Here is a 57,671-nt window from a genome sequence, read left to right on the forward strand (position 1 = left end):
TGCCATCTTCTAAAGTTAAATCTAAATCAGTTTGAGTGTCTTCTTGAATCTGTTCTTTAGTTGCTTCTTGTTCTAAATTTTCATCTTCTAAATTTTGAGTTTCTAAAGTTTCGTTTGCATTATCATCTTGCGCATTATCATCAAAACTCAAATCTTCCATTCCATCTGAATTTATATCTAAAGAATTTTCATCAGGCAAATCATCTAAATCTAAATTATCTAAATCCAAGCTTATATCGGCATAAGGATTTTCATCATTACTTAATATTGGCAAATCAATAGATGTATGTTTGTTTGTATCTTTATTATTAAGTAAATTTAAAAAATCTGTAGGTAAAAAAGGTTTTTGTAAAATTTGTGCATCTATATCTACATTTTGATTTCGCGGGGCTAAAAAAATCAATCTATCGCATTTTTCTTTAAGAATTTTTAAAGGTGCTGGAGTATCACTATCTACAACAATCACATCATAATTACCCAAATTTTCACTATAAGCATTAAGTTCTTCAAAATCATAAGACATTTTTTTAGCACTAAGGCTTACAAGTCTTGAAACTACAGGGTTTTCATTTAAAAGTAAAATTTTCATCACTTTAATCCTTGAAAAATAATCACTATTTTACGATAATTTCATTTATCCTTTCCTTAGGAGAAAAAAAGAGTTTGCATATGAGTAAAAAGTTCTAAAATTAAATTTTTAAAATATTGCATCATAACTAGTAAAATAGCAATCAAAACTACAAAGCCTAAAGCTATCTTTATAGGATATCCAATAACTAAAAGATTAAATTGTGGCATTGTTTTCATCAAAAGTCCAAAAATAACATCGGCTAAAAGTGAAATTCCAAGTATGGGAAAGCTCATAGTAAAACCTATGATGAAAATATTAAACATACCCATATTTAGATAATGCATTAAATTCTCATGCGGATAAAATCCACCTAAACTAATATAACCCAAAGAATGACTTAAAAACAAAAGCATTAAATGATGGCCATCAAAAGCAAGAAAAAACATCAAAGCAAGCAAATTTAAAATTTGAGATGTGATAGGCATACTCGTTCCAGAACTTGGATCTAATATACTTGCCATAGTAAATCCCATAGTAAAAGCAATCTGCTCGCCTGCCATCATAATAATAGCAAAAATAATTTGAAGCATTAATCCTGCTATCATTCCAAAAATCACTTCACTAATAAGCTGTAAAACAAAAAAACTATCTAAATGCAAAGATTCTAATCTAGCCAAAGGATATAAATACATAGTCAAAAATAAAACTATAGTACTTTTTATCACCATAGGAATAGAATTATGTGAAAAAAAAGGAAAAAAAACTATAAGACCACTCATTCTAGCAAGAAGCAACATAAAAGTTACAACATTTTTATCACCTAAATAATTAACAAATTCCATTGGCGTTTATAGTATAAGTTTTATCACAAAAACTTGCAAGCTTGCTATCGTGAGTTACAAAAAATAAAGCTGCATCATTTTCTTTAACATAGGATATTAAAAGCTCGATAACATTTTTAGCATTATCAAAATCCAAATTTCCAGTTGCTTCATCAGCAAAAATAATCTTTGGTTTTTTACAAAGCACACGTGCGATACTCACACGCTGTTGTTGTCCGCCGCTAAGCTTTCCTATTTTTTGATACAAAAGCGTATCAATACCTAACCTTTTTAAAATTTTCTCATCTAAATCTTGACCTGATAAAACACTAGCAAGTTCGATATTTTCTAAAGCTGAAAAACCTTTAAAAAGATAATGTGTCTGAAAAATAATACCAAAATCATAACGGCGAATGTTTAATCTTTCGTTTTCATCTATCTGATAAAGACTAGAACTTTTAAAAAAAACTTCACCTTTTTTTGGAATCAATAAAGAAGAAAGTATATGCAAAAGAGTAGATTTACCACAACCACTGCTCCCTTGAATAGCAATGCAATCTTTAGTATTTAAAGTAAGATTTAAACCCTCAAAAAGCGGATAATCAAAACTATGGCTTAAATTTTCCGCTCTTAAGAGTTCCATTTTTAACCGTTTTTAAAGTTGTGCAGCAACTTCAGCCGCAAAATCTTCAGTTTTCTTTTCTAAACCTTCGCCAACTTCAAAGCAAATAAATTCAACAATTTTAATTTTTCCGCCAAATTCTTTTTCTTTTTCAGCGATCACTTGTTCTACAGTTTTTTTATCATCCATTACATAAAACTGACCCATTAAAGTAAGTTTGCTATCGAGTTGAGAATTATCAGCTATAAAGCTATTCATTTTACCTGGGATAATATTGTCCCAAATTTTTTCAGGTTTACCTTGAGCTTTAAGCTCTTCTTTGATTTTTTCTTCAGCTTCTTTTAAAATTGCATCACTTAATTGTTTGCGACTTGCAAATTGAGGAATTTTATGTTCAGGTTTATTTGGATCTTTAAGTCTGCGTCTTTCTTCATTTTCTTTTTCAAGTTCAGCAACCAAAGCTTTGTATTCATTTTCAACAAAAGTCATATCCAAATCTTCATAACTTAAATAACTTGGTCTCATTGCTGCAATATGCATACAAATTTGTCTTAACAAATCTCTTGATTTTGAAGCCACTTCAGCGCTATTACAAGCTGCAGCGATCACAACACCAACACGGCCATTTGTATGGATATAACCATTTACAACGCCGTTAGCACCTGCTTTTAAAGTTGCAAATCTTCTTACAACTAAGTTTTCTCCTATAGTTGCAATTTGACTTTTTAAATATTCTTCAAATTTTATGCCATTGATTGTGCTTGAATGAAGTTCTTCCACACTTTGTAAGCTATTACTTTGAATATGAGCTGTAGTATCTTTTGTTAAGGCGATAAACTGATCATTTTTTGCCACAAAATCTGTTTCGGAATTAATCTCACTTACAGTTGCGCTTGTAAAATCATCGCTTACTTTTACACTTACTAAACCTTCTGCAGCAAGTCTATCTGCTTTTTTAGCAGCCTTGCCTAAACCTTTTTCTCTTAAAAGTTGCACTGCTTTATCAAAATCTCCATTAGTTTCACTCAAAGCATTTTTACAATCCATCATCCCCGCACCTGTACTTTCGCGGAGTTCTTTTACCATTGCAGCAGTGATTTCAGCCATTATTCTTGCTCCTCACCGAAGTCTTCTTCGCTCATCGCTTCATCTAAAACTTCTTTTTTCTCTTCATCAGTGATTTCTTTTTCTTTATTTGGTAAAGCTTCACCATCTTGTTCTCTTAAAGCTTTTCCCTCATTAATCGCTTCAGCCATTTCTTGACAGAAAAGTTGCACTGAACGAATTGCATCATCATTTCCTGGAATAGGATAAGTTACCAAATCAGGATCGCAGTTTGTATCTAGTGGAGCTACAACAGGAATTCTTAATCTATTTGCTTCTTGAACAGCAATTTTTTCTTTTACTGTGTCAACAACAAAAATCATATCAGGTTGAGTTTTCATATAACGAATTCCACCTAAATAAGCTAATAATTTTTCTTTTTTTCTTGTAAGCATTAAAGCTTCTTTTTTAGTTAAAAGCTTAATACTTCCATCTTCTTCCATTTTTTCAATTACTTCTAATTTTCTAATTGATTGGCGAATAGTACCAAAATTTGTCATCATACCGCCAAGCCATCTATGATTTACATAAGGCATACCGCATTTTTCAGCGTATTCTTTAATCGCTCCACCTGCTTGTTTTTTTGTTCCAACAAAAAGTATAGTTTTTCCTTCAGCGGCAGCATCACGAACGATATTATAGGTATATCTAAAATATCTTAAAGTTTTTTGTAAATCAATTACATAAATACCTTTTCTCTCGCCAAAAATGAATTTTTTCATCTTTGGATTCCAGCGTCTTGTTTGATGTCCAAAATGCACACCACATTCTAATAAATCTCTCATACTAACCATGAGTTTCTCCTTATAAATTTAGCTTTATTCCTCCACATCCCTTAATTTACACAAGCTAAAAAGGATTGATGTGTGTGAAATGAAGCTAGGATTCTATCAAATTTAAGTTTAGTTTTTACTTATATATGTATTCTTTAGTGAGACTTAAATTATTATTAATTTCCTTTGTGATTAAAAATTGGAACAAATCCACGCTTCCAACACGAAAAGCAGAGGCGCAAGAACGAAGGTATAAATCCCACATTCTTATAAATTCTTCATCATATTTTTCCCTTACCTTGTCCAATACTTTATTAAAATTTTCATCCCATAAATCTAAAGTTTTTGCATAGTGCATTCTTAAACTTTCTGCTAGAAGAAGATGAAAATCCCATTCACTCATAGCACTTACAACCTCTCTTAAAGAAGGCAAATATCCTCCTGGAAAAATATATTTATCTATCCAAGCATTTGTTTTTCCTTCAAACATGGCTAAAATAGAATGTAAAAGCATAGAACCTCCAGGTTTTAAAACTTGTTTTACTTTCATAAAATAAAGTCCTAAATTCTCTTTGCCTACATGTTCAAACATACCCACAGAAACAACTTTATCAAAATAATTTTCAAATTCTAAATCTTGATAATTTTGAAGTCTTATTTCTATTTTATCTTCAAGATCAAGTTCTTTTACTCTTTCCTTGGCTTTTTTACACTGCTCCTCTGAAATAGTAATTCCAACAACTCTAACTCCATACTTTTGAGCCGCCATAATAGAAAGCCAACCCCAGCCACAACCTATATCTAAAAGCTTTTCTCCTTCTTTTAAATCAAGTTTTTTAAGAGTATGTTCTATTTTGTTAATTTGAGCTTCATAAAGAGTATTATTAGGCTCTTTAAAATAAGCGCAAGAATAGCTCATAGTATCATCAAGCCAAAGCTTATAAAAATCATTACCTATATCATAATGACTTTTAATATTTTTACTTTCCTGTTTTTGGGCTATTTTACTCAAGATATCCTCTGTATTTTTTAAAAAACGCTTATTTGAAAAATAATACAAAACTTTAGCTATTTCATCATAATCACCTTCTATTTCTAGTTTAGACTCCATATAATGTTTTGCAAAAACTAAACTCGTATCACTAAATAATTTTAAAAAAGGTATTTTTTCTTTGAAAATTAAAGAAAATTTAGCAGACTGATTACCCACATGAAATTCTTCTTGATCCCAAAATACAATTCTAAAATTTCCATAATTCCATTTTGAAAGAATAAATTTAATCATTTGTTTTTCAAGCATGACATACTCCAATTAATAAGAATTATTATTTGATAGTATCTCTTAATTAGGTTTAAAAATTAATAAAAATGAAGAAAAAATAAGATTTTTGCCATTATCATTAAATAATGGCAAAAAATGTAATATTAATGTAATTTAGACCAAACAGAGCGCTTCCAACCTATAGCAAAAATACTTAAAATTACAAAGAATATCATTACATAAATTCCTGTAGTTTTTCTTTCTTCTTTCTTGCTATCACCTACTTGATCAATATAAGATACAACCTTAGCCTGTGCAGCTTCTGTTAAACCTACTCTTGGCATAGCGGTTCCTGGAAGAAGTTTTTGAGTGTTATTAATAAAATCATGTAAATATTGCTCACCACGAGATCTTATCATCATAGAAAGATCAGGCGGAACAGAACCTAAATAAGTTTTTAAATCATTTTGATTTGATGGAGTAAAAAAGCTATCGTATTTCATATCATGACAACGTCCGCAAGCCTCAATAAAAGTTGCTTTATCTTTAGCAAATTTTATATCTTTTTCCATTAAAGCCACTTTTTGAGCACTATTTTCCATTTTAGCATATTTTGCCTCAACATCTTTCTTAATAGTAGCATCTTCATTGGCTTCAAATTTAACACTCACATCTTTAAGATAAGCAATTACATTGGCTATATTTGCATTTGTAGCTTCTTCACTTTCTCCTGAATTATCTTTATTGTAAGCTGTCATAATAAAAGCATCACCAAATTTATGATCTACTTTTAAAGCAAGCGCAGGATGCATAATCAAAGCTGCTAAAAATTTTTCATCAAAAATAGCACCAGCTGCACTAAGATCAGGTGGTATTACTCCCATAGAAGAATCAGTAATATTAGCTGTTATTCCATCTTCTTTTAGACCATGACATGCAAAACAGTTATTTTCAAAAAATTCTTTACCTTTTTTTGCATCACCCTTAGCAAAATCGATCTTTGCAACATCTGCCCAAAGTGTTTCAACTTTACTTAATTCTTCTTTTGCTTTTTCAAGTTCTTTGTTTGCACTCTCTATTCTTTTAGCATCTCCTGAAGCTTGTGCATCTTTTAGAGCTAATTCTTTAGCTTCAACTATACCTTTTGCAAAAGTAGTATCTTCAACAGCAAAATCAAAATTTGCAGGAGCAACATGAGGTTTCATCACTGAATGAGCATAAGGCTCTACCCCCCAATATACAAGCGCAGTAAAAACTACTACAACTAAAAATATTTTTATTTCTCTCATTGTTTAGCTCCTTTTCTCTCCATAATAGTAATAACCGGTAAAACTACAATAAGTAAAAGTAAAAATACTATAGAAGCGTAAAATCCTACCCAAGCATTTACACCTGTTGGAGGTAATTTTCCATAAACTGTTAAAACAATTAAATCAATAAGCAATATCCAAAACCAAATGAAAAATAAAGGTCTTTCATGAGCTGGTTTTACAACATCACTTCTATCAAGCCAAGGAAGCAAGAAGAAAATCACTTGAGCAATACCAAATGCAGCCAAACCTATATCAAAAGCTTTAATACCTGCAATATCAAAGAAAAATCCTCTTAAAACTTCATAACTCCATAAGAAATACCACTCAGGATAAATATGAGCTGGTGTTTTAAGCGCATTAGCCGGATCAAAATTAATTGGATCCATTGCAAATTCAAATTTAAAACAGACTAAATAAAAGAAGAAAATCATAAAAAAGCTTATATACATAAAATCTTTTGATAAAAATCCTGGCCAAAAAGGAATCACTTTAGAACCCTTTGTGTCACCTGCCATGTACTTTTCAGCCTCTAAGTCAAAGTCAAGTTCTTCAGAAATTTCATTATTAACATGAGGAATTCTTAAAGAATAGAAGTGAAATGCTATAATAGCAATGATAACTATAGGAAGCAAGCACACATGAAGCATAAAAAATCTTGTTAAAGTTGGATCAGAAACCGCATAATCTCCACGAATCCAAATCACAAGTTCAGGGCCAATAAATGGTATCCCTCCAAAAAGATTAGTGATTACTTGAGCTGCCCAATAACTCATTTGTCCCCAAGGAAGCATATAGCCACTAAAAGCTTCAGCAGAAAATACAACAAACAAAAGCATACCGCTAACCCAAATCATTTCACGACCTTTCTTATAAGAACCGTAATAAATTCCTGTTAACATATGTATGTATATAATCAAAAATACAACAGAAGCGGCAACACCATGCATGTGACGCCAAAGCCATCCATAATCCACCTCTTGCATAATAGTCTTATTCACACTATCAAAAGCAAGTGCAGTATCTGGTTTATAATACATTACAAGTAAAAGTCCTGTAACAAAAAGCACTGCAAAAAGAGTGGTTAAAATAACCCCCATTGCCCAAAGAAAGTTAATTTGCTTTGGTATCCAATACTTTACCATTAAAACATCAAGTAGTTTATGCACTGCAAGTCTTTGATCAAGCCAATCTACAAGACCATTAGCTTTTCTAATTTGTGCCATCTTAAGCCTCCGCTATCATTTTTTTATATTCAGGACCCTCTTCGCCTAAAACAAGTTTGGTTCCATCGATCTTAAAAGGAGGAATTTCAAGAGGCTTTGGAGGAGGTCCAAAGACATTTTTTCCACTTGTGTCAAATTCTCCACCATGACAGGCACATTTAAACAATTGCTCGCTTGGTTGGTAAGCAGGTATACAACCCAAATGCGTACAAAGTCCTATAACCACAGTATAAGCTGCGTTATCTACCACAACATCACGTTTTTCATCTTTTGGCATACTCGCATCTTTTTTTAATATAAAAATAGGCTTTTTACGCCATTCTATAGTTCTAAGCTCTCCATCTTGCATTCCTGATAAATCTACTGTAGTAAAACCTGCAGCTTTGACACTTGGAAGTGGATCCCAAGTTTTTTTCATCGCAACAAGCGAGAAAACACCGCCTACAGCAGCTACGCTTCCAAATGCAAAGCCCATAAAGCTTCGTCTACTCTCAGATGTAGCCATAACTTGTCCTTTCGATTTTATTTTTTAACCAAGTTAAAAGTTTATCGAAATTAAAATAAATTTTTTCTTTGTTTAACAAATTTTGATATTTAGACAATAAGAGCAAAAAGAGAAAAAACAAGCACAGGTAAAGTTATCAAAAAGCCAAATTTAGAATATTGCCAAAAAGAAATATTAATGCCTTTTCTAGCCAAAACTCCAAGCCAAAGCAAAGTTGCCAAAGAACCTATTGGCGTAAGTTTTGGGCCTATGTTTACCCCCAAAAGATGCGCATAAATCATCAAGGAATCAAAAGAAAAACTTTCAAAATATTCTTTTAATGCCAAATCGCCGATTAAAACCATAGGCAAATTATTAAACACAGAAGATCCAAAAGCCGAAATCAAAGCCACACCAAAAATTCCACTCTTATCTTGCATCAAAAAAGCATAGCTTTTAACCAAAATTTCGCTCACGCCTATTTTATGTAAAGCAAAAACCACCATATAAAGCCCAAAACTAAAAAGCAAAACTCCATAAGGTGCTTCAAAAAGAATTTTAACACTTTTTTTACCTTGAATTTTTAAAACAATAAGCCAAAAAATTCCCGCCCAAAGCAAAGCAAAAAAACTTATTTTAATATCAAAAATTTCACCTATAAAAAAACTGATCACAAAAAGAAGTAAAAATACTATGCAAAGAAAAAACAATTTCAATGAAATTTGCTCTTTTTTGACTAATTTAAATTCAAGCCTTTTAGGCAAAACTCTCCCATAAAGCATAAAAACCATAACTATAGTAGAAAGCAAAACAAAAAAATTTGGCAAAAACATATTTTTAGCAAATTCTAAAAATTCTATCTTAAAATAATTTGCTGTAATAATATTGGTTAAATTTGAAATAACCAAAGCGTTTGAACTTGCATCACATAAAAAAGAAAGACTAAGCAAAAAAGAACTTAAAATAAAAACATGATTTTTACAATCTTTAAGAGTTGAAAATAAAGCTATAATAATAGGTGTAATGATTAAAATCGCTCCATCGTTAGCAAAAAATGCAGAAAGAAAAAAGACAAAAATCAACAAAAATAACATCAATTTTTTTGTGCTAATATAAATTTTTTCTTGATTTTTCTCTCTAGAAAAATGCAAAATTTTACTCGCAATAAAATCAAAAAATCCCAAAGCTTCCAAGCTAAAAGAAAGGATAATCAACCCAACCAAAGTTAAAGAACTATCCCAAACCAAAGAAAAAACAAAATAAGCGTCTGTAAAATCTACCAATTGAAAAATAAAAACAAAAAAAGCTCCCAAGCTAGAAAATACCCAAATAGGTAAATTCCATGGACGCCAAAAAAGTAAAATTAAAGTAGATAAAAAAATAAAAAAAGCAAGCATTTAAGCTTTTTTCTTTTGCATTTTGATATAAATTTGCAAAATATCCAACGCCGCAGGAGTGATTCCACTGATTTGACTTGCAGCAAAAATAGTTGGAGGTTTATGATGATTAAGCTTTTCTACAACTTCATTACTCAAACCGCTTACACTTTTAAAATCAAAATTTTCAGGAATTTTAAGCTCGCTAAGATTTTTCATTTTTTCTACTTGAGCTTTTTGCATACTAATGTAATGATAATACTTTGCCTCATTTAAAATCTCTCTTAAGGAGTAATGATCCATAGTTTCAAACATAGGATCAAGTTTTTTTAATTTTTCTATATCAAAACTTGCTCTTGCGACAATTTTTTGAAGATTGACTATAGAAGAAATTTTATCTTCTCCTAAACTCTCTAAAAAAGCATTATTTTGGTTATTAGGTGTGAATTCTTTAGAAAGTAAAAATTCAAGTCCTTTTTGAAGATTGTTTGCGATATTTTGTATATAAGTAAAATCTTGCTCACTTAAAAGCCCTAAATCATAGCCATATTTTCCGAGTCTAAGTATAGCATTTTCTTCCCTTAAAAGCAGTCTAAATTCCGCTCTTGAAGTAAACATTCTATAAGGTTCTTTTGTACCTTTTACTACCAAATCATCAATTAAAACTCCTATATAAGCTTCATCACGCCTTAAAATCAAAGGCTCTTTCATATCTATGCTTAAACTTGCATTGATTCCTGCCATAAAGCCTTGTGCTGCAGCCTCTTCATAACCTGTAGTTCCATTAATCTGTCCTGCACAATAAAGATTTTTAATCTTTTTAAGTTCTAAAGTATGCTTAAGTTCAGTTGGCTCTATATAGTCATATTCTATAGCATAACCAAAACGGGTTATTTTAGCATTTTCAAAACCCTTTATAGAACGCAGCATTTGAATTTGCACTTCATAGGGCAAAGAAGTAGAAAAACCATTGATATAATACTCCGTTGCATCGATAGTTTGAGGCTCTATAAAAAGATGATGACTTTCTTTGTCGCTAAAACGATTGATCTTATCTTCTATAGAAGGACAATACCTTGGCCCCACGCCTTCAATCTGTCCTGTAAAAAGTGGGGCACGATAAAAATTATTCTTAATAACCTCATGTGTAGTTGTATTAGTGCGTGCGATATAACAAGGAAGTTGAGTAGGATTAAAATTTCTTGAACGAAAACTAAAAGCTTTAGGATTTACATCGCCATCTTGGATTTCAAGTGCGCTAAAATCAATACTTTTTGCATCTACTCTTGGGCAAGTTCCTGTTTTTAAACGCCCCATTTTTAAACCCAAAGTTTGTAGATAATTGCCTAAATTTACCGAAGCAAGCTCCCCTACCCTTCCTGCTTGAAGTTTATTTTCGCCTATATGAATGAGTCCATTTAAAAAAGTCCCTGTTGTAAGTATCACTTTTTTGGCAAAATATGTATTTTCTAAATTTGTTTTTACGCCTTTAACCTCATCATTTTCTACGATTAAAGCATTCGCTTGTTCTTGAGAAATTTCTAAATTTGGAAGTTTTAAAAGTTTATTACGTGCAATGATACGGTATTTATCCATATCAATTTGCGCCCTACTTCCTTGAACGGCTACACCCTTACTTTCATTTAAAATGCGAAATTGTATTCCCGCTTCATCAGTGATTTCACCCATAAGACCACCCATGGCATCAAGTTCTTTTACCAAATGCCCTTTAGCAAGCCCACCTATAGCTGGATTACAGCTTGCTGCTCCTATTTGCTCAATCAATGTAGTTAAAAGTAAGGTTTTTTTACCCATTCTAGCAGCAGCAGCACTTGCTTCAACACCCGCATGTCCACCACCTATAACAATGACATCAAACATATTTTGCCTTGAAAAATGTGAATTTTTAAAAGAAAGATTATATAATATTTAGACTTAAAACAAACTCGTTTTAAGTCTAACAAAAATTTATTTAGCTTCTTGGAGAGAGAAAATTAACTCATTATAAGTTTTATCTGCATCTTTGCAGAAATTTTTAAGCATCTCAACACCTTTATTTAAACCTTGTTGCTGTTCTACTCTTAAAAGATCACTATAAAGGCTTTCTATTGTAGAAATAGCGCTTTTATTTGGCATACGACGAACGGAATAATAGCCTATGATATTATTATTAATGTCTATTGATGGAGTTACATTTGCAAAAACCCAGTAGTAATTGTTATCTTTAGTTTTGTTTTTTACGTAAGCAAAAATTTCCTTACCCTCTCTCATATAATCCCATAAATATTTAAAAACAGTTTTTGGCATCTCTTCATGTCTTACTATATTATGAGGTTTATTTAAAACTTCACCCATGGTATAACCTGCATACTTTAAAAAATCATCATTTGCATAAACTATTTTACCTTTTAAATCTGTTTTAGAAGTAATTAAACTATCTTCTTGTAAAAAAATTTCTCTTGACATTTTCCCACCCTCTTAATTTATATTTTTAATTTTGCTAAGATTTCAGCACTTCTTTGCTCTAGTGATTTAATATCATTTACAATCGCATCATAAGCTTTTTGATCGATATAATCTTGACTTGATTCTTCTATTGCTTTTTTAGCATTATCTTTTATAAATTCTTTAGCTAAATTTAACTCAGTTTCAGAACTAAGTTCATTAATAACACCTTGAGCTCTCTCATCTTGACAAAGATTAGAAATTGGATCTACACTTTCAAGATTGAAATTTTGAGCCCCATTTAAATTTAAATATATATTTGATTTATAAAGAATATGATCGATTTTAACCACAGACAAAATCAATCTCTTTGCAAAGGATCCAAAATTAACACCAAGAGCACTACTATTTTCTTCTAGACGTTTAAAAGCTTGAGAAAATTTATTAATTCTTTCTTCAGATTCGCTAACAATGTTAAAAACTTGATCGCTGCCACTTTGGATATTTACAAAATCCTGTTGCATAGTCTGAATTGCAATGGAAATTTCGCTTGTAGATCTTTGAGTTCTTTCTGCTAACTTTCTAACTTCATCAGCCACAACCGCAAAGCCCCTACCATGTTCTCCTGCACGTGCAGCTTCAATAGCAGCATTTAAAGCTAGAAGATTAGTTTGATCAGCTATATCGCGTATTACTTCAACCACTGAAGTAATATTTTGGGAATTAGCTACAAAAGTTTGTACTGTTTCCTTGCTCGAATTTACAACATCCATTAAAGAACCCATAGCACTTTGCAAAGAATCCACCTCTGAGCCATTTTCTGTAGCTGTATGAGTAATAGCATCAACTGTATCATATACATTTTTCATCATGCTAATATCTTGATTTAATGAGCTAGAAATTTGAGACATATCTTTATTTTGATTTCCAAGGCTTAAATCCATTAAAGTTCTTGATAAAGCATTTTTAAAAGTGGATCTTGCTGTCACTTCTATATTTGCTAAAGCTTTATTTATAAATTCGATATTATGAGCAAAAATTCCTTTTAAACCTTCAGGCAAAGCTTTGCGATAAAATTCACCTTTTTGAGAACAAGAAATAGAAGTATTAATTTCCCTTAAGTAGGCTTCTAGTCCATCAATAGTATTGTTAAGATTATCTGCTATTTCGGCTAATTTTTTGCTTTTTGTTTTTACATATATCATTCTATTGTCAAAATTTCCTTCTTTTAACTCTCTACAAAGAACCAAAAGTTTATCTATCATCATTTGCTCATCTTTGTGTTGTCTAAGCAAATAAATCATTAAAACAGCGATTAAAATAAAAATTATCGCTCCAATATAAATATGAATAAAAATGGCACCCAAAACACCGATAATACTTAGAAAAATAGTTAATAATAATCCATTTTTCACCATAAATTTACCCCTTTTACTAAAAATTTTTTGAAGTCATAAATTAAAATAATACTTTAATAATATATTACTTTAATTTTTAGGGGAAGATTATATAATAAAAAAGATTAAATATATCTTATTTAGTTATCTTCTTGTAAGTTAAAAACAAGTTCATTATAAGTCATTTTATAAGAACTTACAATATCCATTAAAGCTGAAACTCCAGCATTAATGCCTGATTTTTGCTCTTTTTCAAGTAAAATTTTATAAACTTCTTCAATTATAGGAAGAGATTTTCTATTAGGCGCACGACGAACAGAATAGTAGTTGATGATATTTCCATTGGCATCAAATGAAGCACTTACATTTGCAAACACCCAGTAAAAACTACCATCCTTGGCTTTATTTTTTACAAATGCAAAAATTTCTTCTCCTTTTTGAATATAATCCCAAAGACATTTAAATACAGTACGTGGCATATCTTCATGTCTTACTATATTATGAGATTTATACAAAAGCTCATCGACTTTATAACCTGCGTATTTTAAAAAGTCATTATTGGCATAAATGATATTCCCCTTAAGATCTGTTTTAGAAGTAATTAAAGCATTTTCAGACAAAACTATTTCTTTCATAATTAAAACATCCCAATAAAACAAATAAATCAAAAATAGAATTATTACTAACAATAAACAATAAAAAGTATACTAAATTATAAAATTTTCAAAAAATATTTTAAATTTTATAATGCAAATAATGAGAAATTTTGTAACATTTATATAAAAAATTATCATATCATGTAAAAGAAAGTATTTCTAGATTTGTTTTTTTGTTAAAATTTACAATACGCATTGTTAAAATTATATTTCACAAAAGATCAAAAGGAGTGAATAAACTTGGAAACTTTAAGTCAAACTTTAGCTGAAAGAAAACCGCCTTTATATAAACGTATTATAAAAAGTCTTGGATTTTGGGTGATTATAGGCATTATTACAGGTATTATACTTGGTTATACAGATAAAGAATTAGCCATTGCTAGCAAACCAGGAGTTGATTATTTTATAGGTGCTTTAAAGGTTCTTATAGGTCCTATTATTTTTGTTACTTTGGTTTTGGGCATCATTAGTCTTGAAAGTTTAAAAAAAGTAGGTAGTATTGGCGCTAAAGCGGTTATCTACTTTGAAGTTGTAAGTACTTTAGCACTTGCTATAGGTATTTTTATGGCAAATGTTATGCAACCAGGCCATGGAATGAATCTTGATCCAAGTCAACTTGATACAAAAAGCGTTCAAAAATATATTTCTCAAACCACAGAAGTAAGCGCGAGCTCTGAGATCATGCATATTTTAAAAGATGCTATGCCTACTGATATTATCACGCCTTTTACAGAAGGAAAAACCATACAAGTTTTAGTCATTGCTATAATTACTGCTTTGATTATTTCTTTAATGAGAATAGAAGATAAACAGGCAATTCAAAGAGTTTTTGAAGTGGTACAAAATTTTGTTTTTAAAATTCTACAAATCATTATGTATTTTAGTCCTATTGCCGCCTTTTCAGCAATGGCTGTACTCATAGCTCAATACGGAATTGGCTCTTTGATCAACTTAGCATATTTACTTTTAGTAATGCTGATTTCATGTCTTGTTTTTATATTTGGAATCTTAGGCCTGATTTGTTATTTTGCAAAAGTAAATATCTTCAAATTTATGAGATTTATCTCAAGAGAAGTATTGATCGTTTTTGCAACCAGTTCAAGCGAGTCTGCGCTTGCTCCTTTAATGAGAAAACTAGAAAAAGCAGGACTTTCTAAAGCAACAGTCGGACTTGTTTTACCAACGGGATATAGTTTTAATCTTGATTGTACAAATATTTATCTAGCTATGAGCTTAATCTTTCTAGCACAAGCTTTCAATGTAAATTTAAGTTTAGCACACGAAATCAGTATTTTAATAGTATTAATGATAGCCTCAAAAGGTGCAGTAGGTGTAACTGGATCAGGTTTTATAGTGCTTGGAAGTACGCTTGCGGCTCTAGGAAATATGGAAATTTCAGAAGCAAATGCAACCTTAGCGCAAGTTCTACCAGTAGCTGCCATAGGTGTTCTTTTAGGTGTTGATAAATTTATGTCTGAAATGAGGGCTGTTGGAAATCTTTGTGGAAATTCAGTAGCAGCTTTAATCGTTGCTATCTGGGATAAACAAATTGATCGGGAAAAATTCAACTATGCTATGGATAATCCAGAAAAATTCCATAATGCTGGAATGAACTAATGGGTTCTTTGGAGGAAATCATATCGATTAACCTCCTCTAAAGTATTATCTTTTTTCCTAAATTGTTTTAAAAAACTTTCATTGAAATTAAAACTAAATCCAACTTGAACAACGGTATCATCAACAGTCTCTCTTGCGCTATAATCACGACGCAATAAATTTAAACTAAATACACTATAAGGAGAGTAAGATACTTGATAATTAGTTTTATCATTATCCTTGCTTATATCAAAAGCAAAAGCGGTGTAAGTTGGAATTACAAAACTCATTCCAAGCTGTAAATTTTTTTCTGCTTCATTGGGTATGTAATAATTACTATAAGCCTTTATAAATTTACTATAACCAAACTCTGCACCAAAGCTTTTAGTATCTTTTTGTTCCTTTTGTTTGTCAATAAAACCATTAACTCCAAATAAAAAATCATCTTTTTCATAACGATTGATTAAGCCCCCTGAGTAATTATAATTATCTTGAGCCACAAAAAGTTCTTTTTGAAAAAGCAAAGAATTATTCTCTCCCTCATAAAGAGAACTTAAATTTTTAACCTGCGCGTTTTCGTTTTGAAAATCTAAATTCCCATCTGTTTTATCTATACCATTATTATTTTCTAAAGTTTTTGAAAGCAAGCTATCAAAAGTGCTTTTAAAATCCACATTCTCTTCTTGAATTTTTGGAGCTTCTTTGGTATTTTTATAATCAAAGTGCTCCCAAGAATTTTGATTATTATTTTTTGCTAAAGCCTCTGTAAGTTCATCGGCATTGAGTAAAGAAAACAATGCTATTATATAAAAAATACCCCTCATTATTCTTATATTCCTTATTATTTCTTGTTTGAGTATTTATTATAAAAAAATAATATAAATAAAAATTCCACAAAGACTAAAAATTAAAATTAGCAAATTTAAAGTAAATAAGTGTATAATTAAAATAAAAAAGGGTTATTAATGCAAAAAGACAACCTCATAGCTTTTGTTATTTTTATTATCAGTGCTATCGCATTTGTTATTTGGGGATTTGGTTATATTTCGCAACATCAACTCATTCTTTTTATTCTTGCTTCTATATTTGGCATTTTTATGGCATTTAATATAGGTGGAAATGATGTAGCCAATTCTTTTGGAACAAGCGTTGGTGCAAAAACAGTAACCATTAAACAAGCTTTAATTATAGCAGCTGTTTTTGAGCTAAGCGGAGCAATCTTCGCAGGCGCAGAAGTTACTAAGACCATACGCAGCGGTATTGTTATTTTTCCAAATTCTTTAGATCCTATGCTTTTTGTTATCATTATGCTTGCTGCACTTTTAAGCTCTGGGGTTTGGATTTTTATTGCAACCAAGAAAGGCTTACCTGTATCAACCACACACAGTATAGTTGGTGGGATTGTAGGTGCTAGCATTATGATGGGGCTTTTAAAATTTGATGGGATCCAAACACTCTCTATGGTTAAATGGAGTGAAATTTTAAGAATAGCTATTTCTTGGGTAGCTTCTCCTCTTTTAGGGGGTATTGTAGCTTATATTATTTATTCATATATTGATAAGAAAATTTTAAAACCATCAGAAAAACTAAATGACGATTTGAAAAATATCAAAAAAGAAAGAAAAAAATTCAAAGAAAAATATTTTTTAAATTTAAAAACAAAATCCCAAGAAGAACAAATTAAAGAACTTTCCGCTATAGCTTTGGATGAAGAAGAACAAGAAAATAATTTCTATAGAAATAAAATGAAGGAATTTAAGGATCAAGAAAAAGATATAGATATTTACTCTATTTTAAAAACTCATATGCCAATCATTGCTTGTATTGCTGCTGCTATCATTTCGGCAATGTTTTTATTTAAAGGTTTAAATAATGTTAGCACTTTGGATATTTTACAAAACTTTTGGATTATCGGAATTATAGGAACTATAAGTTATGTTGTAACATTTGCTATAGTCAAAATCGTTAAAAAAACAGAACTTAATAAAACTACTGATAGAATTTTCTCATGGTTTCAAATATTTACAGCTTCTAGTTTTGCATTTTCACACGGAGCCAATGATATAGCCAATGCTATAGGTCCTTTTGCAGCGATTTTAGATGTCTTAAAAAACGGCACAATTAACGCGACTTCTCCTGTACCTTTTGCTGCTTTAGCTATGTTTGGAGTTGCTCTAGTTGTAGGACTTTGGTTTTTAGGTAAAGAAGTGATTACCACAGTGGGTTCAAAACTTGCAACCATACGCCCTACTACTGGATTTTCTGCAGAACTTGGTGCAAGCATAGTTATACTCTTAGCTACACAATTTGGAATTCCTGTTAGCTCCACCCATATACTCATAGGTGCTATCTTGGGTATAGGAGTGTATAATAAAAATGCAAATTGGATTATGATGAAGCCTATAGGATTGGCTTGGATTATCACTTTACCAGCCGCTGGTATTATGGCAGCACTTGTATTTTTAGGATTTAAACTATCTTTAGGAATTTAAGTAAAGCTTATTTTTCTAAAATATTTTTTCCTTTAATTATATGCATTTTAATCTTTCCAAAAAGTTTATCCTCAGAATAAAGAGAACTTTTTGGAGCAAAAATTTCTTCATTCTCATCAAAAAGAACTAGATTAGCTTCTTTTCCGACTTCTATAACTCCACTATTCAAACCTAAAAATTTACTAGGATTTTTACTTGTAAATCGACAAAGCTCTTGCCAATTTAAAAATCCTTCTTTGATTAAAAAAGTATAACAAAGACTTATAAATTCGCATACGCTATGAATTCCAAAAGCCGCTTCATCAAAAGCTAAATCTTTTAAAGAAATTGATTTTGCACTATGTAGGGAAGTTAAAAAGCTAATCTTTCCTTCTTTTAAAGCCTCTCTTAAAGCCAAAACATCTTCTTTGCTTCTTAAAGGTGGCATAAGTTTCGCAGCAGTATTAAAATCTTCACAAGCACTATCATCTTTGATAAGATGATGAATGCTTACAAGTTTTAAATCCTTTTCATCTAATAATACTAAAGAATCTTTCAAACTTAAAAGATCAAAAATAACTTTATTTTTATAAAATTTAGCCAATTCTTTCATTTTAGCTATCTGGCTAGTTTCAGCGATTTTACTCATGCCTATAAGCCCTAGCTCAAAACTCATTTCACAATCATTCATCACTCCATTATCATCAAAATCCTTATCATAACAACGCACAAAAATTGGAGAGTCTTTCATAAAAGCATATTGTGAACTTACTTTTAAAGTATTTGCATCTAAAGAGCTGTCAAGTTCTAGAGCACAAGCACCTTTATTTAAAAGAGTGGCTAAATTTTTAAGCTTGCCGTTTGTATCCTTAACCCGCACACTTGAAAAAATTTGCATCTTTCTTTGAGCTAAATTTTGTAAAAATAAAGCAAAACTTTCTTCATCAAAATCCATGCAATCACGCAAAACTATACTAGAAATTCCTCCTTTTAGACACTCATTTTCCAAAAGCTCTAAATTAGCTAAAGAAAATTTATCGTTTTTTAAACTCACACACAAATCCACAAAAGATGGAAGTAAAGTCATACCTTTAGCATCTAAAATTTCTTCGCCTTTTAAATTAGAACCAATATTGGTAATTTTTCCTTCTTTAATCTCTATATCTTGTAAAGAATTTCCATAAATTTTTGCATTTTTAATTATCATGATTTTTCCTTAATCATTTTGCTTTAATAAATTCTGCGTTGCTTCTTGCACGCTTTTACCCTTAAAAATTGCCACTACTTCATTTACAATAGGTGTATAAATTCCTTTCATTTTTGCTAATTTTTCTATGGCATAAGCAGTTTTTACACCTTCTGCTACTTCATTAAGTTCGGCTAAAATACTATCTAACTTTTGATTTTGCGCCAGTTTTAAACCCACTCTATAATTTCTTGATAAAACACTAGTTGCAGTTAAAAACAAATCCCCTGCTCCACTTAACCCTAAAAAAGTTTCTTCTTTAGCGCCAAAAAATTTACCAAAACGGTGCATTTCTATAAGTCCTCTTGAAATCAATGCTGCTCTTGCATTATTGCCAAGTTTTAACCCATCACTAATCCCACTTGCAATCGCCAAAACATTCTTATAAGCACCACAAATTTCAGCACCACGCACATCATTATCAATATAAGTTTTAATAAAATCAGGGAAAAAACTTGCAAATTTTTTACAAAGCCCTTGATTTATCCCACTAATCATCAAAGCAGTAGGAAGTTTTTGCATTACTTCAGCAGCAAAAGAAGGACCACTTAAAACACAAAAATTTTCTTTTGGTACAAAATCTAAAAAAATTTCATCTAAAAATTGACAACTTTGATCTTCTATGCCTTTTGAAGCAATTAAAATTTTTTGTCCCTTGTTGATAAAATTTTCTTTAAGCCAAGCACGCATTCCTTGAGAACTTAAAGCAAAAATAAGATATTCACATTCTAAAGCTTCTTTTATACTAACAAAATCTTCTAAATCACGCTGATGCAAAGAACTGATAAAGCAATTGTGATTTTCTTTTAAGGCTAGATGTAAAGCACTGCCCCATTTTCCCGCACCAATAACCGCTATACGCATCAACCAAGCTTTGCTTTTAAAATTTCATTTACTTTTGCAGGATTAAAAGCTCCTTTGCCTTCTTTCATTACTTGACCCACAAAAAATCCAAAAAGCTTCTCTTTACCACTTTTATACTCTGCAACCTTATCAGCATTTGCATTTAAAATTTGTTCAATCACCGCTTCTATGGCTGAGTCATCACTTACTTGCTTAAGTCCTAGCTTTTCTATAGCTTCATCAATTTCCATGCTAGTATTTTCAAACACAAAAGCTAAGACATCTTTAGCCGCTTTTGCACTGATAGTGCCATCTTCTATGCGTTTAATTAAAACTCCAAGCTTTTGAGCATCTACGGGAGAATTTTCTATAGTCAATTCTCCTTTTAAAAGTCCCATAAGTTCAGTATTTAACCAATTTACACAAAGCTTAGGATTTAAATTTTGAGAAATAAGACTTTCAAAAAAACGACTCATTTCTAAAGAACTGATTAAAACCTCAGCATCACTTTCTTTTATACCAAGCTCGTCTATAAAGCGTGCTTTCTTCTCATCAGGAAGTTCAGGGATTTTAATATCCAAAAACTCATCTTTTAATAAAACAGGCAATAAATCAGGATCTGGAAAATAGCGATATTCTGCCGCTTCTTCTTTACCACGCATACTTCTTGTAACTAAATTTGTTGTATCAAAAAGTCTGGTTTCTTGAACTACTTCTTGTTCGTAAGTTCCATCTTCCCAAGCCTCACTTTGTCTTTTTACCTCATATTCTATAGCTTTTTGGATAAAACGAAAAGAATTAAGATTTTTAATCTCTACCCTAGTATAAAGTTTTGTATCACCCTTAGGTCTTATACTAACATTTGCATCGCATCTAAAACTTCCTTCTTGCATATTTGCATCTGAAATGTCTAAAAAGCGTATGATAGAATGAAGCTTTTTAAGATAAGCTACTGCCTCATCGCTACTTCTAAGCTCAGGTTCGCTGACAATCTCAAGCAAAGGAGTTCCTGCGCGATTTAAGTCCACTTTAGAAAAATTATTTTCGTGGATATTTTTACCTGCATCTTCTTCTAAGTGTGCTCTTGTAATACCTATGCGTTTATTTTCACCCTTTACATTGATAAAAAGCTCACCCTTTTCTACTATAGGGATATCAAATTGTGAAATTTGATAAGCCTTAGGTAAATCTGGATAAAAATAATTCTTACGATTAAAAACACTTTTTTTATTAATTGTTGCATTGACAGCTTTTCCAAAAGCTATAGCTTTTTTTACAACCTCTTCATTTAAAACAGGCAAAGCTCCTGGTAAGGCCAAACAAGTGGGACAAACATTGGTATTTGGAGCTTCTCCAAAAGAAGTTGCACATGAACAAAAGATTTTTGTTTTAGTATTTAATTGAGTATGAACTTCAAGACCTATAACTACTTCAAACATAAAATTTCCTTGAATTTTTAAATGCTTTATTTTATCTTTTTTTCTTTTAGAAAAGGCTTTAAATATTAGACTTTGATTTGTATTTGTTTAATTTTAAAATTATGAAATTATAAAACAACTATTTTTTCTGATTTTTAAGTTCATAGTTTTCTATAAACAACATAAAAACCAAAAATAAAAGCAGGCTAAAAATAAACCCCAAAACAAGATAAAAATAAGATATAAATTTAAAAAGGAGAAAAAAGGTGCACAAAAGCATTAAAGCTAAAGATGCACCTTTAAAAAATTCTAAAATATAGATCAATGACCTTCCTCAACAACAGTTGCACCCGCTAAATATACATAAGTTAAAATCATAAAAATAAAAGCTTGTAAAAATGCCATAAAAGTTAAAAGCACATAAGCAGGAAGCGGAGCTATATAAGGAACTAAAGCTAAAATTACCATCAAAAATAAATCGTCACCTTTAATATTTCCAAACAAACGGAAGGACAAAGAAACCACACGAGAAAGATGAGAGACTATCTCTATAGGAAACATCAAAGGAGCTAAAAGTTTAATAGGTCCCATGAAATGAGCAAAATACTTTACAAAACCTTGTGCCCTAATACCCTCAAAATGATAATATACAAAAACTATAATAGCCAAGGACAAAGTCAAATTTAAACTTGCAGTTGGAGCGTGAAAACCAGGTATTATACCTATAATATTACTAAAAAACACTATAATCCCCAAAGTTGCAACCAAAGGAAGATATTTTCTTGCACCTTTTTCACTTCCCATGGTATCTCTACCCATAGATAAAACTCCCTCTAAAAAAGCCTCACCTAAATTTTGCATACCGCGTGGAACAAGTTGCATAGAACGAGTAGCCATCATAGCCACTATAACAGCAATTAAAGCTACCAAACCTATGTGAAAAAAATAAGAAAAAGTATGACTTGCATCAAGCAAAGAGCTAAATAAAAATAAATCTTTCATGGTTTCCTCAAAAATTTTATTCTAAACTCGAAATTTTAGCAAAATCTTACTTATATTTTAATGAAAATTTACATCCATTCTAAAACTTGCGAAAGTTCTTTAGCAACAAAACACTTAAGCCCTATATCTTCCAAAGGCTTAGAAGGAACAATGGCATTTTTAAATTTTTGCATTTTAGCTTCTTTTAAACGCGTATCAAGGCTAAAAACCTCTCTAATTTCTCCATTTAAACTAAGCTCCCCTATAAAAATACTATCTTTGCTCAAAGGGCGATTTTTAAAACTTGAAATAATAGCTGCAACCACAGCCAAATCCGCCGCAGTTTCGCTTACTTTTACTCCGCCACTAATATTTACAAATACATCATAATGTCCTAAAGGAATTTCAAGCTTTCTTTCAAGCAAAGCCAAAAGCATATCTAAGCGATTTTTTTCATATCCCGTAGCGCTACGCTTTGGATAAGAACTTTCACACACTAAAGCTTGAACTTCTAAAACCAAAGCACGAGATCCTTCCATCACAACACCTAAAGCACTTCCTGAAATAGCCTTTCCACGAGTAAAAAAACGATTTGCCAAATCTTTTGCGCTGATCAAACCTTTAGCAGTCATCTCAAAAATACCTACTTCATTCGTTCCACCAAAACGATTTTTAAAGCCTCTTAAAAGTCTGATTTCTTTAGTGGCATCTCCTTCAAAATAAAGCACCACATCTACCATATGCTCAAGAACCCTAGGCCCTGCTATAGCACCTTCTTTAGTAATATGCCCTATGATAAAAGTACTGATATTATAAGCCTTGCTAACACGCATAAGTTCAAAAGTAATCTCACGCACCTGAGTGATGCTTCCTGCTGCTGAAGTGATTTTATTTGAATATAGAGTTTGTATAGAATCAACGATAAGAATGCTATAATCTTTTTTGTGCAATTCTTCTAAAATATTTTCAAGGCAAAGTTCAGTAAGTAAAAATAAATTCGGAGTATTAGCCTCAAGACGATCAGCTCTTAATTTAATCTGGGTTTTACTTTCTTCGCCACTGACATAAAGCACTTTTTTACCCTGTTTAGCTAAATTTGAAGCAATTTTTAACAAAAGCGTAGATTTTCCCACACCTGGACTTCCGCCTATAAGCACTAAAGAACCTTCAACAAGCCCTCCGCCTAAAACCAAATCAAGCTCATTATCATCTGTGCTGTATCTTGTAAAATGTTCTAACTCCACATCTTCAATACAAACAGCCTCACTTGTTTTCATACTAACTTGTGCAAGCTCTTTTAAAACTTTAATTTGCTCAGCTTTTAATTCTATAAAACTATCCCAAGCTCCACAATCAGGACATTTTCCAAGCCATTTGCTTTGTTGATTTCCACAAGCTTGGCATTCAAAAAGTGCTTTATTTTTTGCCATTATTCAAAAATAGGATCTAATAAAGTATCTAAGTAAGCATTTGCATTAAATTCTTGTAAATCCGTCATTTGCTCACCCACGCCTACATAAAAAATAGGAAGCTCAAGCTCTCTTGCTATACTAAAAAGTGCACCCCCTTTAGCTGTCCCATCAAGCTTTGTGATAATCACACCATCAAGTTTTACAAGCTCATTAAAAGCTTTAGCTTGTAAAATTCCAGCATTTCCCTGTGTTCCATCTAAAACTAAAATTTTTCTATGGGGTGCACCTTCTAAAGCTTTGTTTGAAATTCTCACAATTTTTTCAAGCTCATGGGCTAAATTTTTTTGATTTTGCAAACGCCCTGCTGTATCGATAATAACTCTATCAAAATCCTTTGCTTTTGCTTTAGAAATGGTATCAAAAGCAACCGCTGAAGGATCATGCCCTTGTGCAGTTAAAACTATATCTACATCCACTTTTTGTGCCCAAAGTTTTAATTGTTCAATCGCACCTGCTCTAAAAGTATCACACGCTCCTAAAATCACTTTTTGATTTTGGTTTTTATATAAATAAGCAAGTTTGGCAATACTTGTTGTTTTTCCTGCTCCATTTACTCCTAAAATAAGCTCTACAAAAGGTTTTTCTTGATTGGTTTCTTTTTTTTCATAAAGAAAATAAGAACCCATAACACGCTTTAAATCTTCTTTTTTTACTTCATTTTGAGGTGGTAAATAATAAATTATCTCTTCAACTATTTCATAACTTACATCTGCTTCAAGCAAAATTTCTTCAAGCAAATCTTTGGTTATCTTTTTATTCTCTCCTTTAACTCCAATAATATTTTCAAGAGTTTTTGTAAGTCCTTTTTTAAAAAAATTAAACATTAAAGTATAGCCTTTTGTATATCGATTTCTAGCATTTCTTCAGGAATAAGCCCTAAATACTGATTAATCAATTTAGAATGCTTGTTGTAAAGAAACATAGTAGGAATTCCATTTACCCCACCTAAAACTTTAGCTAAAAGATAGTTATTTTCACCATTGGAGACTTTATAAGATATTTTATGTTGTTCTATAAATTTTTGAATCTCCTCATTAGACTTATCCTCTAATAAAACTCCAACTATATTAAAATCATTGTTATACTTTTCTTGTAATTTATTAAGATGAGGGATTTCAGCAATGCAAGGGGTACACCAAGTGGTAAAAAATACAAACAAAGTTGCCTTATCTTCATCGTTGAAATTTAAAACGGCATTTTCTTTTTTAACTGAAATTGATCCTCCATCAATCAAATTAAGTTTAAAATTCATATCATCACTTTGATTTATACTTGTCTCGGTGCTTAAATTTACATCATTTTGCTGCTTTTCTTTATCATTGCTACAAGCAACAAACAAACAAGATATTGTCACTAGTAAAAGTATTTTTTTAATTTTCATTATTTATCAATCCTTTATTCTTCTTTATAAAAATGCTAAAATTATAACATACATAAGATAATATTTTTTTAAAGGCATATTAATGGAAAAAACAGATTTTAGAGCATTGCAAAAAATACGCCTTTTCAAACATTCAAAACTAAATTTCAAACAAGATTATAAGATATTTAAAGAATGTCTTAAAATAATAAAACTATTTAAAGCTAAAAATATTTTAATTTTTATTCCTTTGCATTATGAACCAAACTTAATAAAATTTCGCCATATTCTTAATAAAAATTACAAACTTTTTGTTCCATTTATGCAAGATAAAAGTTTAAAAATTGTAAAATTAAGATTGCCTTTTATTAAAAAAAGGTTTGGGGTTTTAGAGCCTATAGATTCTTTTTTTAAAGCAAAAATTGATTTAGCTATTGTGCCTGTAATTGGCGTCGATAAAAATTTAAAAAGAATAGGACATGGGCAAGGTTTTTATGATAGATTTTTTGAAAATTTAAATTACAAACCTCATATAATATTTGTCCAAAGTATAGATGCTTTAAGTCAAAATAATCTAACACAAAAGCATGATATTTCAGGAAAATTATACATAAACCCTTATAAAAAATATTACAAGAAAGAAAGAAAAAATGATAGAATCACTTATCGCATTTATAGCCGCTATAGTCGGACTCGGTATAGGATATTTAGTTGCAAAAAAAATCAATGATGCCAAATATGAAATTTTCGTAGAGCAAGCTAAAGCTAAAGCCAAAGCTATAGAATACGAAGCAGAGCTTATTTTAAAAGATGCAAAAAATTCAATTCTTAATGCAGAATTAGAAGTTAAAAAAAAATATGAAGAAAAAACTCACAAAATTCAAAAAGATTTTAATCAAAAATTTGATGATCTTTCTAAAAAAGAACAAAAACTTCAGCAAGAAGAAGAAAAACTAAAAGAAGATAAAGAATACCTTTGCAAGTCACAAAAACACATTCAAGACTTACAATCTGATGTTAATAAATTAAAAAATAAATATCAAGAAAAACTTGACGATGTTTTAAAAATTTTAGAACATTCTACAGGACTTACACAAAATGAAGCTAAAGCAATCATTCTTAAAAAAGTAGAAGAAAATTCTCGCGAGCAAATTGCACATATAGTAAGAAAATATGAAGAAGAAGCAAAAAATGAAGCCAAAAGAAAAGCTAATTTCATCATTGCTCAAGCTACCTCTCGTTTTGCAGGTGAATTTGCGGCTGAAAGACTTATCAATGTTATTAACATTAAAAACGATGAACTTAAAGGACGTATCATTGGTAAAGAAGGACGCAATGTTAAAACCCTAGAAATGGTTTTAGGTGTTGATATTATCATCGATGACACACCAGGTGCTATTATAGTAAGTTGCTTTAATCTTTATCGCCGTGCTATTGCTACAAAAGTTATAGAGCTTTTAGTTGAAGATGGCAGAATTCAACCCGCGCGCATAGAAGAAATTCACGAAAAAGTATGCAAAGAATTTGATAGCGCTATTCTAGAAGAAGGAGAAACCATAGTTATGGATCTAGGCTTAAATAAAATACACCCTGAAATTGTAAAACTCATAGGGAAACTCAAATACCGAGCAAGCTATGGACAAAACGCTTTAGCACATTCTTTGGAAGTGGCTCACCTTGCAGGAATCATTGCTGCTGAATGTGGTGGAGATGAGAATTTAGCGCGTCGCGCGGGAATTTTACATGATATAGGAAAAGCATTAACCCATGATTTTGAAGGATCTCATGTGGATTTAGGTGCAGAACTTTGCAAACGCTATAAAGAGCATCCTGTAGTAATCAATGCTATTTACGCACACCATGGACACGAAGAAGCTACAAGCATAGAATCAGCAGCTGTTTGTGCAGCAGACACTTTAAGTGCTGCACGACCTGGAGCTAGAAGAGAAGTGTTAGAAGCTTTCTTAAGAAGAGTCAGTGAGCTAGAAGATATCGCTAAAAGTAAAGAAGGAATTAAAAATGCCTATGCAATCAATGCCGGAAGAGAAATTCGCGTCATAGCCAATGCTCAGCTTGTTAATGATGATGAAAGTGTACTTTTGGCTAAGGAAATAGCAGCTGAAATTCAAGAAAAAATGCAATATCCTGGTGAAATTAAAGTCAATGTTATACGTGAACTTAGAGCTGTAGAATACGCTAAATAAGGTTTATTATGCAAGATATGATTGATACTTTAATAAAATATGGTTATATTGTTTTATTCTTTTATTCTTTAGGGGGTGGAATGGTTGGAATTTTAGCTGCAGGAGTTTTAAGTTCTCAAGGAAAAATGGATCTTATTTTTTGCATTGCTCTTGCTTTTATTGCTAATACCATAGGTTCAACTTTGCTTTTTATACTTGGAAAATATTATAAAAAAGATATTATGCCTTATTTTAAAAAACACCGACGCAAGCTAGCCCTTGCTATGATGAAAACAAAACAACACGGAATTATTTTACTTGTAACTCAAAAATTTATTTATGGTTTAAAAACTTTCATTCCCATAGCTGCAGGTATGGCAAAATATAATTTTATTAAATTTTTTATTATCAATACTCTAGCTAGTTTGGCATGGGCTATTGTTCTAGGTTTTGCTGCTTATACTTTTGGGTATGTTATTGAAGCAATTTTTGATAAACTGAGTTTATATCCTTATGCTGCTCCTTTATTTTTATTATTTTTAGCTGGAATAATTTGGCTTTATTTAAGTAAATTTTCCAAAAAATAATGTCTCTATGGAATTCTTTTTTTTACTCTTTTAAAGAATTTCATTATTTATTTTTATCTGTTGTTATTATTTTTATTTTTAATATCCTTTTAGAATATAATAATTTTTTAAACTTTAAAAACCAAAAACATTACTTTATAAATAACGCTCTATTAACGCACCAATATACAAAATATAATAAAAAAAATAAAAAATACTGGGTTTTAAAGCTACAAACTGAAAACTTCACTTTTTATACTACAAGTTTTAAGGATTTAAATTTAAGCAAGAATCAACTTTTAAGCCTTAGAATTATCACCCATAATATTAACTTTAAAGACTATCTGAGCAAAAGTTTTTACGCACCTTCTTATGATTTTGAAAAATTAAAAGAAAAAGAATACAATCCCATTATATCTTACTTCTTAAATCAACATACAAATGAAAAAATTAAAGAATTTTATGGTGCTTTATTTTTTGCACTGCCCATATCTTTAGAGCTTAGAAACGATGTAAATTACTACGGCATAGCACACCTTATAGCAATTAGCGGTTATCACATAGGCTTGCTTTTTAGTTTAATTTTCTTTATTTTAGCTCCAATTTATAGTTTTTTCCAAAAAAGATATTTTCCTTATAGAAATTTACGTTTAGATTTAAGTATTTTAATTTTTACACTACTTTTAGCTTATGCTTGTTTAATAGGATTTGTCCCTTCTTTTGTGCGCTCCTTAATTATGGCTTTTTGGGTTTTTTATCTATTGTGTAAAAATATAAAAATTATTAATTTCTTTACGCTTTTTTGTAGTATTTTATTATGCATTTCTCTTTACCCTAGACTTTTATTTAGCATTGGATTTTTATTTTCTATTTTAGGTGTTTTTTATATTTTTTTATATATGCATCATTTTGCAAATAAATTTAATAATCTTATAAATATTATTTTGCTTAATATTTGGACTTTTTTTGCTATGGTTTTACCTGTGCTTTATTTTTTTCCACTTATAAGCTACCAACAAATTTTAGGTATTATTTTGAGTGGAATTTTTGTAATATTTTATCCTTTAGTATTATTTTTGCATCTTATAAACTATGGAGATTTGCTCAATTTTATCTTAGATGAATTTTTTAAATTTAAAATTTATGGAACTAATATCCATATCCCATTTTGGATTTTTATAAGTTATCTTATTGCTTCTTTAATCTCTGTACGATTTAAATATCTAGCTTTTCTTTGTATTTTTGCGAATTTTATTCCCTTCATTATGATTGTAATTTAGAAAATAATAGAGTTTAAGCCCAAAAAGATAAATAATCCAAGAAATATAAATCCAAATAAAAAAGAATAAAATAGTAGAAAAAGATCCATAAACACTAGCGTATGTTTTATTATATACCACATAATATACAAATAAATTTTTTCCTATATACCAAATAGCACCCGCTCCAAAAGATACTAAAGCTAAACTTCTAAGAGTTCCCTTATGAACAGAACTTGAATAAGATATAAAAAATAAACCCCAAATAATTACAAAGGGTAAAATTTCAAAAAAATTAAACCCTATTTTATAATCATCTAAAGTTTGTTGGATAAAACCTGAAATATAAAAACTAAGCCCAAGCCCTAAAGGAACAAGAGTTAAAAGAGTCCAATAAGAACTAATGCTTTGCCAAAGTCCTTTAGGTTCATTTTTAGTAATACGATTGATTACAAAATCATAGCCTGAAAAAAAAGCTAAAGAAGTAAATGCCATAGCAATAAGACCTACAATACCCAAATTTACACTATTTTTTAAAAAAGTATCGATGTAAGTAGCAACAACATCTTGTTGCGTTGGTATTAAAAAAGCAAAAATTACTTGCTTTGCTTTTTCATAATAAGCTTTAAAACTAGAAATTTGCGTAAAAACAGAAAAACATACAAATAAAATAGGTATTAAAGATAATACAGTATAAAAACTAAGCGCTGCTGCATAATTTAAAATTTCCTTATCACGCAAATTTAGCAAAATAGTAAAAAAATTTTTCAACTTCTAAAGTCCCATTTTAAAAGGATTTAGTATATTATTTGGATCAAAAGCTTTTTTAATATTTCTCATTAAATTCATTTCGGCTTCAGAAAAAGCTAAATTCATAAAAGGTGCTTTAGAGAGTCCGATACCATGCTCTCCGCTTAAAGTTCCTCCAAGTTTCACTGTTAATTTAAAAATCTCTTCCACAGCTTCATAGCCTTTTTTCACTTGCTCTTGATCATTTTTATCAGGAACCATCACATTAGTATGCACATTTCCATCCCCTGTATGCCCAAAACAAGGAATTTTAAAACCATATCTTTTAGAAATCTCATCTATACCTTCAAGCAAGGCAGGTAGTTTAGAACGCGGAACTGTAATATCTTCATTAAGTTTTAAAGTTCCATACATGGCAATGCTTTGAGAACAATTTCTTCTAGCAAACCAAATATCTGCGGCTTCTTGTTCGTCTTTTGCTATTTTAAATTCACTAGCTCCAGCTTCTAAAAAATAATGTTCTAAATTTCTTAAATCCTCATCAATAGCTTCTTTAACATTACCATCCACATCAGCAATCAAAATAGCGCCAGCTTCTATAGGCAAACCTTTATTAAATTTACTCTCAACCGCTCTAATGCTAAGATTGTCTAAAAATTCCATAGATACAGGACTTACACCGCTAGCAAGACTTTTGTAAACCGCATTCATAGCACTTTTTACACTTGGAAAAATAGCAAAAGCGGTTTTTTTGAATTTAGGTAAAGGCATTAATTTTAAAGTAAGCTCACTTAAAACTGCCAAAGAACCTTCACTAGCGATTAAAATTCCTGCCAAATTATAACCTGCCACATCTTTAATAGTGCGTTTTCCTGCACGAATGATTTCTCCGCTAGGCAAAACAGCCCTTAAAGCCATCACATAATCTTTTGTAATGCCATATTTTGCAGCTCTCATTCCCCCAGCATTTTCGCTTACATTACCCCCTAAGCTAGAATACTCCATACTAGCAGGATCAGGTGGATAAAAAAGCCCGTATTTGGCTACTTCTTTTTGTAAATGTATATTAATAACCCCAGGTTGCACAACAGCCACTAAATTTTCAAGATCAATTTCCAAAATTTTATTCATATGCTTTTCAAAAGCAAGCACCACACCGCCATTAACAGCTAAAGCTCCTCCTGTAAAACCAGATCCTGAGCCTCGTGGTATGACTATGATATTATTTTCATTGCAAAATTTTAAAATTTGAGCAATATCTTCTTCATTTCTTGGAAAAAGAACCCCATCGGGTAAATAATGTTTTTTTGTCGCATCATAGCTATAAGCTCTTTTGTGAATTTCATCAAAATAAGCGTTTTCTTCTCCTAAAAATCGTTTAAAATATTGTTCAAATTCTTTTTTCATGTTTATTGCACCTTAGGAAGATTAATCAAAGCATCATAATACCTATAATAATTTCCTATTTCTTGAGAGTTAAAATCAAAAAAATTACTTTTATATCCACCTATACGAGAATAAAAAGGAACCTGAACGCTAGTTGGCTTGCTTATAGGCACTTCATAAAGCTTATTAAAATCTTGACAATCTACAACTTCTGCTTGATTTTCCAAAGCCACAACCAAAATGCCAACCGCATTATCATCACAAAATTGCCTAAAATCTGAACGCTTAGGAGAAAGAGTGGCCGTTCTAATTAATTGTGCTCCAAAAATGTCAATATGGGTAAAATATATCTGCGGAAATTCTCTAACAAGTTCATTATAAGTTTGTTCATCAGGAGCAATTACCAATCCTCTATCATAAAGAAAATTTAAAACAACCTCATCACCTACTTCAGGCAAAACATTTGGCAAAGGCAAAGCATCTTGCTTAAGAGCTGAAAAAACACTAAATTCTAATTTCGCTAAACCATCTTTTTTATCTATGACACTTGCCCTAGCTATGATACTTTGCGAATTTTTAAAGCGCTGTATTACCACACCACTTGAATAAAGCTTTATATCATCACTGTCTTTAATATAACCATAAATATCATCAACTTTTACAAGTTCACTTTTTATAGGTTTTAAATCAAATCCAACCGCAAAGAGGCTAAGGTTTAAAGCTAAAAAACACACTATAGTTTTAAACAAATTTGCTCCTTAAATAAAAATTTATAGAATTATAATCCTTTTTTGTTAAGCAATTGTAAGAAAAATAAAGTAAAATATAGCTTTTAAATTTCAAAATTCTTTTAAAAATTAAGGTTATCTCATGAAAAAATTATTACTTTTATTTATTTTTGTTGTTCAAAGTTTTGCAGCTTTAAGTGTTGAAGAGCTAACTTGGGATAATGGAGATACCTTGCTTAAATTCTTACAAAGAAATTCCATACCTATGTCGCTTTATTATGGACTTGATAGAGAAGATCAAGAACTTGCTTCTGATATAGCCTATAAAATAAAATATCAAGTTTTAAAAGATGAAAACAACAACATAGAACAAGTTTTAATTCCAATTAGTGATGATTTACAAATTCATATCTATAAAGATAAAGATGGACAATACACTCTTGCTTTTACTCCTGTATCTTATCAAAAAGAAGATAGAATTTTACATTTAACCATTAAAAGCTCTGCTTATCAAGATGTCTATGAAGAAAGCGGTAGCAGTACTTTAGCTCGTGCTATGGTTCGTGCTTTTCGAGGAAGTATAAATTTTCGCAATATCCAAAAAGGTGATGAAGTAACCCTATATTATGAACAAAAAAGACGCATGGGTAAACTTTGGGGTGATATAAATATAAAAATGGCAATGGTAGAAATCAATAAAAGCGCTAGAGAAGTCTTTTCTTATAATGATATATTCTATGATCGCGATGGCAAAGAATTAGAATCTTTTTTACTTACAAAACCTGTGAACTACACTAGAATTTCCTCTCCTTTTACAACAGCAAGATATCATCCTATATTAAAACGCTATCGCGCCCATCTTGGTATAGACTATGCTGCACCTACTGGAACTCCTGTAAAAAGTGCTGGCAAAGGAGTAGTAACCTTTATAGGCACAAAAGGTGGTTATGGAAATGTAATTCAAATCAAGCATGACTCAGGTTATATGACTTTATATGCTCATCTTAGTCGTTTTGCAAAAATTAAAAACGGACAAAAGGTAAATCAAGGACAAGTAATTGCATATGTTGGTTCAACAGGTATGAGCACAGGTCCTCATTTGCATTTTGGAGTATATTTAAATAATAAAGCCATAAATCCTGCATCTGTTGTAAAAATCGCCAAATCAGAACTTAGTGGAAAAGCGAAAGAGAATTTTAAACATATCATAGCTGGATACGAGCAGGTTGTTAAAGAAGCCCTAGCCTCGAATCAACCTAATCCTCCAAAAGAAGAAGATTTTGAAAACTATATAGAATTTTAATTACTCAACAACGCTTTATCTTTTGCATTGATTAAAGAATTTAGAAGAGTTGCAAGCTCTTCTTTTTCTTTTTCATTAATTTCACAAAAATCCGCATCAATCAATTGTTTCACCAAAGCTTCATTTAGCAAATCCCCATCGCCAAATTCTCTAGCTTTTTGAATGATTTTTAACACTCTTAAATCTTTTCTTTCGTACATTTTAATCCTTTAAATAAACCACACTCACAAAACGCTTAGTCGTTTTATCTCGACGATAAGAAAAAAAACTCTCATCATCAAAGCTACAAATTCCACAATCTTTAATATTTTCAATGCCTAAATTTTGCGCTTGAAATTTTACTAAAGCTTTTAAATCAAGTTTATCGTCTTGAACAAATTCTTTAAATTCTTTTTTAGCAAATTCTAAAATTTCTCCATCTATTTCATAATTTTTAGCACAAATTCCAGGCAGGATAAAAAGATGAAATTTATTTTTATCTAAATGTGAATTTTGCATAGCAATTTGATCAACGCATTCTTTTAGGATATTTTCAAAGCTTCCTTTTCTACCTGAATGCAAAGCTGCTATAATGCCACTTTCATGATATAAAATTAAAGGCAAACAATCCGCACTTAAAACACAAAGAGCAGTATTTTTTTCCTTACTTATAAGCCCATCACAACTGAGATTTTTTAAATTTTTATCATAAATAATAACTTTATGAGAGTGAATTTGATCCATAAAAACACATTTTTCAATGTCTTTAAAACCTAAATGAGAAAATAAATTCTCATTATGAATTTTAGCCCTAAAAACATTATAATCCTTATCAAAAGCACAAAAAATACCGACTTTATCATTTTCTAATAAAGATAAGAAATTCTTTCCACTTCTTCCCATGATAATCCTTTGTTTTTGCCTTGTAATTGTGCATAAATATAACGAGCAAGCAAATCACTTTCTATGTTGATTTTTCTACCTACTTGATAGTCTTTAAAAAGCGTTTCTTTAAAGGTAATAGGAATAATAGTAAGCCTAATACCATTTTTTAAAATTTCATTGATAGTAAGACTTACTCCATCAACACCTATACTTCCTTTTTCTGCCATAAATTTCATAGCTTCTTTAGGTAAAGATATATGGAAATCTACTCCATTTTCATCTTTTTGAATTTTTTCAAGTGTGCCAATAAAATCAATATGTCCTTGCATAAGATGTCCATCAATTCTATCACCGTATCTTAAAGCAGATTCTATATGAACTTTATCTTTTAAATTTTCTATAGCTATATGAGTGCGACTTTCACGAGAAAGCTCCACTTCAAAACCTCCCTTATAAAGTTTTGTCACACTCAAACAAGCTCCATTCACAGCTATACTATCGCCAAGATTTGGGCGATATTTTGCTTTTAAACTTAAAGTATTGTTTTGATAAGATTGAACTTTAGCAATTTCTCTTATGAGTCCATTAAACATTTTTTACCTTAAAAAATCTTATTTAATAATTTATTTACCGCTTTATCTACTTTATCGCCTGTACTTTTAGCACCATCACTCACACCACCACCTACTACATTTTTAATAGAATTTAACACACTTCCTGCATTTAAATTTACTTTAGGGTTTTCCGTAGTTCCTGTAATGCTTCCTTTAAAATTGGCTCTATCGAGTTTAATATCAAAAGGCAAATTTAAAGCCCCGCTTTTAGAATTTAAAGCTCCTGATTGTACTAAAATATAAGAACGATCTGCTTGCATATTAAGATCAAGTTTGATATTTTCTTTTTTAATCAAAGCTTTAGCATTAACAGTGCGATAAACATCATTTGTAATATCTTTTAGCGTTAAAATTTTTAAAGCATTGGTAATAAGATTTGGTTTTAATTTACCCTCTTTCATGTCCAAATTAACCTCGCCTTCTTCGCTTAAAAGATTGTAATTTGCCTTCACATCTGCCTTGCCTTGATAAACATCCATAAAGTCCAAACTTTGAGCTAGACTACTTAAATCCACTCCATTTAAATCAGCAAGCAAAAGGTTATTTTTAAGTGTGCTTTGAAGCTTCCCTTCAAATAAATTTGGACTATTTACAACAAAATTTAAACTCTTATCAAAACCTACCTTTCCATTAAATTCTGCCTTACCTTTAAGTTTTCTATCCAACAAAAAGCCTAGTTTTGAAAAATCATTTATCTTTAGACTAAAATCCGAATTTAAAAGCATTTTGCCTATATCAAAACTTCCTTGTAGTTTTGTAAGATCAGCTAAAGATGAATTTAAAACGGAATCAAATTGAGCGATATTGTTTTTAAAATTAATTTTGGTATTTAAATCATAACTTGTATTGTTTGGAAAATTTTTATTTAAAATTTTACTTAAAGTTGCAGCATTTAATATACCTTTAGCTTCTAAATTTGCTTTACCATTAAGGTTGTTAAAATCGATATTATCTAAATTAACTTTTGCATTAACAATCCCACTGGCATAATTTGGCATACCTGCTATAACAAAAAGTTTAGATAAATCAAGTTTATCAATGTTTAAATCAAGTTTTTTACCATTTGAATCAACCTTGATTACACCATCTGCCAAATTTGCATTTGCATTTAAATTTTGTATTTGAGTGCCTATAATATGAGCTTTTGCAGTAAGATCTGCCTTACCTTGTAATTTTTGTCCTGCTATAGCACTAAACTGAGACAAGTCATCAATAAAAGCATTTAAATCTGTATTTAACTCACTATTTTTTAAATTATAAGTTCCTTGAAGTTTTTTAATATTAAGCAAATTTGAAGCAAGTAAAGCATTGTAAGAAATATTGCTATTTTTTGCATTTGCTTTAGTATCAAGACTAAAAATTGTATTTGGAAGTTCTATTTTGGCTATTTTTTTAAGCTCATTGGTGTTAATCTTTGCATTGTTTATTTTTGCTTCAAGATCGAAATTAGAAAAATCTAAATCCGCATTTAGAAGTTTAGCATTTAAATTTCCAGAAACCAAAGCTCCATATCCTGCAAGAGCTAATAATTTTTCCAAACTTACTTCATTAATATCTGCAAAAATTTTATTATTTTTCAAACTTGCCTTTACCTCTCCACCAAGTCCGATAACTTGAGCATTTAAACTTGATAAGGCATTATTTACAACACTTGTTTGACCTATCACACCCAAACTACCATTTAGTCTAGTTTTTGTAAGTTTTTCAAGCTTTGCAAGAGAAGGAATACTTAAATTAAAATCAGTACTTAAAGCATTCTTGCTAATATCATAAAGAGTTTTTTGAGTTTGTAAGTTAAGATAATCATTGTAAATTTTACTTACAGCATAAATCTTATCTTCTTTAACATTGGCCAAAATTTCTGCTTTAGGATTAGAATTTAAAGGCAAGTCTAAAGAAAAATCTTTTTTTATCGCCTCATAGTTTATATAACTTGTATCAAGTTTTATGATAATATTTCCATCAGGTTTTAAATTCTGTGCTGAAATTTTTGCTTGAGCATTTAAAAAACCTTTAGCGTAACTAGGGTAAGATAAAAGATGAAGTATTTCTTCTACCTTAAGATTTTGCGCATCTAAATTTAAAGCAATAGGATTGTAATTATACATTCTTGCATTTAAAAGTACATTTGAACCTAATAAATAACCTTTTCCATCTAAAGTAAAATCACTTGCTTTACCTTGAATCTTACCGCCAAAAGAAAGGTTTTGATTTAAATTTAAACCTAAATTTTTAGCATAATTTTGATTTAAAGAAATAAGATAGTCAAAATCAAATCCAAGCTTAAAAGGACTCAAAGCTCCCTTGAGATTGAAATCTGCCATATTTGCGATATTTGCTTGCAGTTTAAGACTTGAAAAACGCAAAGTAAAATGCGTGATATTTACGTCTAATCCCGCACTTTCTTTGATCTTTTTTTGCGCTATATTTACCACTATATTATTACCAAAACTTGTGAAAAGTATGGTATAAATAGCAATTAAAAGCACAACAACAAAAGCTATAACTCCATAAAAAATCTTTTTCATTTTTATCCTTTAGTTTATTTTATAAAATAACTTTAGTCTATAAAACTAAACTTTTATAAATATTTTAATTTAAAGTATTGACAAAATTCATTTTTTATAGTATGATTTTATCACTCTAAATAAAAGAGTGCTAAAATCAATATTTTTAAGGATGGACAAAAATGAATTTTCAACCTTTAGGAAAGCGTGTTCTAGTTAAACGCGTTGAAGAAACCAAAACAACAGCCTCAGGCATAATTATACCAGATAATGCTAAAGAAAAGCCTTTAATGGGTGAAGTAGTGGCAGTAAGTAAAGAAATCACTGATATTGCAAATGGTGATAAAATCGTGTTTGCTAAATACGGTGGAACAGAAATTAAACTTGATAATAATGAATATTTAGTTTTAAATTTAGATGATATCTTAGGAATTTTAAAATAATTTATAAAAAGGATAAAAAATGGCAAAAGAAATTATTTTTTCAGATGAAGCAAGAAATAAACTTTATGAGGGCGTTAAAAAACTTAATGACGCAGTAAAAGTAACTATGGGGCCAAGAGGACGCAATGTTTTAATCCAAAAAAGCTTTGGTGCTCCAAGCATTACTAAAGATGGCGTAAGTGTTGCTAAAGAAGTAGAACTTAAAGACAGTCTTGAAAATATGGGTGCTTCACTTGTAAGAGAAGTAGCAAGCAAAACAGCTGATCAAGCAGGGGATGGAACAACTACTGCAACGGTTTTAGCTCATGCAATTTTCAAAGAAGGTTTAAGAAATATCACAGCAGGTGCAAATCCTATTGAAGTAAAACGCGGTATGGATAAGGCTTGCGAAGCTATAGTAGGCGAACTTAAAAAACTTTCTCGCGAAGTAAAAGATAAAAAAGAAATTGCACAAGTTGCTACAATCTCAGCCAACTCTGATGAAAAAATCGGAAATTTAATCGCTGATGCTATGGAAAAAGTGGGCAAAGATGGTGTTATCACTGTTGAAGAGGCAAAATCAATCAATGATGAATTAAATGTAGTTGAAGGTATGCAATTTGACAGAGGTTATTTAAGCCCTTATTTTATCACTAATGCAGAAAAAATGACAGTAGAGCTTTCAAGCCCTTATATCCTGCTTTTTGATAAAAAAATTGCAAATTTAAAAGATTTATTACCGGTTTTAGAACAAATTCAAAAAACAGGCAAGCCACTTTTAATTATCGCTGAAGATATTGAAGGTGAAGCGCTTGCAACTTTGGTTGTAAATAAACTTCGCGGTGTTCTTAATATTTCAGCCGTAAAAGCTCCAGGTTTTGGCGATAGAAGAAAAGCTATGCTTGAAGATATAGCGATTTTAACAGGCGGAGAAGTGATTTCTGAAGAACTTGGAAGAACTCTTGAAAGTGCGACCATACAAGATCTTGGACAAGCTTCTAGCGTAATTATCGATAAAGACAATACAACCATAGTAAATGGCGCAGGTGAAAAAGCAAATATCGATGCAAGAGTAAATCAAATCAAAGCACAAATTGCTGAAACAACTTCAGATTATGACAGAGAAAAACTACAAGAAAGACTTGCAAAATTAAGCGGTGGTGTTGCAGTGATTAAAGTAGGTGCAGCAACTGAAACTGAAATGAAAGAGAAAAAAGATCGTGTTGATGATGCTTTAAGTGCTACTAAAGCAGCAGTTGAAGAAGGTATAGTAATTGGTGGTGGTGCAGCACTTATCAAAGCAAAAGCTAAAATCAAACTTGATCTACAAGGTGATGAAGCAATTGGCGCAGCTATCGTTGAAAGAGCTTTAAGAGCACCTTTAAGACAAATTGCTGAAAATGCAGGCTTTGATGCAGGTGTGGTTGTAAATAGCGTAGAAAATGCTAAAGATGAAAACACAGGATTTGATGCTGCAAAAGGTGAATATGTTAATATGCTTGAAAGTGGAATTATCGACCCTGTTAAAGTAGAAAGAGTAGCTTTACTCAATGCAGTTTCTGTAGCTAGTATGCTTTTAACCACAGAAGCAACAATTAGTGAAATTAAAGAAGATAAACCTGCTATGCCGGATATGAGCGGTATGGGCGGAATGGGTGGTATGGGCGGAATGATGTAATATCTGCTCTAACCTCTTATCAGCAAGAAAAATTCTTGCTGATTACCAATTTAATTTAAAAACACTCCCTTGATTTTCTACAGATTCGCAAATAATCTTAATATCATTATCATCACAAACTTTTTTTACTAAAGAAAGCCCTATACCAAATCCTCCTTGATCGGTATTAAATCTTGTATATCTATCAAAAATTTGATTTAAATTTGACTTTGAAATTCCACAACCTGTATCCGCAATACTTAAAAAATTGGCTTTCAAAATTATAGAAATTACTCCACCTTTTTTATTGTATTTAATAGCATTGCTTATAAGATTATCAATCAATTTAGAAATTTGATTTTTAGGGGCAAAAATATTTGCTTGATTTAAATCAAGCTTTAGTGTAATTTTTTTTTGCTCAAAAAATACTTTAAAATATTCCAATCTTTCTTCAAGTAGCATTCTTAAATCAAATTTTTGTTTTTCTGTTTCTAAGGTATTAGGAAAATTATAAAAAACAAGATCAGAATACACTTGAGATAAACTTTTTGCAGCAAGCTTAATCCTTGCAAATTTAGCATTATCTCCTAAATTTTGATGATCAAGTTGTTCTATACTCATCAAAATAATACTTAATGGGGTATTGAGTTCATGAGTTGAATCTTTAATAAAACGATTTAGTGTGCTGATTTTATCCTCTAAAGGCTTTAGAGCAATTTTTACTAGAATATAAGATATTAAGCCCAATATGAAAAAAGCCATAATAGCAAAACCAAAAACTTTCGTTCTAATCCAAAAAAGATCTTTACCAACATCTTCACCCTGTATTAAAATTTGCAAACCATCGTTAGTATTTACTTCTTCATTGCTAGAATGTCTTAAAAAATAATGATCTGCACTCATAGGAGCAAGAAAAAAAACCTTATTATCACAAATACCTCTACCTTTAAGCTCTATCTTTGCCTTTCTTAAATCAAAATCTATATTACTAAAAACAATCTTTTTAGCATCAAATATAGCAAATTTTAATGCTGTGCTTTGAGCAATATTTTTTGCACTTATATCTATAGGGGTAAAACGAGAATTTAAGATGCTTATAACAATATTTCTATGATTTTCTCTCAAAGTGGCACCCTTTAAAACAACTAATTCTTCATATAATTTTTGATACCATAATGCAAAAAAAATAGTTAAAAAAATACCTGTAGTTGTTAGATAGATTAATAAAATTTGCCTAATGACTTTTTTAGCCATAGCAATATCCCCTGCCTCTTTGATTTATAATTTTTTCTTTTCCTAAAATTTTACGTAAATTTTTCACATAAGCCCTTAAACTTAGCTCACTAGGCTCCTCATCATAATCCCAGAGTTCTTCAAAAATTCTCTCTGTGCTTAAAAAGTTGTTTTTATTTTTAAGCAATAAAGACAAAAGCTTAATTTCTTTACTCGGTAAAGTCAAGGCTTTATTATTATAGTAAAGAATTTGTGTAGTAAATTCAAATCTAAATCCATCCCCTAAATCTTCAAAATCTTCATTTTTATGTGAAAAAGCTCTTTTAAGCAAAGCTTTAACCCTAATAGATAACTCAGCAAGTTCAAAAGGTTTTTTTATATAATCATCACAACCTGCATCAAAGCCTTGTTTTAAATCGTTTGTTGTATTTAAAGAAGTCATGAAAATTGCTGGAGTTTGCTTTCCGCTTTTTCTTAATTCTTTAAGCAATGAAAATCCATCTCCTAAAGGAACTTTTACATCTAAAATCCAAAGATCAAAATATCTTTCATAAGCTATATCTAAAGCTTCTTGCGCATTATTGCATAAAAATACTTCATATCCTTCATCATTTAAAAACTCTTCAACGATCTCACTCAAACTCAAATCATCTTCTAAAAGTAAAATTTTAGCAGCCATAATTTAAATCTTTCTAACTTCAAATCTCTTAAAATATATATCATTGTATCAAAATTCTTATCAATTATTTAATAAAATTTCATTTTTATTTAATTTATTTTTATCTATAATCCTTTTATATAAATAAATTTTTCCTTAAGGAGTTAAAATGCTTCCAAAATGGGATAATAGCTATAGTGTGCACAATGCTAAAATTGACGAGCAACATAAAAAGCTTTTTGAACTTGCTGCAAAAGTTGAAGTTGTATCAGATAGATCTGTAAGTAAAAATGAAGTCAAAGAACTTTTGGCTGAATTTTTTAATTATATGAAAGATCACTTTAATGATGAAGAAAAATACATGCAGCTAATAGGCTATCCAAATTTAGAAGAACATCGAAAAATACATAAAGAAATCATCCAAACCATGATTAATTTAATCAAAGATATCAAATCAACCAATGATCTTAAAGAAAAACTTTATATAGTGGCTAAAAAGTGGCTTTTAGAACACATACTATACGAAGACATGAAAGTTGAAAAATGGAGAAGTTCTTCTTTATCTACAGATGATGGCAGTGATATTAGCTTTGAAGCAGCAGAAGATGAAGATAATGAGCATCCACAATTTTATCTTTATATCTGTAATTGTCCTGGTAAAATTCACGATGTTCCTTATAACATTCATCAAAAAATAGAACTACAAGGTCACAAATTTACCTGCAAAACTTGTAAGCAAATTATAAAATTTTACAAAAAACATTCTTAAGGAGGATAAAATGAAACACAATGTAAAAACTTATTCTTTTAGAATGCCTTTAGAGCTTAAGGAGCGTTTGGATAATTTAAGTAAAAATCTTTCTAAGCCAAAATCAGCTATAATAAAAGAAGCTATAGAAGCTTATCTTAATGAAGTTGAAGATTTTTCTTTTGCTGTTAATGCCCTAGAAGAACTTAAAGATGGGGATTATCGAAAGGCGAGTAAAAAAATAGATAAAATTGTCAAAAATCTTCAAGAAAATTCTAATGATAACGAACTTGGTGATTTTGATTTTGCTATTGAAGCTTTAGAAGAACTTAAAGATGGGGATTATCAAAAGGCGAGTAAAAAAATAGATAAAATTGTCAAAAATCTTAAACAAACAAAATAAAAACTTTATCACAATTTTTTGTGATAAAGACTTATTAATTTTTTATGTTAAAATACATTTACGAATATTAAAATGGAGTTAAAAAGTGGCTCCGGATGTAGGATTCGAACCTACGACCAATCGGTTAACAGCCGACTACTCTACCGCTGAGCTAATCCGGAATATTTAAAAGTAAAATGTAATTATAGTGAAATTAAAAAACTTTGTCAAGGGTTTTTACACAAAAATGCATTTTTTATACAAAAAATTAATTTACTCCTTAACAATAACACTTTTTAAATTTCTAAAATAAAACAAATTTACCCCATCTTCATATAAATAATCAAGCTTCATTCCATGTGTTTCTAAAATAGTATTTACAATATAAAGCCCTAATCCAAAACTTGATTTTTGTTTTGATCCTTGAGTAAAAGCTTGAGTATAATATTCTAAAGTATTGTTAAGCTCAGGACCACGATTTTTAAAACAAATATAATCGTCTATAATATCAATTTGCACAAACCCATCTTCAGAATGTTTAATACCATTATCTATCATATTTTTAATCGCTGTAGTAAAAAGTTTAAAATCCACATTTACAAAAAAACTTTCTTCCATAAAAATACGTATATTGCTATCATCTCGCATTGCAATTTCTTTGGCTTCATCTAAAACATCTAAAATATTGTATTTTTTTCTATTTATAAAAGCAGCCCCTGAAGTAATTTGCTCAATAGCAGCAAATTCATTAATTAAAATTTCAAGTCTAGTAAAAACCCCATTTAAGCGCTCTTTATATTTATTATCTTCTATCATTTCCAAAGTTAAAAGCCCCTTAGTAATAGGAGTTTTGAGTTCATGCATAATATTTCTTAAAAAAAACTGACGAGATTGATTTAGCTTTCGAATTTGAACAATGGCTTGATAAAAAGCTTCACTTACTTGTGAAATTTCATCCACCCCAGTGCTTACATCTTCTATATCATTAAGCTTTCCTTGGGCAAATTTATCAATTTGTTTTTTAAGTCTTTTGAGTGGTTTTAATTTTTTAAATATATAAATATAAAGCAATACAAGAATACAAATCACAGCTACAGCTATGGCTTTGATAATAAAATACCTATAGGTTTGATAATCTTGATCCTTATAAAGATAAACCTTTCCATCATAAATAATATTTAAATACACCTGTCTATTATAAGAAATAATCTCGATTAAGCCATTATTAACCTCAACTCTAGCTAAAACATCACCCCTAAAAAGAATTTTACGGATCTGCTTTGCTTCTGTTATCTCATCCATTTTATTATAATTTTTTGTCTGCTCTTCAAATTCTTTTTCACTGATAACTCCTGCAAAATTTAAGAGCCTTGCATTAGCTATTAAAGAATATTTTGTATTTAATTCTCTAGTATAATTTTGCTGATCGTATTCTATAAGCCACAAAAAGCCAAGTATAACACTAACCCCAGCAAAAATAAAAATAAAAGTTATAGTATAGAAAATCGAAGATTTATTCATTGGGTAAGCTTATAACCTATTCCACGTATAGAGTGAATATATTTTGGAGTTTTTGGATCATCTCCCATCTTTTGACGAATTCTACTGATAATAACATCTATACTTTTATTGCTAGAATCCTCACTAATAGAAGAACAATTATAAACAAGCTCTTCGCGACTTACCACTCCACCCTCTTTTTTAATCAAATAGCTTAAAATATCAAATTCAGCATTAGTTAAAGTAAGCTCTTGTCCTTTCATGGTAATAATATGCTTATATTGATCATAAACAAGATCTTTTACACTTTTTGCTATGGCGCTTTTTGTATTTGAAATACGTCTTAAATGACTTTTAATACGTGCTTGCAATTCTTTTGGATTATAAGGTTTTGGTAGGTAATCATCTGCTCCAAGCTCTAAAGCATTAACCTTATCTGTAATATCATGTCTTGCACTTGAAATAATAATAGGCGTATCATACTTTTTACGAATTTCTTCACACACTTCAAGCCCATCAAGCCCTGGCAAAGAAAGATCTAAAATGATAAGCTGATACTCTTTTAATGCGAGCTTAGAAAGACCTATATAAGGCTCATGAGCTATATCAACTTTCATATCAAATTTTTCCAAATATTCAGCTGTAATTTCCGCTAATTCTAAATCGTCTTCTATCATAAGAATATTTGTCATAGTTTTCCTTTATTTTAAACTTAATTTTAATTTTAAACTAAAATTTATAACGAAAGGAAAATCCTTCCGTTATTTTTATTTAAGCACAAGCAAAGTCGCAAAACCATTGCGATATACCCAAACTTTAGTAAATTCTTTTTTGTTAACTTGTTTTAAAGCTTGTTCTAAATCTTTTAAATTTCTAATTTCACTTTGTCCAACACCTATGATAATATCACCCTCTTGGAAACCAGAATTTTTTCCTTTGCTCTTTTCTTTAACACTATCCACCAAAACACCATTAACATCTTTTGGAATTTGCAAACGATCCTTAAGTCTTGGTTCCAAATTTCTCAAACTCAAACCATCAATCAAATCGCTTTGTACGCCTTTAGGATTTTCTTTTTCACCTTTAAGAGTAAAATTTGCTTGCTTATTTTCTCCATCTCTTTCGTAACTTAATGAAATTTTTTGACCAATCTCTAAAGTTCCTATATAATTTTTAAGATCAATAGGACTTTTTATAACCTTATCATTAACTTTAGTAACTAAATCTCCACGCTTAAGCCCTGCTTCATCAGCACTTGAACCTTTTTGAACATCAGTGATTAAAGCTCCTTCTTGATTTTTGTAAGCTTTTTTAGTATCACCTTGCAAAGCTGAAATAGTCACACCCAAAAATCCTCTATCAATCTTGCCTTTTTCAATAAGTTTTTTAGCTATATCTTTAACCATATTTGAAGGTATAGCAAAACCTATGCCGTTGTTTCCACCTCCGCGAGAAAGAATAGCTGAATTAATACCTACTAAATATCCGCGACTATCCACCAAAGCTCCACCTGAATTTCCTGGATTGATAGAAGCATCTGTTTGTATAAAATTTTCATATTGATTTAAACCTATATTGTCTTTATTTAAAGCAGATATTATCCCACTTGTAACACTAAAACCGACTCCAAAAGGATTTCCAAGTGCAAAAACAACATCTCCTTCCATTAAATCATCAGAATTTGTGAAAGTAATAGCTGAAAGATTATTAGCCTCTATTTTTATAACAGCCAAATCTGTTTTTGGATCTTTACCTATAAGTTTTGCTTTATATTCTGTATCACTTCCTGGTAAATTCACTGTAATCGTATCAGCATCATCTACAACGTGATTATTTGTTACTATATAACCATCTTTTGAAATAATCACCCCTGATCCCAAAGAACTCACTACTTCTTTATCATTTTTTCCCTTTCTTTGAGGAAAATCAAAATCAAAAAATTGTTTAAAATAAGGATCATTAAAAAAATCATCCAAAGGACTTGGACGATTCGCTCTTGTAATAGTTTTTGAGGTAGAAATATTAACCACTGATTTTTTTGCATCTTTAATAGAATCATGATAAGAAAGCACTACATTTCCAGCAGCAGGATTTAGACGATTAGCCGTTGTAGTTGATTCGTTAAAATTAATACTTGCGGCAAATAAAGCACTCGCTAAACTTAATGATAAAAAAATCTTTTTCATTTCATTTCCTTTTATTCTTAAAGATAAATTATTTCGTAAAATATTTTACTGTCTTCATAGTATAAAACCGAAAATTTACAAAATTGTAAATAAAACCTTGAGTGATAAAAATTTATAAAACTTGATTGACTTAGGCTAAAGTTTATGTTATAATTTAATCCTTTATATAATCAAGTAAAAATTTTTAAGGAAATATAACATGAATAGTTTATACGAAACTCTTGGAGTTAGCAAAAACGCTAGTGCAGATGAAATAAAAAAAGCTTACCGTCGCCTAGCTAGAAAATATCATCCTGATATCAACAAAGAAAAAGGCGCGGAAGAAAAATTTAAAGAAATTAATGCCGCTTATGAAATTTTAAGTGACGAAAAAAAACGAGCTCAGTATGACCAATATGGCGATTCTATGTTTGGTGGACAAAGTTTTCATGATTTTTCAAGAAATACTGGTGGGGTAAATTTAGACGATATTTTAAAAGATCTCTTTGGAGGAGGCTTTGGTGGACGCTCAAGAGGGGGTTTTAACGGCTTTTCTTCAAAAGGCTTTAGCAGTGGTTTTGGAGGATTTGGAGGTTTTGAAGAAGAAAATTTAGACAGCAATTTAGAGCTTCACATTCCTTTTGAAAAAGCTGTTAAAGGCGGGGAGCATAGTTTTAATTTTCAAGGCGAAACCATTAAATTTAAAATTCCACACGGTATAAAAGAAGGCGAGAAACTAAGAATTCGCTCTAAAGGAAAACAAAGCAGAAATGGAACTAGAGGCGATTTAATCATTATTGTAAGAATAGAAGAAAGTCCTATTTACACAAGAGAAGACGATGATTTATATCAAAAGGTTGATATTTCTTTAAAAACTGCACTTTTTGGTGGAAAAATAAATATAAAAACACTCAAAGAAGGCAAGGAAGAAGCGACAATTAACATAACACCTAATTCAAAAAATAACCAAAAAATTCGTTTAAAAGGTTATGGGGTGCAAAATAGAAAAAGTGATATTTATGGAGATATGTACTTGATTTTAAATGTTGTTTTGCCAAATTTAGATACTCTTGATAAAAAATTTATAGAACTCTTAAAAGAAAAATTACCTTAAAGAAAGGAATAAAATATGGAACACCATTATGATGAACCTGTATATTTAATCAGTGTTGTGGCTAAAGTTTTAAGCATACATCCGCAAACCTTAAGGCAATACGAAAGAGAAGGATTGATAGAACCAAGTAGAACCGATGGCAAAATAAGACTTTATTCTCAAAGAGATATTGACCGTATTAAACTTATATTACGTTTAACAAGAGACATGGGAATCAATCTTGCTGGAGTAGATGTTATCTTAAAATTAAAAAACCAACTTCACGAATTTGAAAATTTAATTGATGAACTACGCTTAGAATTAAGTAAACAACAAGATAAAGAAGCGGCTAGTAAAGCCGTTATCAAGCATAAAAATAGCTTTGACTTGATTTTTTATGAGAAAAAATAAAAAATAATGGATAATTTTTTAGAAATTTTTTTAATCACCGTTGCTATAGCTATAGTTTTAAATGTCATATTTAAAAAATTTGAAATTCCAACTATCATTGGATATATAGCTGCTGGAGAAATCATTTCTGAAATTTATCATTTAAGCGGCAAAGGCGAAATCACCCATATAGCCGAATTTGGTATAGTGTTTTTAATGTTTACCATAGGGCTTGAATTTTCTTTTAAGCATTTAATGGCAATGAAACAAGAAGTTTTTTTAAACGGCTCTTTGCAGATGCTTACTTGTGGCTTTGTTTTTATGCTACTTGCTATAGGAATTTTGGGACTTGGAGATAAAAGCGCTACCATAGCAGGCTTTGCACTAGCACTTTCTTCAACCGCAGTGGTGCTTAAAATTTTAAATGATAATGGTGATATAAATGAGCAATATGGCAGAAAAGCATTGGGAATTTTGCTTTTTCAAGATATAGCCGTTATTCCTTTGCTTTTGCTTGTAGATATTTTTTCATCCAACAATCAAAACATAGAAAAACTCCTTTTTACCACTTTAATTTCAGCACTTATTTTAATCACTTTATTATTTTTCATAGGTAAATATCTAGTGGATAGAATTTTTAGACTCATTATTCACACTTCTTCTCAAGAAATTTTTATTAGTACTGTTTTATTTATGGTTATTGGAGCAAGTTTTTTAGCAAATTATTTCGGATTTTCTTATTCTTTGGGTGCTTTTATAGCAGGTGCTTTGATAGCAGAAACAAAATATAAACACAAAATAGAAGCGGACTTGATCCCATTTAGAGATTTGCTTTTAGGACTTTTTTTCATAACTGTAGGTATGCAAATTCAACTTGATGTAGTAGTGCAAAATTGGTTTTTAATCATAGTTTTAACCCTTCTTGTAATGGCTTTAAAATTTGGTATAGTTTTTGGCTTTTTATTTCTTTACACCAAAAAAAGAGTAGCACTTAAAACAGCTTTTGCCATAGCGCAAATTGGCGAATTTGCACTAGCAATTTTTTCTCTTTTACAAGCAAAAAATATGCTTGATATCAAAACTTCACAAATTTTAATTGTTGTTTCTATCTTAACCATGATTATCACGCCTTTTATTTTAAACAATATAAGAAAAATTACCAATGTTGTAGAAGATATAGCACTTAATACCAACGCTGTGCAAAATATTGACAGCAATATCAAGCTTAAAAATCATCTTGTTGTTTTTGGCTACGGACGCTTAGGACAAGAAGTCGTACAAAAAATCAAAAACACAGGCGTACCTTATCTTGTTTTAGAAAGTGATTTAAATTTAGTAGAACTTGGAGTTAGTCGGGGTGAAAATGTCGTTTTTGCCAATGCTGCTCAAGAAGAAACCTTAAAAATTGCCAATATAGAAGAATGTGCCGTAGCTATTATCACAGTTACAAATGAAGCTAAACTTGAAATTTTATGTCAAGTGCTAGCTAATTATCCAAAACCTATAGACACTATCATTCATGTAAATGGAACTTTGAAAAAGATGCTTTTTTCTAGCATAGATGAAAATATACGCATCATTCGCTCTGAAAAAGTAATCGCTAGAAATTTAGTTCAAGAAGCACTAGAATGCCGCATTCATAAAAATACCTAAGGAAGAATTTTGACAAAAAATGAAGAAAAAGCCTTACGCGTAAAATACCTAAGAAATCTTGAAAAATTTTTCAATGGCGCTATATCTGCACTTAAAAAAGAAGATTTTGATAAAACTAAATTTGAAGAAAGAATGTTAAAAAATGCTAAATTTTTTGAAAAAAATCCCGCGGTAAATCTTAACTCAACTTACGCAAAAAATCTTGAATTTTTTGTCAATGCTTGTTTAGATTTTTCCAAAGAAAAAAGCGAACTTTTAAATCTTGCCAATGCTTTAGATAAGCAAAAAAAACAAGGTGAGAAAAAAGAAAAACACAAAAATTATTTAAAGGATTATGAATGATTAATGTATTTTTTGATATGGATGGAACTTTAATCGATAGTGCAAATGCCATTTCTTGTGCAGTTAATGAAATAAGGCAGGATTTAAACCTAGCCCCACTTTCAAGAGAAATCATTATGCAAACCATCAATACTCCCAATATTGACTGGGCAAAAGAACTTTATAATATAGAAAATTTCCATCATTCTAGTTTTAAAGAAGGCTACGAAAAATATTTTGTCAAACACTACGAACAAAGCGTGGTGCTTTTTGAAGGAGTGAAAGAACTTTTAGAATTTTTAAAAAGCAAAAATTGTTTTTTAGCTATTGCTACTAACGCCCCTCAAAGCTCACTTTCAAGTATACTTAAAAAACACGATATCATTCCTTATTTTGATAAAATTTTAGGCATAAGTTTAGGCATAGAACCCAAACCTCATCCTATGATGCTAGAGCTTTTAAAAAGCGAGGCTCCACATAAAACAAGCGTTTTTATAGGAGATAGTCAAAAAGATAAAGAATGTGCTAAAAATGCCAATTTGCCTTATTTTCATGCCAAATGGTATCAAAAAGATTTAAAAGAAAATGAATTTAGCAACGCTAGTGAACTTAAAGGCTTTTTGCAAAAGTATTTATAAGTTTTTTAATGAAATTTTAGTTAAAATTAGAAACAAATTTTAAAAAGAGTAAATTATGAGTGAATTATTAATAGAAATTGGCACAGAAGAATTACCTGCTATTCCTTTGTTAAAAGAATTAGCTAATATAGAAAAAAAATGGAAAAATGTTTTAGAAGAATATCGCTTGGTAAGTGATTTTAAATTTTATTATACTCCGCGTCGTTTAGTTTTTTTTCATGAAAATTTTGCAGACAAACAAGAAGATAGTTTTGCTGAATTTATAGGAGCACCTAAAAATGTTGCTTATAAAGATGGAGTTTTAACTCCTGCGGGACAAAGCTTCCTGCAAAAAGCAGGGATCAGCGAAAATGAACTCGCTTTTAAAGAAATCAAAGGTAAGGAAGTTTTATATCATCAAAAAGCTATCAAAGGTTTACAAAGTCAAGAAATTTTAGGAGAAATGGTAGAAAAATTTCTAAAAAGTCTTAGTTTTGGCAAAAGTATGCGTTGGGGTGCAAATTCTTTTGAATTCATTCGTGCGATCCGTTCTATAGCTTGCATTTTAAATGATGAACTTGTTGATTTTCAAAGTTATGGGGTAAAAAGTGCTAAAAAAACTTTCATTCACAGAAGTGTAAGTTATGATTTGAAAGATTTTAACAATGCAAAAGAATATTTTGAACTACTAGAAAAAAACTATATCATCCTTGATCCAATCAAAAGAAAAGAAAAAATACTTGAACAATTTAAACTCATAGAAAGTCAAAAAAATATACAAATTGGAGAAGATGAGGAGCTTTTAGCTGAAGTAGTTGCTATCACAGAATATCCTAATGCACTTTTAGGAAGCTTTGAAGAAGAATTTTTAGAAATTCCTAGCGAAGTCATCATCACTTCAATGAGAGAAAATCAACGCTATTTTGCGGTTTTTAACGACAAAGGCTTAAGTAATCATTTTATAGTAGTAAGCAATGCAGTATGTAAGGATTATTCAAAAATCATACATGGAAATGAAAGAGTTTTGCGTGCAAGACTTAGCGATGCAATGTTTTTTTATCAAAATGATTTACAAAATGGTTTGCAACCTGAAAAACTTGCCAAAATGACTTATCTTGAAGGTTTAGGCACAATGCAAGATAAAAGTTTAAGAGAGATTAAAATTGCTGAAATTTTATGTCAAATGCTTCATAATGATAAAATCGAAAATATCAGCACAGCACTAAAATACGCCAAAGCAGACTTAGCCACACAAATGGTTTATGAATTTACTGATTTGCAAGGCATTATGGGAAGTTATTATACGCAAAAAATGGGCTTAGATTATGAAATTTGCCTAGCCATCAAAGAACAATATCTTCCTAATTCTGAACAAGCTCCACTTCCAAGCACAGAATTTTCAAGCATAGTAGCCCTTGCAAACAAGCTTGATACCCTTATAGGACTTTTTAGTATAGGAAAAATTCCAAGCGGAACAAAGGATCCTTATGCCTTAAGAAGAGCAGCCAATGGGATCATTAAAATCGCTCTAAATTTAAATAAAGAATTTGATATCCAAATTTTATTAGAAAAACTTTCAAGTCATTATAAAAGCTTTGATATGCAAATTTTAAAAGATTTTATTTTTGAAAGACTTTATACTTTTTATACGGTCAATGCTTCTTTTGTAAAAGCGGTTTTAAGCTCACAAAATACAGATCTTATTCATATCAATCAAAGCGTAAATGCTCTTATAAAACTTAGCAAAAAAGATAATTTTAATGAAAATTTTGCAACCTTTAAAAGACTAGCCAATATCGCCACTAAAAATCCTCATAAAGTTGATGAAAGTCTTTTTACTCAAGAAGCAGAAAGCAAACTTTACAAAGCTTTTCAAGAAAAAACTAAAGCCAACTCTTTACAAGAAAAACTTGAAAATCTTTTTGCACTCAAGCCTTTTATCGACGAGTTTTTTAATCAAGTAATGATTAATGCTGAAGATGAAAAACTTAAAAATAATCGCCAAGCTTTGGTTTATGAAATTTATGCGGAGTTTTTAAAAATCGCCGATCTTAAAGAGTTAAGCCTATGAAAGCCTTATGGCTTTTTTTAAGCCTTACTCTTTGGCTTTTTGGAGCTCAAAATTTAGAACTCATCAAAGGTCAAGCTTTATTTTTGGAGCTAGATAAGAAAGATTTTTTATCTTTAAAAAATAATGATAAAAATATTCTCACCTTTGCACATCCTAAAAATCAAGAAAAAATTCTAGCTATTTTTTCCTTACCTTACAAAAATCCCCCGAAAAATACAAAACTTATCGCATTTTATAAAAATAAAAAAGAAGAAATTTTCATAAAAACTTTAGAAGGTAATTATAAAAGTGAAAAATTGCAAGTTGAAAACAAAAAGATTTTTCCGCCAAAAACCGTACAAGAACGCATCGCTAAAGAATTAAAAGAAGCCAATGCGATTTATAGCTCTTATACTCCAAAAGCTTTATTTAACGGTGCTTTTAATATACCTTTAAAATCTTTTATCACAAGTGATTTTGGTAAAGCAAGAACTTTTAATGAAAAAGTAGCAAGTTATCACAGTGGAACAGACTTTAGAGCTGCCACAGGAACGCCTATTTATGCAGCCAATTCAGGCATAGTAAAAATTGCAAAAGATCGTTATTTTGCAGGAAATTCAGTAGTCATTGATCATGGTTTTGGAATTTATTCACAATACTATCATCTTTCTAAAATCGATGTTAAAGTAGGACAAAAGATAAAAAAAGGTGAGCTTATAGGACTTAGCGGGGCTACAGGTAGGGTAAGTGGGCCGCATTTGCATTTTGGAATTTTAGCTGGAGGCAAACAAGTCGATCCTTTGGATTTTGTCTCCAAATTTAATGCTATTTTTCAATGAAATTTAGTGACTTTTTCCATGCTTGGCTCCATGAGAGCTATTATAAAAATGCTGTAAGTATAGGAAAAAACGGAGATTTTTTTACTGCTGTGAGCGTAGGAAATCTTTTTGGCACACTTTTAGCCAAGCATTTTTTAAATTTAATAGATAAAAAAATTTTACAACTCCCTTTAGAACTTGTAGAAATAGGCGCTAATGAAGGCTATTTAAGTCGTGATTTTTTATCCGCTTTGCTTGAATTAAGACCTGAAATTTTTTCTCAAATTTCTTTTTTCGTCATAGAACCGCATGAAAAATTAAGAGCTTTACAAAAAAACACTTTAGAAGGAGTGGAATTTACTCACAAAAATAACCTTAAAGAATGCCATTTTAAGAACGCTTTTTTCTTTTGCAATGAACTTTTTGATAGTTTTACTTGCGAACTTATAAATCATGATAAAATGGCATTTGTAGAAAATTTTAAACTTATTTTTAAAAATATGGATGAAAATTTAATCACAAAATGCAAAGCTTTAAATTTTACAAAAGGCGAACTCAGCTTAGAACTTGAAAATTTTTTTAAAGATTTAGATCAAGCTTGCGATAGATTTGTATTTGCAGGATTTGACTATGGAACTTTTAATGTACAAAATTTTAGCTTAAGAATCTATCAAAAGCACGAAGTTTTTAGCCCTTTTGAAGTATCTTTAAAAGATTTTTTCGGCAAAAGCGATCTAACTTATAATGTTAATTTTACCCATCTTCAAAAACTCATCAAAGCATATGATTTTAAACCTTTAAATTTTAAAAAACAAAGTCTTGCTTTAATGGATTTTGGTTTTGAAGATTTATTAGAGTACACAAAAAATAAAAACATTAAAACTTACGAAAGTTTTTTATCTCAAGCTAAAATTTTATTTTTTAATTTTGATGAAAAATTTCATTTTTTCGAATTCCAAAAAAATTAAAATTTGATATTTTTCATACTCGCCAAACAAACTCCCTCCCTTAAACCCTCATCAATGACTAGAAGTTTATGTTTATCAAACAAAGCATAAAACAGCAAACAACCTGCACTCAAATAATTTTTTCTCATCATACCTACTTCTTTTATGGCCTTTTTTTCTTCCATATGAAAAAGTTTAATAGCATAATTTAAAAAATCCTTATGGCAAAGTTTTTTACCATTTACTCTACTTGCTTCATACTTTTCATAGCTTATATTTTGTTTTAATGCACCAAGTGTAGTAGGAACTCCGGAATTTAAAACCACCGTTTTAACCCCTAAAGAACGAAGTTCCTTTTTAATCATAACCACCTCATCAAAAGCCCTAAAAGCTAGATGCTTTAAATAGGGATTTGCAATTAAAAAATGAATTTTAAGTTTTTTATCTTTAATATTGATGATAAATTTAGGATATTTTTTTATCAATTTTTTATAAGAAATACAAGATTTACAATAAGAATAGCGATTTTTTTCATAAAAACTAATAATACCAAAATCAAAACTTTTAAAACTTTTTCTAAAAGAAAGCTCACAAGAAGCCCCTCCTAAATCACAATACGCAAACTCTCCCCAAATTTTAAGCCTTCTTAAACCTGATTGCATGCCTAAAACACTGATCTTAGCTTCACTTTTAGCATCTATAAGCTTAAAATCAATCCCAAATTCTTCTTTTAAATGGGCAAAAATTTCATTTGTATTGCTTGCTTTTCTAAAAGCTGCAGTCGCCACAGCTCTTGCTTTGCTTAAATCTTGCTCTTTAGCTAAAATACTCAAAGCATTTTTTAATCTTTGTATGGCTTCTTTAGAAATTTCTCCACTTTGATTTAAATTTTTCGCTGCTCCAATAACAAATTCATATTCTTTTAATTTATTTAATTTTTCATCCATTTGCACTGCTCTTAAAGTATTTGAACCAAGATCTATACCTAACATGACTTTCCTTGTTTGATTTTATAGTATAATAGCAAAAAAGTTCTAAAGGAAAAATATGCTTTTAGGTGTAAATATCGATCATATCGCAGTGTTAAGACAAGCTAGAATGGTAAATGATCCTGATCTTTTAGAGGCTGCTTTTATAGCAGCTAAACACGGAGATCAAATCACTTTGCATGTAAGAGAAGATCGCCGTCATGCTCAGGATTTTGACTTGGAAAATATCATAAAATTTTGCAAAAGCCCTATCAATTTAGAATGTGCTTTAAATGATGAAATTTTAAATTTAGCTCTTAAACTCAAACCCCACCGCGTTACTTTAGTACCTGAAAAAAGAGAAGAGCTTACTACAGAAGGGGGGCTTTGTTTAAATCATGCTAAATTAAAACAAAGCATAGAAAAACTTCAAAATGCAAACATTGAAGTTTCACTTTTTATTAATCCTAGTTTAGAAGATATAGAAAAATCAAAAATTTTAAAAGCCCAATTCATAGAACTTCATACAGGACATTATGCGAATTTACACAACGTACTTTTTAGCAATATCTCTCATACTGCTTTCGCCTTAAAAGAACTCAATCAAGATAAAAAAACCCTGCAAGCTCAATTTGAAAAAGAATTGCAAAATTTAACACTCTGTGCTAAAAAGGGCGTAGAACTTGGCTTAAAAGTAGCCGCAGGACATGGTTTAAATTACAAAAATGTAAAACCCGTAGTAAAAATTAAAGAAATTTGCGAGCTAAATATAGGACAAAGCATTGTAGCAAGATCTGTATTTACAGGACTTCAAAACGCTATTTTAGAAATGAAAGAACTCCTTAAAAGATGAAAAAACTAGCCATTAGCATAGGCGATATAAACGGCATAGGACTTGAAATTTTAGTGCGTTCTCATGAAGAACTAAGCAAAATCTGCACACCTTTTTATTTTATCCACGAAAGCTTGCTTGATAAAGCTTTAAAACTTTTAAATTTAAAACCTTTTAATGTAAAAATCGTAGCTTTTAAAGATAAAAAAGACTATGAGTTTAAATTTCTTAAAAAGCAAAATTCTCTTGAAATTTACTCTTTTTGCCTTCCTTTAGGCTTTAAAGTAGATGAAAATTTTGAAATCAAAGCCGGAAAAATAGATGCAAAAAGTGGACTTTATGGTTTTTTAAGCTTTAAGGCGGCAAGTTATTTTGTCTATGAAAAACACGCCCATGCCTTGCTTACTCTACCTATACACAAAAAAGCTTGGGAAGACGCAGGACTTAAATACAAAGGACATACCGATGCTTTAAGGGATTTTTTTAAAAAAAATGCCATTATGATGCTAGGTTGTAAAGAGCTGTTTGTAGGACTTTTTAGCGAACATGTACCTTTAGCTAAGGTGAGTAAAAAAATCACTTTTAAAAATTTAAGCATCTTTTTAAAAGATTTTTACAAAGAAACGCATTTTAAAAAAATAGGACTTTTAGGTTTTAATCCTCACGCTGGAGATTATGGAGTTATAGGTGGAGAAGAAGAAAAGATCATGGAAAAAGCTATAGCCTTTGTTAATGCCTTTTTACACTCTAAAAAAGATGAAAAATTTTTCAAAAAAGCCTTAAAAGATGAAAATTTACAAAAAGAATTGCTTTTAAATTTTAAAGGCAAGGGCGTTTATCTACCCTATCCTTTAGTAGCTGACACAGCTTTTACCAAGGCTGGTTTAAAAAACTGCAATCGTTTAGTGGCTATGTATCACGATCTTGCCCTTGCTCCTTTAAAGGCCTTGTATTTTGATAAAAGCATCAATGTGAGTTTAAATTTACCCATCATACGCGTTAGCGTTGATCATGGCACGGCCTTTGATAAAGCCTATAAAAACGCTAAAATCAACACTAAAAGTTATTTTGAAGCGGCTAAATTCGCAATTAATTTAAACCCTAAAGCTTAAATTTAGCCCTAGAATCAATCAAATCTTCTTTAGCCAAGCTGTCTATAAAATCTTGCAAATCTTTATTGATATTTAAACTTTGAGTGAGTAAATTTTCATATTTATCAACTTTATTTTTAAAAATTTGCCCTAAAACTTCTTTAGTCTTTATATCTTTTTTTGCTCTTTGCGTAAGTTCTAATAAAGCTTTAGCATAAGCTTCTTGCATGCAATCACTTGCATTGAGTAAAGGTAAAATAGGATTTTCCCCTGCTTTTGTATTTTGCATATTTTTTATACAAATTTTTCTTTCTTTAATCATCTTTTTTGAAATAGCTTTAAAATCTTTTTTCGTCTTTTTATCTGCTTTTTTGAAATATTTTGATACAAACTACTATAGATGTTATCTACTAAAGCAAGTTTTTTATTCTCAAATTCATTACGCACACCAATTTCATTACATATCATAAGCTCATCATCACTTTTACCATCATCTTTGATTTTAGAGCAATCAAAACTAGGTTTTACTTCAT

Annotated in this window: 55 protein-coding genes, 1 tRNA gene and 4 pseudogenes (1 of these 60 running past the window's edge); 22 read left to right on the plus strand and 38 right to left on the minus strand. The window is 30.3% G+C overall.

Going from position 1 to position 57,671, the window contains the following annotated elements; translation table 11 throughout:
• From AJ936_RS10630 to cetC, 14 genes and pseudogenes are all read right to left on the minus strand, one after another.
• Nucleotides 1–589: pseudogene (locus AJ936_RS10630) on the minus strand (highly acidic protein); the annotation flags it as partial.
• Nucleotides 590–645: 56 nt separating this feature from the next.
• Entirely contained in the window at nt 646–1,413 is a 768-nt protein-coding gene (gene fliR / locus AJ936_RS08420; RefSeq protein WP_002855878.1) for a flagellar biosynthetic protein FliR, read from the minus strand.
• Nucleotides 1,400–2,035 carry an ABC transporter ATP-binding protein gene (locus tag AJ936_RS08425; protein WP_070210296.1) on the minus strand — a complete coding sequence of 212 codons (636 nt, stop codon included), beginning with the start codon at nt 2,033–2,035 and terminating at the stop codon, nt 1,400–1,402. The genes fliR and AJ936_RS08425 overlap by 14 nt, the downstream gene beginning before the upstream one ends.
• 12 nt (nt 2,036–2,047) lie before the next feature.
• A complete protein-coding gene (tsf, locus tag AJ936_RS08430) occupies nt 2,048–3,121 on the minus strand; it encodes a translation elongation factor Ts (RefSeq protein WP_070210297.1) in 1,074 nt (357 codons plus the stop codon).
• The gene (gene rpsB / locus AJ936_RS08435; RefSeq protein WP_070210298.1) at nt 3,121–3,912 is read right to left on the minus strand and encodes a 30S ribosomal protein S2; all 792 of its coding nucleotides are present in this window, start codon (nt 3,910–3,912) and stop codon (nt 3,121–3,123) included. Before rpsB ends, tsf begins: the two co-directional genes overlap by 1 nt.
• Nucleotides 3,913–4,027: 115 nt before the next feature.
• Nucleotides 4,028–5,191, minus strand: coding sequence for a cyclopropane-fatty-acyl-phospholipid synthase family protein (locus AJ936_RS08440; protein WP_002933865.1), 1,164 nt, complete (start codon nt 5,189–5,191; stop codon nt 4,028–4,030).
• Nucleotides 5,192–5,316: 125 nt separating this feature from the next.
• On the minus strand, nt 5,317–6,441 hold the full coding sequence (locus tag AJ936_RS08445) for a cytochrome c1 (RefSeq protein WP_070210299.1): 1,125 nt from the start codon (nt 6,439–6,441) through the stop codon (nt 5,317–5,319).
• Complete coding sequence (locus AJ936_RS08450) at nt 6,438–7,688, minus strand: cytochrome bc complex cytochrome b subunit (protein ID WP_002852758.1); 1,251 nt, start codon at nt 7,686–7,688, stop codon at nt 6,438–6,440. The genes AJ936_RS08445 and AJ936_RS08450 overlap by 4 nt, the downstream gene beginning before the upstream one ends.
• 1 nt (nt 7,689) lies before the next feature.
• Complete coding sequence (gene petA / locus AJ936_RS08455) at nt 7,690–8,193, minus strand: ubiquinol-cytochrome c reductase iron-sulfur subunit (protein ID WP_002852880.1); 504 nt, start codon at nt 8,191–8,193, stop codon at nt 7,690–7,692.
• Nucleotides 8,194–8,282: 89 nt separating this feature from the next.
• Nucleotides 8,283–9,569: an arsenic transporter gene (locus AJ936_RS08460; protein ID WP_044779087.1), complete on the minus strand. Its 1,287-nt coding sequence runs from the start codon at nt 9,567–9,569 to the stop codon at nt 8,283–8,285.
• Entirely contained in the window at nt 9,570–11,429 is a 1,860-nt protein-coding gene (mnmG, locus tag AJ936_RS08465; RefSeq protein WP_044779086.1) for a tRNA uridine-5-carboxymethylaminomethyl(34) synthesis enzyme MnmG, read from the minus strand.
• 87 nt (nt 11,430–11,516) lie between these two features.
• Complete coding sequence (cetB, locus tag AJ936_RS08470; protein ID WP_002861897.1) at nt 11,517–12,014, minus strand: bipartate energy taxis response protein CetB; 498 nt, start codon at nt 12,012–12,014, stop codon at nt 11,517–11,519.
• Nucleotides 12,015–12,031: 17 nt separating this feature from the next.
• Entirely contained in the window at nt 12,032–13,411 is a 1,380-nt protein-coding gene (gene cetA / locus AJ936_RS08475; RefSeq protein WP_070210777.1) for a bipartate energy taxis response protein CetA, read from the minus strand.
• Between the two features lie 119 nt (nt 13,412–13,530).
• A complete protein-coding gene (gene cetC, locus AJ936_RS08480; protein ID WP_070210778.1) occupies nt 13,531–14,025 on the minus strand; it encodes an energy taxis response protein CetC in 495 nt (164 codons plus the stop codon).
• Nucleotides 14,026–14,286: 261 nt separating this feature from the next.
• On the opposite strand from cetC, the gene AJ936_RS08485 reads away from it, so the two are divergent.
• Complete coding sequence (locus tag AJ936_RS08485) at nt 14,287–15,663, plus strand: cation:dicarboxylate symporter family transporter (RefSeq protein WP_044779083.1); 1,377 nt, start codon at nt 14,287–14,289, stop codon at nt 15,661–15,663.
• Here the strand turns inward: AJ936_RS08485 and AJ936_RS08490 are convergent.
• Nucleotides 15,660–16,466, minus strand: coding sequence for an inverse autotransporter beta domain-containing protein (locus AJ936_RS08490; RefSeq protein WP_044779082.1), 807 nt, complete (start codon nt 16,464–16,466; stop codon nt 15,660–15,662). The two genes, AJ936_RS08485 and AJ936_RS08490, sit on opposite strands and share 4 nt — an antisense overlap.
• 141 nt (nt 16,467–16,607) lie before the next feature.
• Here AJ936_RS08490 and AJ936_RS08495 point away from each other — a divergent pair, with 141 nt between their 5' ends.
• Nucleotides 16,608–18,134: an inorganic phosphate transporter gene (locus AJ936_RS08495; RefSeq protein WP_044779081.1), complete on the plus strand. Its 1,527-nt coding sequence runs from the start codon at nt 16,608–16,610 to the stop codon at nt 18,132–18,134.
• 7 nt (nt 18,135–18,141) lie between these two features.
• Here AJ936_RS08495 and AJ936_RS08500 read toward each other — a convergent pair whose 3' ends face one another.
• From AJ936_RS08500 to AJ936_RS08535, 8 genes are all read right to left on the minus strand, one after another.
• Nucleotides 18,142–19,320, minus strand: a complete 1,179-nt coding sequence (locus AJ936_RS08500; protein WP_044779080.1) for a metal-dependent hydrolase — start codon at nt 19,318–19,320, stop codon at nt 18,142–18,144.
• A gap of 9 nt (nt 19,321–19,329) precedes the next feature.
• Nucleotides 19,330–20,226, minus strand: coding sequence for an NAD(P)H-dependent glycerol-3-phosphate dehydrogenase (locus AJ936_RS08505; RefSeq protein ID WP_079396983.1), 897 nt, complete (start codon nt 20,224–20,226; stop codon nt 19,330–19,332).
• The gene (gene gatB / locus AJ936_RS08510; RefSeq protein ID WP_044779078.1) at nt 20,223–21,641 is read right to left on the minus strand and encodes an Asp-tRNA(Asn)/Glu-tRNA(Gln) amidotransferase subunit GatB; all 1,419 of its coding nucleotides are present in this window, start codon (nt 21,639–21,641) and stop codon (nt 20,223–20,225) included. Before gatB ends, AJ936_RS08505 begins: the two co-directional genes overlap by 4 nt.
• 118 nt (nt 21,642–21,759) lie before the next feature.
• Nucleotides 21,760–21,945, minus strand: coding sequence for a hypothetical protein (locus AJ936_RS10635; RefSeq protein WP_044779077.1), 186 nt, complete (start codon nt 21,943–21,945; stop codon nt 21,760–21,762).
• Complete coding sequence (locus AJ936_RS08520; protein ID WP_002858390.1) at nt 21,942–22,622, minus strand: F0F1 ATP synthase subunit A; 681 nt, start codon at nt 22,620–22,622, stop codon at nt 21,942–21,944. The genes AJ936_RS10635 and AJ936_RS08520 overlap by 4 nt, the downstream gene beginning before the upstream one ends.
• Before the next feature lie 68 nt (nt 22,623–22,690).
• On the minus strand, nt 22,691–24,031 hold the full coding sequence (gene radA / locus AJ936_RS08525; protein WP_044794125.1) for a DNA repair protein RadA: 1,341 nt from the start codon (nt 24,029–24,031) through the stop codon (nt 22,691–22,693).
• On the minus strand, nt 24,031–24,897 hold the full coding sequence (gene ftsY / locus AJ936_RS08530) for a signal recognition particle-docking protein FtsY (RefSeq protein WP_002880578.1): 867 nt from the start codon (nt 24,895–24,897) through the stop codon (nt 24,031–24,033). Before ftsY ends, radA begins: the two co-directional genes overlap by 1 nt.
• A complete protein-coding gene (locus AJ936_RS08535) occupies nt 24,897–25,454 on the minus strand; it encodes a TlpA disulfide reductase family protein (protein ID WP_002861908.1) in 558 nt (185 codons plus the stop codon). Before AJ936_RS08535 ends, ftsY begins: the two co-directional genes overlap by 1 nt.
• Before the next feature lie 82 nt (nt 25,455–25,536).
• Between AJ936_RS08535 and AJ936_RS08540 the strand changes: the two genes are divergently transcribed.
• From AJ936_RS08540 to AJ936_RS08555, 4 genes are read left to right on the plus strand one after another with little or no spacing between them, the layout of a single operon-like run.
• Nucleotides 25,537–26,163 carry a 5-formyltetrahydrofolate cyclo-ligase gene (locus AJ936_RS08540; protein WP_044779072.1) on the plus strand — a complete coding sequence of 209 codons (627 nt, stop codon included), beginning with the start codon at nt 25,537–25,539 and terminating at the stop codon, nt 26,161–26,163.
• Entirely contained in the window at nt 26,084–27,637 is a 1,554-nt protein-coding gene (gene rny / locus AJ936_RS08545; RefSeq protein WP_052794864.1) for a ribonuclease Y, read from the plus strand. The genes AJ936_RS08540 and rny overlap by 80 nt, the downstream gene beginning before the upstream one ends.
• A gap of 8 nt (nt 27,638–27,645) precedes the next feature.
• Nucleotides 27,646–28,203 carry a DedA family protein gene (locus AJ936_RS08550; RefSeq protein WP_002880581.1) on the plus strand — a complete coding sequence of 186 codons (558 nt, stop codon included), beginning with the start codon at nt 27,646–27,648 and terminating at the stop codon, nt 28,201–28,203.
• Nucleotides 28,203–29,462, plus strand: coding sequence for a ComEC/Rec2 family competence protein (locus tag AJ936_RS08555; protein WP_002880582.1), 1,260 nt, complete (start codon nt 28,203–28,205; stop codon nt 29,460–29,462). The genes AJ936_RS08550 and AJ936_RS08555 overlap by 1 nt, the downstream gene beginning before the upstream one ends.
• Here the strand turns inward: AJ936_RS08555 and AJ936_RS08560 are convergent.
• Genes AJ936_RS08560 through AJ936_RS08570 form a run of 3 tightly spaced genes read right to left on the minus strand, consistent with a single transcriptional unit; the run spans nt 29,406 to nt 32,326 of the window.
• Nucleotides 29,406–30,212 (minus strand): YihY/virulence factor BrkB family protein, encoded by an 807-nt coding sequence (locus AJ936_RS08560; RefSeq protein ID WP_052794865.1) that lies wholly within the window; start codon nt 30,210–30,212, stop codon nt 29,406–29,408. The two genes, AJ936_RS08555 and AJ936_RS08560, sit on opposite strands and share 57 nt — an antisense overlap.
• Before the next feature lie 3 nt (nt 30,213–30,215).
• Nucleotides 30,216–31,598 carry an FAD-linked oxidase C-terminal domain-containing protein gene (locus tag AJ936_RS08565; RefSeq protein WP_002861914.1) on the minus strand — a complete coding sequence of 461 codons (1,383 nt, stop codon included), beginning with the start codon at nt 31,596–31,598 and terminating at the stop codon, nt 30,216–30,218.
• A 2-nt stretch (nt 31,599–31,600) separates the two neighbouring features.
• The gene (locus AJ936_RS08570) at nt 31,601–32,326 is read right to left on the minus strand and encodes a plasminogen-binding N-terminal domain-containing protein (RefSeq protein WP_002880584.1); all 726 of its coding nucleotides are present in this window, start codon (nt 32,324–32,326) and stop codon (nt 31,601–31,603) included.
• Nucleotides 32,327–32,447: 121 nt separating this feature from the next.
• Between AJ936_RS08570 and AJ936_RS08575 the strand changes: the two genes are divergently transcribed.
• Nucleotides 32,448–33,608, plus strand: a complete 1,161-nt coding sequence (locus AJ936_RS08575) for a M23 family metallopeptidase (RefSeq protein WP_002852845.1) — start codon at nt 32,448–32,450, stop codon at nt 33,606–33,608.
• Here the strand turns inward: AJ936_RS08575 and AJ936_RS08580 are convergent.
• The 4 genes from AJ936_RS08580 to AJ936_RS08595 are packed head-to-tail and all read right to left on the minus strand — an operon-like array spanning nt 33,605 to nt 37,614.
• Complete coding sequence (locus AJ936_RS08580; RefSeq protein ID WP_002853612.1) at nt 33,605–33,808, minus strand: hypothetical protein; 204 nt, start codon at nt 33,806–33,808, stop codon at nt 33,605–33,607. The genes AJ936_RS08575 and AJ936_RS08580 overlap by 4 nt on opposite strands.
• A gap of 1 nt (nt 33,809) precedes the next feature.
• Nucleotides 33,810–34,490, minus strand: coding sequence for a polyphenol oxidase family protein (locus tag AJ936_RS08585; RefSeq protein ID WP_002880585.1), 681 nt, complete (start codon nt 34,488–34,490; stop codon nt 33,810–33,812).
• A complete protein-coding gene (locus AJ936_RS08590; protein WP_002880586.1) occupies nt 34,454–35,065 on the minus strand; it encodes a riboflavin synthase in 612 nt (203 codons plus the stop codon). The genes AJ936_RS08585 and AJ936_RS08590 overlap by 37 nt, the downstream gene beginning before the upstream one ends.
• Nucleotides 35,066–35,073: 8 nt before the next feature.
• Nucleotides 35,074–37,614 carry a hypothetical protein gene (locus AJ936_RS08595; RefSeq protein ID WP_070274379.1) on the minus strand — a complete coding sequence of 847 codons (2,541 nt, stop codon included), beginning with the start codon at nt 37,612–37,614 and terminating at the stop codon, nt 35,074–35,076.
• 161 nt (nt 37,615–37,775) lie between these two features.
• Here AJ936_RS08595 and groES point away from each other — a divergent pair, with 161 nt between their 5' ends.
• Both groES and groL read left to right on the plus strand, forming a co-directional pair.
• The gene (groES, locus tag AJ936_RS08600; RefSeq protein ID WP_002825273.1) at nt 37,776–38,036 is read left to right on the plus strand and encodes a co-chaperone GroES; all 261 of its coding nucleotides are present in this window, start codon (nt 37,776–37,778) and stop codon (nt 38,034–38,036) included.
• Nucleotides 38,037–38,055: 19 nt separating this feature from the next.
• A complete protein-coding gene (groL, locus tag AJ936_RS08605) occupies nt 38,056–39,693 on the plus strand; it encodes a chaperonin GroEL (protein ID WP_002853460.1) in 1,638 nt (545 codons plus the stop codon).
• A gap of 42 nt (nt 39,694–39,735) precedes the next feature.
• Here the strand turns inward: groL and dccS are convergent, their stop codons facing one another.
• Nucleotides 39,736–40,926 carry a two-component system sensor histidine kinase DccS gene (gene dccS / locus AJ936_RS08610; RefSeq protein WP_002880589.1) on the minus strand — a complete coding sequence of 397 codons (1,191 nt, stop codon included), beginning with the start codon at nt 40,924–40,926 and terminating at the stop codon, nt 39,736–39,738.
• A complete protein-coding gene (gene dccR / locus AJ936_RS08615) occupies nt 40,919–41,584 on the minus strand; it encodes a two-component system response regulator DccR (RefSeq protein ID WP_070274380.1) in 666 nt (221 codons plus the stop codon). Before dccR ends, dccS begins: the two co-directional genes overlap by 8 nt.
• A 148-nt stretch (nt 41,585–41,732) precedes the next feature.
• On the opposite strand from dccR, the gene AJ936_RS08620 reads away from it, so the two are divergent.
• The 3 genes and pseudogenes from AJ936_RS08620 to AJ936_RS10790 all read left to right on the plus strand — a co-directional run.
• Nucleotides 41,733–42,332, plus strand: coding sequence for a bacteriohemerythrin (locus tag AJ936_RS08620; protein WP_002861919.1), 600 nt, complete (start codon nt 41,733–41,735; stop codon nt 42,330–42,332).
• A 10-nt stretch (nt 42,333–42,342) separates the two neighbouring features.
• Nucleotides 42,343–42,582: pseudogene (locus AJ936_RS10640) on the plus strand (ribbon-helix-helix domain-containing protein); the annotation flags it as partial.
• A gap of 45 nt (nt 42,583–42,627) precedes the next feature.
• Nucleotides 42,628–42,714, plus strand: a pseudogene (locus tag AJ936_RS10790) (CopG family transcriptional regulator); the annotation flags it as partial.
• Between the two features lie 86 nt (nt 42,715–42,800).
• Here the strand turns inward: AJ936_RS10790 and AJ936_RS08630 are convergent.
• The 4 genes from AJ936_RS08630 to htrA all read right to left on the minus strand — a co-directional run bounded on the left by AJ936_RS08630 (nt 42,801) and on the right by htrA (nt 46,379).
• Nucleotides 42,801–42,875 (minus strand) — tRNA-Asn (locus AJ936_RS08630).
• A 91-nt stretch (nt 42,876–42,966) separates the two neighbouring features.
• On the minus strand, nt 42,967–44,214 hold the full coding sequence (locus AJ936_RS08635) for an ArsS family sensor histidine kinase (protein WP_002853920.1): 1,248 nt from the start codon (nt 44,212–44,214) through the stop codon (nt 42,967–42,969).
• The gene (locus AJ936_RS08640) at nt 44,211–44,885 is read right to left on the minus strand and encodes a response regulator transcription factor (protein ID WP_002777451.1); all 675 of its coding nucleotides are present in this window, start codon (nt 44,883–44,885) and stop codon (nt 44,211–44,213) included. The genes AJ936_RS08635 and AJ936_RS08640 overlap by 4 nt, the downstream gene beginning before the upstream one ends.
• 75 nt (nt 44,886–44,960) lie before the next feature.
• Nucleotides 44,961–46,379 carry a serine protease HtrA gene (gene htrA / locus AJ936_RS08645; protein ID WP_070274382.1) on the minus strand — a complete coding sequence of 473 codons (1,419 nt, stop codon included), beginning with the start codon at nt 46,377–46,379 and terminating at the stop codon, nt 44,961–44,963.
• A gap of 199 nt (nt 46,380–46,578) precedes the next feature.
• On the opposite strand from htrA, the gene AJ936_RS08650 reads away from it, so the two are divergent.
• From AJ936_RS08650 to AJ936_RS08685, 8 genes are read left to right on the plus strand one after another with little or no spacing between them, the layout of a single operon-like run.
• Nucleotides 46,579–47,472, plus strand: a complete 894-nt coding sequence (locus AJ936_RS08650) for a DnaJ C-terminal domain-containing protein (protein ID WP_070274384.1) — start codon at nt 46,579–46,581, stop codon at nt 47,470–47,472.
• Between the two features lie 15 nt (nt 47,473–47,487).
• Nucleotides 47,488–47,862, plus strand: coding sequence for a heat shock transcriptional regulator HspR (gene hspR, locus AJ936_RS08655; protein WP_070274386.1), 375 nt, complete (start codon nt 47,488–47,490; stop codon nt 47,860–47,862).
• 6 nt (nt 47,863–47,868) lie between these two features.
• Nucleotides 47,869–49,494: a cation:proton antiporter gene (locus AJ936_RS08660; RefSeq protein ID WP_070261339.1), complete on the plus strand. Its 1,626-nt coding sequence runs from the start codon at nt 47,869–47,871 to the stop codon at nt 49,492–49,494.
• Between the two features lie 9 nt (nt 49,495–49,503).
• Nucleotides 49,504–49,836 (plus strand): hypothetical protein, encoded by a 333-nt coding sequence (locus tag AJ936_RS08665; protein ID WP_002853180.1) that lies wholly within the window; start codon nt 49,504–49,506, stop codon nt 49,834–49,836.
• Nucleotides 49,833–50,453 carry an HAD family hydrolase gene (locus tag AJ936_RS08670; protein ID WP_044779052.1) on the plus strand — a complete coding sequence of 207 codons (621 nt, stop codon included), beginning with the start codon at nt 49,833–49,835 and terminating at the stop codon, nt 50,451–50,453. The genes AJ936_RS08665 and AJ936_RS08670 overlap by 4 nt, the downstream gene beginning before the upstream one ends.
• Before the next feature lie 55 nt (nt 50,454–50,508).
• Nucleotides 50,509–52,503 (plus strand): glycine--tRNA ligase subunit beta, encoded by a 1,995-nt coding sequence (glyS, locus tag AJ936_RS08675; RefSeq protein WP_044780101.1) that lies wholly within the window; start codon nt 50,509–50,511, stop codon nt 52,501–52,503.
• On the plus strand, nt 52,500–53,321 hold the full coding sequence (locus AJ936_RS08680; RefSeq protein ID WP_002870995.1) for a M23 family metallopeptidase: 822 nt from the start codon (nt 52,500–52,502) through the stop codon (nt 53,319–53,321). Before glyS ends, AJ936_RS08680 begins: the two co-directional genes overlap by 4 nt.
• A complete protein-coding gene (locus tag AJ936_RS08685) occupies nt 53,318–54,268 on the plus strand; it encodes an SAM-dependent methyltransferase (protein ID WP_002870996.1) in 951 nt (316 codons plus the stop codon). Before AJ936_RS08680 ends, AJ936_RS08685 begins: the two co-directional genes overlap by 4 nt.
• Here AJ936_RS08685 and AJ936_RS08690 read toward each other — a convergent pair.
• The gene (locus tag AJ936_RS08690; RefSeq protein WP_002870997.1) at nt 54,265–55,239 is read right to left on the minus strand and encodes an exopolyphosphatase; all 975 of its coding nucleotides are present in this window, start codon (nt 55,237–55,239) and stop codon (nt 54,265–54,267) included. The two genes, AJ936_RS08685 and AJ936_RS08690, sit on opposite strands and share 4 nt — an antisense overlap.
• A gap of 55 nt (nt 55,240–55,294) precedes the next feature.
• On the opposite strand from AJ936_RS08690, the gene AJ936_RS08695 reads away from it, so the two are divergent.
• Both AJ936_RS08695 and pdxA read left to right on the plus strand, forming a co-directional pair.
• Nucleotides 55,295–56,068: a pyridoxine 5'-phosphate synthase gene (locus tag AJ936_RS08695; RefSeq protein ID WP_002870998.1), complete on the plus strand. Its 774-nt coding sequence runs from the start codon at nt 55,295–55,297 to the stop codon at nt 56,066–56,068.
• Nucleotides 56,065–57,159, plus strand: a complete 1,095-nt coding sequence (gene pdxA, locus AJ936_RS08700; protein ID WP_070274388.1) for a 4-hydroxythreonine-4-phosphate dehydrogenase — start codon at nt 56,065–56,067, stop codon at nt 57,157–57,159. The genes AJ936_RS08695 and pdxA overlap by 4 nt, the downstream gene beginning before the upstream one ends.
• On the opposite strand, the pseudogene AJ936_RS08705 reads toward pdxA, so the two are convergent.
• Nucleotides 57,149–57,671: pseudogene (locus tag AJ936_RS08705) on the minus strand (hypothetical protein) (it continues 79 nt past the right edge of the window). The gene pdxA and the pseudogene AJ936_RS08705 overlap by 11 nt on opposite strands.

Source organism: Campylobacter sp. BCW_6877, assembly GCF_001762445.1.
Taxonomy (GTDB): domain Bacteria; phylum Campylobacterota; class Campylobacteria; order Campylobacterales; family Campylobacteraceae; genus Campylobacter_D; species Campylobacter_D jejuni.

What these genes read in the sequence shown, in the direction of transcription:
- AJ936_RS08520 (WP_002858390.1), bottom strand. Translation starts at nt 22,622, where the DNA reads ATGAAAGATTTATTTTTATTTAGCTCTTTGCTTGATGCAAGTCATACT.
- AJ936_RS08565 (WP_002861914.1), bottom strand. Translation starts at nt 31,598, where the DNA reads ATGAAAAAAGAATTTGAACAATATTTTAAACGATTTTTAGGAGAAGAA.
- fliR (WP_002855878.1), bottom strand. Translation starts at nt 1,413, where the DNA reads ATGGAATTTGTTAATTATTTAGGTGATAAAAATGTTGTAACTTTTATG.
- cetB (WP_002861897.1), bottom strand. Translation starts at nt 12,014, where the DNA reads ATGTCAAGAGAAATTTTTTTACAAGAAGATAGTTTAATTACTTCTAAA.
- hspR (WP_070274386.1), top strand. Translation starts at nt 47,488, where the DNA reads ATGGAACACCATTATGATGAACCTGTATATTTAATCAGTGTTGTGGCT.
- AJ936_RS08460 (WP_044779087.1), bottom strand. Translation starts at nt 9,569, where the DNA reads ATGCTTGCTTTTTTTATTTTTTTATCTACTTTAATTTTACTTTTTTGG.
- AJ936_RS08550 (WP_002880581.1), top strand. Translation starts at nt 27,646, where the DNA reads ATGCAAGATATGATTGATACTTTAATAAAATATGGTTATATTGTTTTA.
- dccS (WP_002880589.1), bottom strand. Translation starts at nt 40,926, where the DNA reads ATGGCTAAAAAAGTCATTAGGCAAATTTTATTAATCTATCTAACAACT.
- AJ936_RS08590 (WP_002880586.1), bottom strand. Translation starts at nt 35,065, where the DNA reads ATGTTTAATGGACTCATAAGAGAAATTGCTAAAGTTCAATCTTATCAA.
- AJ936_RS08685 (WP_002870996.1), top strand. Translation starts at nt 53,318, where the DNA reads ATGAAATTTAGTGACTTTTTCCATGCTTGGCTCCATGAGAGCTATTAT.
- cetC (WP_070210778.1), bottom strand. Translation starts at nt 14,025, where the DNA reads ATGAAAGAAATAGTTTTGTCTGAAAATGCTTTAATTACTTCTAAAACA.
- gatB (WP_044779078.1), bottom strand. Translation starts at nt 21,641, where the DNA reads ATGTTTGAAGTAGTTATAGGTCTTGAAGTTCATACTCAATTAAATACT.
- AJ936_RS08500 (WP_044779080.1), bottom strand. Translation starts at nt 19,320, where the DNA reads ATGATAATTAAAAATGCAAAAATTTATGGAAATTCTTTACAAGATATA.
- AJ936_RS08555 (WP_002880582.1), top strand. Translation starts at nt 28,203, where the DNA reads ATGTCTCTATGGAATTCTTTTTTTTACTCTTTTAAAGAATTTCATTAT.
- AJ936_RS08595 (WP_070274379.1), bottom strand. Translation starts at nt 37,614, where the DNA reads ATGAAAAAGATTTTTTATGGAGTTATAGCTTTTGTTGTTGTGCTTTTA.
- pdxA (WP_070274388.1), top strand. Translation starts at nt 56,065, where the DNA reads ATGAAAAAACTAGCCATTAGCATAGGCGATATAAACGGCATAGGACTT.
- htrA (WP_070274382.1), bottom strand. Translation starts at nt 46,379, where the DNA reads ATGAAAAAGATTTTTTTATCATTAAGTTTAGCGAGTGCTTTATTTGCC.
- rpsB (WP_070210298.1), bottom strand. Translation starts at nt 3,912, where the DNA reads ATGGTTAGTATGAGAGATTTATTAGAATGTGGTGTGCATTTTGGACAT.
- AJ936_RS08670 (WP_044779052.1), top strand. Translation starts at nt 49,833, where the DNA reads ATGATTAATGTATTTTTTGATATGGATGGAACTTTAATCGATAGTGCA.
- AJ936_RS08535 (WP_002861908.1), bottom strand. Translation starts at nt 25,454, where the DNA reads ATGAAAATTAAAAAAATACTTTTACTAGTGACAATATCTTGTTTGTTT.
- groES (WP_002825273.1), top strand. Translation starts at nt 37,776, where the DNA reads ATGAATTTTCAACCTTTAGGAAAGCGTGTTCTAGTTAAACGCGTTGAA.
- AJ936_RS08690 (WP_002870997.1), bottom strand. Translation starts at nt 55,239, where the DNA reads ATGTTAGGTATAGATCTTGGTTCAAATACTTTAAGAGCAGTGCAAATG.
- AJ936_RS08490 (WP_044779082.1), bottom strand. Translation starts at nt 16,466, where the DNA reads ATGAGGGGTATTTTTTATATAATAGCATTGTTTTCTTTACTCAATGCC.
- AJ936_RS08640 (WP_002777451.1), bottom strand. Translation starts at nt 44,885, where the DNA reads ATGACAAATATTCTTATGATAGAAGACGATTTAGAATTAGCGGAAATT.
- tsf (WP_070210297.1), bottom strand. Translation starts at nt 3,121, where the DNA reads ATGGCTGAAATCACTGCTGCAATGGTAAAAGAACTCCGCGAAAGTACA.
- AJ936_RS08635 (WP_002853920.1), bottom strand. Translation starts at nt 44,214, where the DNA reads ATGAATAAATCTTCGATTTTCTATACTATAACTTTTATTTTTATTTTT.
- glyS (WP_044780101.1), top strand. Translation starts at nt 50,509, where the DNA reads ATGAGTGAATTATTAATAGAAATTGGCACAGAAGAATTACCTGCTATT.
- radA (WP_044794125.1), bottom strand. Translation starts at nt 24,031, where the DNA reads ATGGCAAAAAATAAAGCACTTTTTGAATGCCAAGCTTGTGGAAATCAA.
- ftsY (WP_002880578.1), bottom strand. Translation starts at nt 24,897, where the DNA reads ATGTTTAATTTTTTTAAAAAAGGACTTACAAAAACTCTTGAAAATATT.
- AJ936_RS08620 (WP_002861919.1), top strand. Translation starts at nt 41,733, where the DNA reads ATGCTTCCAAAATGGGATAATAGCTATAGTGTGCACAATGCTAAAATT.
- AJ936_RS08540 (WP_044779072.1), top strand. Translation starts at nt 25,537, where the DNA reads ATGGAAAAAACAGATTTTAGAGCATTGCAAAAAATACGCCTTTTCAAA.
- cetA (WP_070210777.1), bottom strand. Translation starts at nt 13,411, where the DNA reads ATGGTGAAAAATGGATTATTATTAACTATTTTTCTAAGTATTATCGGT.
- AJ936_RS08660 (WP_070261339.1), top strand. Translation starts at nt 47,869, where the DNA reads ATGGATAATTTTTTAGAAATTTTTTTAATCACCGTTGCTATAGCTATA.
- mnmG (WP_044779086.1), bottom strand. Translation starts at nt 11,429, where the DNA reads ATGTTTGATGTCATTGTTATAGGTGGTGGACATGCGGGTGTTGAAGCA.
- petA (WP_002852880.1), bottom strand. Translation starts at nt 8,193, where the DNA reads ATGGCTACATCTGAGAGTAGACGAAGCTTTATGGGCTTTGCATTTGGA.
- AJ936_RS08585 (WP_002880585.1), bottom strand. Translation starts at nt 34,490, where the DNA reads ATGGGAAGAAGTGGAAAGAATTTCTTATCTTTATTAGAAAATGATAAA.
- AJ936_RS08445 (WP_070210299.1), bottom strand. Translation starts at nt 6,441, where the DNA reads ATGAGAGAAATAAAAATATTTTTAGTTGTAGTAGTTTTTACTGCGCTT.
- AJ936_RS08450 (WP_002852758.1), bottom strand. Translation starts at nt 7,688, where the DNA reads ATGGCACAAATTAGAAAAGCTAATGGTCTTGTAGATTGGCTTGATCAA.
- AJ936_RS08650 (WP_070274384.1), top strand. Translation starts at nt 46,579, where the DNA reads ATGAATAGTTTATACGAAACTCTTGGAGTTAGCAAAAACGCTAGTGCA.
- AJ936_RS08495 (WP_044779081.1), top strand. Translation starts at nt 16,608, where the DNA reads ATGCAAAAAGACAACCTCATAGCTTTTGTTATTTTTATTATCAGTGCT.
- AJ936_RS08440 (WP_002933865.1), bottom strand. Translation starts at nt 5,191, where the DNA reads ATGCTTGAAAAACAAATGATTAAATTTATTCTTTCAAAATGGAATTAT.
- groL (WP_002853460.1), top strand. Translation starts at nt 38,056, where the DNA reads ATGGCAAAAGAAATTATTTTTTCAGATGAAGCAAGAAATAAACTTTAT.
- AJ936_RS08575 (WP_002852845.1), top strand. Translation starts at nt 32,448, where the DNA reads ATGAAAAAATTATTACTTTTATTTATTTTTGTTGTTCAAAGTTTTGCA.
- AJ936_RS08425 (WP_070210296.1), bottom strand. Translation starts at nt 2,035, where the DNA reads ATGGAACTCTTAAGAGCGGAAAATTTAAGCCATAGTTTTGATTATCCG.
- rny (WP_052794864.1), top strand. Translation starts at nt 26,084, where the DNA reads ATGATAGAATCACTTATCGCATTTATAGCCGCTATAGTCGGACTCGGT.
- AJ936_RS08695 (WP_002870998.1), top strand. Translation starts at nt 55,295, where the DNA reads ATGCTTTTAGGTGTAAATATCGATCATATCGCAGTGTTAAGACAAGCT.
- AJ936_RS08580 (WP_002853612.1), bottom strand. Translation starts at nt 33,808, where the DNA reads ATGTACGAAAGAAAAGATTTAAGAGTGTTAAAAATCATTCAAAAAGCT.
- AJ936_RS08680 (WP_002870995.1), top strand. Translation starts at nt 52,500, where the DNA reads ATGAAAGCCTTATGGCTTTTTTTAAGCCTTACTCTTTGGCTTTTTGGA.
- dccR (WP_070274380.1), bottom strand. Translation starts at nt 41,584, where the DNA reads ATGGCTGCTAAAATTTTACTTTTAGAAGATGATTTGAGTTTGAGTGAG.